The following is a 57,255-nucleotide window of genomic DNA, read 5'->3' as shown; positions in this document are numbered from 1 at the left end:
ACTCCCCGCCCAGCCGGCTCAGCTCGCCCAGCAGCTGGCCATCCTCGATGATGGCCTGGCGCGACAGGCTCTTGAGGGCATTCTCCAGCGCCATCACCCGGTTTTCGTCGGGCCGCGACTCTGTGCTGAGGGCCAGCGCGTAGGCGGCCTGCCCCCCCAGACTGATGGGCAGGGCGCGGGCGTTGAGCTCGTCCCGCTGGCCCGCCACCAGAAACGCCAGCGACTGCTCCTGGCCGGCCTGCAGCCCGGGCCACTGGCTGGCCAGCGGGCTGGCCAGCCAGTCGTCCAGCGGCTGCCCCTCCATGGCTTCCGGCTCCTGGCCCAGCAGGCGGGCCAGCACCCGGGAGGCGAACAGCACTGTGCCCTGATCATCGATGAACACCATGGGATCGGCCCCCTCGCCGAGCAGGGCCAGCAGCCGCTGCTGATCCTGATGCAACTGCTCCTGCAGCACCAGCCGGTGCTCTATCTCCTGCTTGAGCAAGCGGTTCTCCACCAGAGAGGCGCGCCCGGCGCTCGCCTCCAGCAGGGCCCTGACCCGGGCGAACAGCTCCTCCTTGCAGAAGGGTTTCACCAGATAGTCGTTGGCGCCGGCGTTGAAACCCTCCTCGACATCCTTGGGCTGGTTGAGGGCGGTGAGCAGCAGCACCGGCAGCTTCTCCTTGGGATGCTGTTCCCGCAGCCGGCGGCAGACGTCGAAGCCGGAGAGGGTGGGCATCATGACGTCCAGCAGGATGAGGTCGACTGGCTCCTGGGCCAGCTTGGTCAGCGCGTCGTGGCCGTCGCTGCTGGGCAGGATGCGATAACCACAGGGCTGCAGCAGGTGGCGCAGTATGTGCAAATTGATGGGCTCGTCGTCCACCACCAGGATGAGGGGCGCATCCTCGGGGGGCGGGGGGAGGTCATCGCTCTCCCACTCCGGCAGGGCGAGCGGCTGCTGGCGCACCAGCTGATGCTCGATCTGGCGGCTGTCGAGGGTCAGGCTGCCCGCCTTGCCGCTGGCGAGCGGCAGGGTGAAGGCGAAGGTGGAGCCGACGCTCGGCTCGCTCTCCACGAACAGCTCGCCCCCCATCAGGTGCACCAGCTGGCGGGTGATGGAGAGGCCGAGACCGGCCCCCTGCTTGCTCACCTCAGGGCTCATCTGCACCAGCGGCTCGAAGATGTGCTCCAGGTGATCCCTGGCGATGCCGATGCCGGTGTCGGTCACCCGGATGTGCAGGAAGTTGCCCTCCACCAGGGCGCTCAGCACCACCTTGCCCTGTGGCGTGTACTTGATGGCGTTGCCCACCAGGTTGTAGAGCACCTGTTCGAGCCGCTGCTCGTCCGCCAGCACAGGCGGCAGCTCGGCCGGGGTTTTGTCCACCAGGGTGAGCGGTTTGGCCTGCACCAGGTGCTGGCAAAGATCCAGCACCAGCCGGATGACCCCCTTGGAGGAGACTGGCTGGGGGTGGATCTCCAGCTGGCCGTAGCGCATCTGGTGGTAGTCGAGCAGATCGTCCACCAGCCGCGCCAGGCCGTCGGCACTCTTGATGATGAGCCCGAGCTGTTTCTGCTGCCCTTCGGTCAAGTCCTGCTGGCTGGCGAGCATGGACTCGGCCATCCCCTTGATGCCGTGGATGGGGGTGCGCAGCTCGTGGGAGGTGTTGGCCAGCAGTTCATCCTTGAGCTTGTCAGCCTGCTGCAGGCTGAGGTTCTGCTTGTGGGTCAGCTTGACCTGCTGCTGCAGCTCCTGGGTCTGGCGCTCGATGAGCTCGATCTTGTCCTTCACCGAGCGCTGCATGTGGCGAAACGCCTGGGCGAGCCGGTCGATGTCGTCATCGGTGCGAGCGATGGCGATGGGGTGATCCAGGGCGCCGTCGGCCACCTGCTCGGCGGCGGCGGTGAGAGAGCGCAGCGGCGCCGTGATGGAGTGGGAGAGCCAGCGGGAGAAGAGGATCAGCAGCAGCAATGAGCCGGCCCCCAGCAGGATCACCAGGGTCTCCAGCTGGCGGATGGGGCGATAGGCCTCGCTGGTGGAGATCTCGGCGATGAAGGCCCACTCGGTGTCGAACACCTTCACCTGGGTGTAGGCGGCCAGCACCTCGTCCTCGTGGTAGGAGCGAAACAGCCCGACCCCCTGCTCGCCGGAGAGCGCCTTGACCACCAGCGGGGTCTGCAGCGGCCGGAAGTTGGGGCTGAAGCTGTTCTCCACGCTGAATTCGGGAGCCAGCCAGGCGTTGGCGCGCATCCGCTTGTCCGGGCCGATGAGAATGGTCTCGCCGGTTGCACCGAGCCCCTCCCGCTCCGCCATGATCTGGTTGAGCTTGTCCGGCAGCAGCTCGAAGATCACCACGCCGCGCACATAGTCGTACTGCATCACGGGGGCGGCCATGTAGGCGACCACCTGACCGGTCAGCTCGTTGCGGCCAAAATCGGTGAACTCGAAGATCTGTTGCGGCTTCTGGCCGCCGTCGAGGCGCCGTTTGATCTTGGCGAAGGTCTGGCCCAGACCACTCGATTGGTAGGGGCCGGAGAGCAGGTTGGTGGCGAAGTTGGCACGCTTGGTGACCGAATAGACCACGTCGCCGTTGAGATCGATCAGGAAGATGTCGCTGTAGTTGGACTTGCGCACCATGTCGGCGTAGCCGCGGTGAAAGCGCTGATGCACCCGGCCATACATCTCGTCCGCCAGGATCAGGGCACTGATGGAGGGTTCGATGTCGGGGGTGTTGTCGGGCTTTTGCAACTGATCCCAGGAGCCCGGCACATAGCGGGCCTGGGCGCGGGCGCGGGCCTCCTGCGGCGTGGTGCCGAGTTTCTCGAAGGCGCCGGTGAAGCCGTAGAAGCGACCGATACTGTTGCCGGCAAAATCCTGCTGGGAAAAGTTGATGATCTGCTGTTTGAGGTTGCCGAAGTAATCTTCCAGCTGGCTCTTCTTGATGTTGCGAACGGAAACCAGATGGTTGGAGGTCTGGGTGGTGAGATCCTTGCCGTGGCTATAGAGGAAAAACAGGGTGACAACCAGGAAGGGCACCATGGCCAGCATAAAAAATGCCAGCATCAGCTGCGGCCTGAGTCCACGAGGCTTGAAGATCCATTTCATCGGGAGATTTTCAATTGAGAATCCGGTTACTAACCGCCGCAAGTCTCTGATTAAAGGCTAATCATTTCAATGACTTTATCTTGAATTCGCCTGCTGGGTCACAGCCTGGCGCGTTTTTTTTGGGCAAGCCGTCTAAACCCTGAGCAAACAGCACGAGAAAGGGCTAAAAGTGAGAAAAAAGGGTTGTGCCTCTGCTCGGGGTACGTATAATGCGCCTCGTTGTCAGGCAACTGGCACACAAGCAGTAATGCGGGAATAGCTCAGTTGGTAGAGCACGACCTTGCCAAGGTCGGGGTCGCGAGTTCGAGTCTCGTTTCCCGCTCCAATTTCTCCATGGCACCAATCATGGATATCACTTTCAAGGCAATGCCTTGTCAGCATGGCGCGTTAGCAAAGCGGTTATGCAGCGGATTGCAAATCCGTTTAGTCCGGTTCGACTCCGGAACGTGCCTCCATCTTCTCCCTGTCTGAATTTTCCGATATCGACCGTTTCGTGCGGCGCTTTGTCGTATCAGTATCCCTGCTGCAGCAACAGCTGTTCGCAACCCTGCTGCTGCCACTCCCGCTCCAGATAGCGGTTTACCTGTGTCAGGTCCTGTCCCCGGTACTGAAACTGCACTTCGGCCGAGTGTTCGGTCACATCCATCATCTTCTGTTTCAACTGACCGCACTGCCACAGGCTGACGGTGGGGGCCCCCTTGTAGGCCAGGGTGATGCTGTCGTCCCGGTTGAGCTGCCAGTCCTGCCATTCCGACCAGATCAGCAGGCCCAGGATCCCTATGATCGCCATTTCTGCGGGTTTCATCGCCTTGACTCCATGTTAACTGCCAACTCATTAAATCTGGTCAAACGCGGCCGCTTTGCCAGCTTTTGTTGCCTGTAAGTTAATGGATGTAACCCAATTTCACTTTGTGGCTTTTCAGGGCGTTTTTTGCGAAAAAATGGGAATCATGGTGTAGTAATCCTACAAATTGTGGAGTAATCTTTGCTCAGTGGTCTTACCAGTGAGGAGTGCTATCATGTTTCATCCCTATTCCCTTACTCAGATAATTCTTCGTCGCCTCTATGTGCTGCTGGTGGGTATGCTGGCTTTCCCCGTGATGCTGTTTCGCAGCGACCGGGCCCGTTTCTACAGCTATCTGCACCGGATCTGGAGCAAAACCAGCACCAAACCGGTATGGCTCAAGATGAGCGAGCGCGGCGAGCGGATCTTCTACTGAGGTCCCGGCTTGATGACAAAAGAGACAGCTTCGGCTGTCTCTTTTGCATTTATGGCCCCTGGCCGCACAAATTGCATTCAACAGGGAGAAATGAGGTCTGTATGGCGCCCCTTGCGCCAGGTTTTGTCCTGCCTGATGAGAGCGGGTGGCGCCGCGGTACAATCCGGCCAGCGGGATCCCGGGTAGAGTGGCGACTCATTGATCCTAGGAGCTTTTTATATGTCCGATATTTTCAAGGCCGCCTTCATCTTCGTTGCACCGGGGGCGGATCCCGCCTGCCACGCCAGCTGGGTCAAGACGGAGAAAGTCCATGTGAAGATGATCGCCGTGCCCGACTACCAGGTAGGCTGTGAACTGCTTGACGAGCTATATCGGGAGGGGATCAGGGCGGTGGAGCTGTGTGCCGGATTTGGTCACCTGGGGGTCGCTGCCATGGTGGAGGCGGCCGCGGGTCGCATGGAGATAGGCGTGGTGCGCTTCGATCGCCATCCCTGTCTCGACCATGTCAGCGGTGATACCCTCTTCCTGTCCGCCTCTGAACCGAGCCAGTGAGCAATATCGCCTCCCATCATGATGCAGTGCCGTAAATTTCAGCCCGCTCCCGATCTGGCGCCCTGGCTGGCGCAAGGTTGGGAGTGGCGCCTTTGTCACCCCCAGCCGATGCCTGAGATCTTCCCCGGCACCGGGGCCGAGATCCTGTTCAATCTGGGGGATCCCCTCACCATCACGATCCTCTCGTCAGCAGACGCACCCCGCAGCGTCACCGTGGCCACGGGGGTGGTCGTATTGCTCTGCCCGCGCCATGCCCACCTGCGCTTTGCCGCCCATGGCCAGACTCATCTGCTGGGGCTGCGGCTGCGCTCTTCGGCCTGTTTCGATCTGTTTGGCGTGCCGCTCGAGCAGTTGAGCGATCGGGTGCTGTCCCTCGATGAGCTGGGGATTGTCTGCCCCGACCCGCAGTGGTTGATGCTGGAGGGGGCAGGGGCGCTGGGCGCCTGGTTGCGCCAGCAGGTGGCGAGGTGCCCGCCGCGGGATCTTGCGCTGGTGCGGGCGATAGAGCGGCTCTATTACGGCACGCCGGCGATTGAGTTGCAGCAGCAACTGGGGATGAGCGCACGCACCTTTCAGCGGCGATTGCGCCGCCATCTCGGGGTAGATGCCCGCTATTTTCTGCGTACCGCCCGCTTTCAAAGGGCGCTGCGCCAGCTGCTGTCGGGCGCCCCGTCGCTCGATGCCCTGCTGGAACAGGGCTATTGCGATCAGCCCCATTTCATCAAGAGCTGTCACTTCTTTACCGGGCGCTCGCCCGGGCAACTGCTCACCCCTGAGCACCAGCGCCTCAACCACTACAGCCCGCAGATAAACCGGCTGGCCGGATCGCTTTGACGACCCAGCCCGCTCGGCGCTTTCCATTCATCTTGTCTTGCGACCAGCTCGCCTCTCGCCGCCGCGCGCTGGTGAAAATGTGCCGGCAAACCCGCGTCGGGATGGTCGGGGAGGCGAACCGGTTACCCCGTCACCGCCATGCCATCGTCTCTGTCGCCGACTTGATGTCAATGCCAAGGGGCCGAGAACATCCTGAAAACTCCTTTTAAAACAACATTCTACTAATTGTGTTTTTTATAGATGTGCCGATTTTGCATTTTTTTTGAAATCATTTCGTCGCAGCGCCGGTTCTATGGAAGGCATCCGGTCGCGAATGATCGGGCACACCACACACAATCAGAAGGAACAGAGAATGAACGTTAAAAAGAGCACTGCCATCGCCTCCGCCATGACCGGTCTGCTGGCCCTCGGCGCCCAGTTCATTGCCGCCCCGGCCATGGCTGCCGACGAGAAGGAGAAGTGCTACGGCGTGGTGAAGGCGAGCAAGAACGACTGTGCGACCAAGACCAACTCCTGCGCCGGCACCGCCAAGATGGATGCCCAGGGCGACGCCTTCGTGGTGGTGCCCAAGGGGCTGTGCGAGAAGCTGGCCGGCGGTTCGCTGCAACCCAAGTAAGGCTGGGTGCCACGGTGTTGTGCACCGTGGCTCTCTTTTGATGGCCAACCGCGAGTCTTTGCGATGAACCCCTTGATTGGTATTGGATTGCGAACCCCCCATTACGACGAGATGCTGCGTACCCTGCCGACCGTCGGCTGGCTGGAGGTGCACAGCGAGAATTACTTCGAACGGCACAGCCGGGGTTTTCAGGTATTGAGCGAGCTGGCCCGGCACTATCCGGTCAGCCTGCACGGGGTCGGCATGTCCCTGGGGTCGGCTGATGGGCTCGACCTTGTTCACCTTGCCAGCCTCTCGGCCCTGGCCGGCGCCATCAAGCCGGTGCGCATCTCGGAGCACCTCAGCTGGGGCAGCATCGGGGGGCGCCACTTCAACGATCTGCTGCCGGTGCCCTATACCCGGGAGGCTCTGCTCACCATGAGCGACAAGATCAAGCAGGTGCAGGATGCACTCGGCTGCCGGCTGCTGATCGAGAACCCCTCTTCTTACCTGCAACTGGCGGGAGAGATGCCGGAGTGGGAGTTTCTGGCCGAGCTGCAACGGCGCAGCGAGTGCGGCATCCTGCTCGATCTCAACAACCTCTACGTCAGTGCCTTCAACCACGGCTTTGCGTGCCGTGACTATCTGGCTGCCATCGACATCGCCACCGTGGGTGAAATCCACCTGGCCGGTTTTACCGACAAGTCCCTGCCGCAGGGGCACCTCTATATCGATACCCACAGCGCGCCGGTGAGCGAGCCGGTCTGGGCCCTCTATGCCGAGATCTGCCGCCAGCGCGCCATCCCCACCCTGATCGAGTGGGATCTCGAGATACCGCCGCTCCCCGTGCTGTTGGCGGAGGCTGAGCGTGCGAGCACCCTGCTGGATGCCGCCATGGCCGCCCATCTTGCGTCGGAGGCCGCCCATGTCTGAGCTGGCCCACCGGCAGCAGCAGTTTGCCGAGGGGCTGCTTGGCCAGAGCGAGGCCATTCTGCCCCACGTCCATTCCCGCCTCTTCCCGGCCGATGCCGTGCTGCAGGTCTATCGCAACCACTTCATCCTGAGCCTTGGCGAGGTGCTGGCAGGCAGCTACCCGGCGGTCAAGGCCATGGTGGGGGAGGCGTTTTTCGACGCCGCGGCGCGCGGCTTCGTGCTGGCGGAGCCCCTCTGCGAAGGGAGCGTGATGCACTACGGCGCCGGCTTTGGCGACTGGCTTGCAGGGCTGCCCACCACCGCCGAACTGCCCTGGCTGGGGGAGCTTTCCCGTTTCGAGTGGGCACTGGAGCGCACCAGTCTGCTGGCCCCCGAGGCACGCCACTGGCCGGCCGAGCGGGTGGCGGCCCTGCCGCCAGCGGCCTGGCAGACGCTGGTGCTGATCCCGGCCTGTGATCTGCTTCTGTTCGACAGCCTTCGCCCGGTGGAGGCCCTCTGGCAGATGGCTCTGCACCAGGGGGAGGCGGTGCACGATCTGGCGGCCCCTGCCTGGCTTGCCCTCAAGAAGCAGCCCGATTGCCGGGTATTGCCGCTGCGCCTGAGCGAGGGGGAGTGGCGCCTGCTGGATGGCTGCCGCCAGGGCATCGCCCTGTCGACCCTGCTGGCGCAAGATCCGCAGGCTGCAGAGTATCTGACCCGCCTCGTCACCCTGGGCCTGCTGGTCGATGTGACCTCAACGCTGGAGTAAATTCGATGACAAACCACAAGTTCCCCCTGATGCAGCAACGGGGGCCGGCCGCCCCCTGGTGGCTGAGCGGCACCCTCTTGCTGCTGGCCAGATGCTGGGTGGCGGCGGTCTTCTTGCGCTCCGGCTGGCTCAAGCTGAGCGCCTGGGACAGCACCCTCTACCTGTTCGAGTTCGAGTATCGGGTGCCCCTGCTGCCCTGGCAGTGGGCAGCCTGGCTGGGGACGGCCACCGAGTTGCTGCTGCCGGTGCTGCTGCTGCTTGGGCTCTTCACCCGGCCGGTCGCCGCCCTGCTGTTTGCCTTCAACATCATGGCGGTGCTCTCCTATCCCGCCCTCTGGGCCGGCGGCTTTTACGATCACCAGTTGTGGGGCTGGATGCTGCTGACACTGGCGGTGTGGGGGGCGGGGCCGCTGGCCCTGGATCAGTGGCGCCTTGCCAGGCGGGCATGAAGCCGCCACACTGGCGTTCTCATCAGGCACCCTGCGGGGTGCCTGCTCATTTCATCACAAGGAGGAGAGGCGATGATCATCCGGCAGGCAACACAGGCAGACATTCCCGCGCTGGTGACCCTGCGCATGGCGCTGTTTTGCGAGGTGGGGGAGCTGAGCGAGCCGTTGGCCGATCTGCCACTGTGGCAGGCCACCACTGCCTATTTCAGCACGGCGCAGGCCGAGGAGAGTGCCCGCTCCTGGGTGGCGGAGGTGGATGGCGAGGTGGTGGCGAGCGCAACCCTGGCCCTCTTCGTGCGCCCGCCCTATCCCGGCAATCTGACGGGGAGGGAGGGCTATCTGCTCAACATGTATACCCTGCCTGCCCATCGCCGGCGGGGACTGGCCGGTGCCCTGCTGGACCAGATGGCGGACTATGCGAGGGGGCAGCAGCTGGGCCGGATCTGGCTCCATGCCAGCGAAGAGGGGCGGCCCCTCTACGAACGGATGGGGTTTGTGAGCAACCCCGCCTATCTGGAGTGGCAACCCGGGTGATCCCGCTTGCCGCCCTGCCCGTATCACGCCTGCCAACGGGATACGGGCGCTGCGAATCTCTCCCTGGCTGTGGCAAAATCTCGGCCAAATTCTGATCGAGTCACCATGCTCAACTATGATCAGCCTCAACAGGCTCGTGCCGGTTCATCTTGACGCCGAGTCTTGTGCCCGTTCCCACCTTGTCAGGTCATTACAGAGGTATGACACCCATGTTCAACAACAAGCTGAAGGCGCAACTGCAGGCCTGCCAGGCACAGCTCGACGAATCACAGGGCTTCGTGGAGGCGGTCAAGGCCGGGATCGCGACCATCATCTTCACCCCGGATGGCGAGATCCTGGAGGCCAATCAGCCATTTTTGAGCCTGATGGGTTACAGCGCGATGGAGCTGCAGGGTCAGCACCACCGGATGTTTTGCGGCCAGGAGCTGGCCCGCTCCGCCGAGTACCAGCAGTTCTGGGCCCAGCTCAAGCAGGGCAGAGTCAAGTCCGGCATCTTCTCGCGCCGCAACAAGCGGGGCGAGGTGGTCTGGCTGGAGGCCAGCTACTTCCCGGTAAAGTCGCAGGGCAGGGTGACCCAGGTGATCAAGATCGCCAGCGACATCACCGCGGAGCATCAGCAACTGCTTAACCAGGAGGCGGTCTCCAAGGCGCTCGAACGCTCGCTTGCCATGATCGAATTCACCCCGACCGGTGACATCCTCTCGGCCAACGCCAACTTCCTGAGTTGCGTCGGTTACACCCTGAACGAGCTCAAGGGGCGCAATCACCGGATCCTGTGCGATGACGCCTTCTATGAGGAGAACCCCCGCTTCTGGGAAGAGCTGGCTCAGGGACAGTTCAAGTCCGGGCTTTTCCTGCGGCGCAACAGCCATGGCGAGGCGATCTGGCTGGAGGCCACCTACAACCCCATTCGCGACGAGAGCGGCAAGGTGAGCCGGGTCATCAAGTTTGCCAGCGACATTACTGATCGTGTCACCAAGAGCCATGCGGTGCGCGATGCCACCCAGGTGGCTCACGCCACGGCGCAGGAGACCCTGCGCTGTGCCGAACAGGGGGCAGAGTTGCTGCGCTCCGTGGTGGAGACCTCGTCGCTCATCAGCGAGCAGGTGGACAAGACCATCCTGCTCATCAACCAGCTCAACGAGCAGTCCAGAAGCATAGAGGCCATCGTCTCCACCATCAGCAGCATCGCCGATCAGACCAATCTGCTGGCCCTCAATGCGGCCATCGAGGCGGCCCGCGCCGGCGATCAGGGGCGTGGTTTCGCGGTGGTGGCCGACGAGGTGCGCCAGCTGGCGGCTCGCACGTCGCTCTCCACCGACGAGATAGCCAAGGTGGTGCAGAAGAACCGCGAGCTGACCGCCAGAGTGACCGACGACATGGCCAGGGTGGCCGGCAGCGCCGAGCTCGGCAAGCAGCAGATCGACAAGGTCAACGAGGTGATGGTGGAGATCCGGCAGGAGGCCAACAACGTCTCGGCAACCGTCTCCAGCCTCTCCATCTAGTCAGCTGGCGGCCTTCTCTTCATGCGGGCCGCCTTGACCACTATTTCAACGACCTGCACGCAATATGAGCAGTCGAAATCCCAATCTGAACCCCTGCTGTATCGCTCCCTGCTTGTGAATTGCCCGTCGGCGGCAGCCTGTTTAGGCTTGCCGCCTCATTATTTCTGGAGCAGATAAAGACGATGGCAACGAGAAGAGAGGGCAGGGCGCTGGCGCTGCTGGCAGGTGTGGTGGCAAGCGTGGGACTGAGCGGCTGCATGGGGCAGATGGGGCTCTCCTCCATGGTGACCAAGGGCAACCTCAGCGTGGTGGACAACCGTTACGGCCGGGCCGGGGTCTTCATCCTGCTCTCGCCGGTATACGGTCTGGCGGCCACCGCGGATCTCTTCGTGTTCAATACCATCGAATTCTGGTCGGGCAAGAACCCCATCACCGGCAAGTCGCCGGCGCTGGTGGATCAGAAGCTGGACGCCCTGATCAAGGTGAACCAGCACCTGGATCCCTCCCTCAACAAGGTGCCGCTGGCCCTGCTGCCGCAAGGGGTACGCGAGGTGGAGGTGAGCTACCCGGACGAGCGCACCGCCCAGATGGAGGTGCACTACCTGGACGGGCGCAGCAGCCTGATGCGCGGCGAGAAGCGCGGCGAGCTGCTGGACATCTATTTTGACGGCCGGCTGGTGTCGACCCTGACCCCGGCTCAGCTGGAGGAAAAAGCACGGACCGGTAGCGCCGAGGTATAAATTCATCTGAATCCAGATCTATTCCTCTCTGGATAAGGTATACCTAGTCAGCAGGCAAGATCGCCAAGATGACCAGGGATACAGGCTATGACGGTGAATGGATTGCGGTTGGCAGAGTTGATTGGTTCCCTCAGTCATGCGCTCGACATGACTGAGGGTCAACCAAGAGGGCACTGTGTTCGCTGTTGCTGGATAGGTTCCCGTCTGGCCGAACGGTTGGCGCTGGATGCTCGACAGCGTCATGACCTCTATTACATGCTGCTGCTCAAGGATCTGGGGTGCAGCAGCAATGCGGCCCGTATCTGCGAACTCTATCTCACCGACGATCTTCACTTCAAACGCGACTTCAAGCTGGTGGATGGCTCTCTCTCCGAGGTGGTCAACTTCGTGCTGGGCCACACCGGCCTGCAGGCGGATCTGCTTGGGCGTTTTCGCAGCCTGTTTCACATCTTTCGCAACGGCGATCAGATAGCCAACGAACTGATCCAGACCCGTTGCCATCGGGGGGCGGACATCGCTCGTCAGTTGCGTTTCAGTGAAGAGGTCGCCGCCGGTATCCTCTCTCTGGACGAACACTGGAACGGCAAAGGTCGGCCGTTGCAACTGGTCGGTGACGCGATTCCGCTCTTCTCTCGCATAGCGCTGCTCTGCCAGGTGGTGGATGTGTTTCATGCCGCCGCAGGCCCTGATGCGGTGCTCAAAGAGCTGCGCGAGCGCAGCGGCAGCTGGTTTGACCCTCAATTGGTTAGCGAGTTTGAAGCCTTGGCGGATGGTGATTTTTGGCAAGGACTGGCGGATCCCAAGCTGGCTGAGTGGGTGTTCGTCCACCCGGCCGGGCAGGGTGAGGTCGCTCTTGATGAAGATTATCTGGACGAGATCGCCGCGGCATTCGGCCAGGTGGTGGACTCCAAAAGTCCCTATACCGCCGGTCATAGCGGCCGAGTGGCACTCTATACAGACATTCTTGCCACTCAGATGGGGTTGTCCGAGCAGAGACGACGCTGGCTCAAGCGCGGTGCTCTGCTCCATGACGTGGGCAAGCTGGGGGTGAGCAATGCCATTCTCGACAAACCGGGCAAACTTGATGCGCAGGAGTGGGCCGCCGTGCAGATGCACGCCGCCTATACCGAGGAGATCCTGAGTCGCATAAGTGCGTTTGAAGAGCTGGCGCAAGTGGCGGGTGCCCACCATGAGCGCCTCGATGGCAAGGGTTACCCTAAAGGATTGAAAGGGGACGAGATAGCCTTGGAAACCCGCATCATCACCACGGCCGACATTTTTGATGCCATCACTGCCAAACGGCCCTATCGTGGAGCCATTCCGGTACCCCAGGCGCTGGAGATGATGGCCGAGACGCTGGGGACGGCCATTGATCCGGATTGCTTTGCCGCTCTGCAGGCGGGGATCCAGGATTTTTCCCTCTATCTCCCGCTCGAGCAACCGCTGGCAAACGCCAGTTAATATTTGCGCCATATCGGGCTGCAGTCATTTGTCATTGGCCTGAGACGACAACGCCCCGCTTTGCGGGGCGTTTTGCTATGGGTGGCTCTGGCTGCGGGGCGGGTGCATCACCAGGCCCAGCAGCCGGCGCAGGTGGGTGAGCTGTTCGGTGAGCTGCAGATTGAGCCACAGATAGCCGCTGATGGCGGCCTCGCCGCCGGCGTCGATCCGCACCCGGCCGGCCGCCTCCTGCAGGCGGCTGATGGCCAGCTCCGAGCCCTGCAGCTCGCCGTTTTTGAGCATCAGCGCCAGCTCGCTCATCAGCGCCTCGGTCGCCTGCTGGCAGGCGCGCAGTTCCGGGGTGCTCTGCATCAGAAAGTGGCTCTGGCGATCGCGCCAGTAGGTGTTGGCCAGCATCTCCAGGGTGCAGAGGGTGTTGCGCATGGTGGTCTGGATCGCCTCGAACAGGGCGCTGCCAAGGCGGGTCTCCTTGACCGCCGGGGTCAGCAGGGGGCGCAGACTTACCATCTTGGAGAGCAATCTGGCGTGGCTGTGGGCGAGGCGTGGTCGCTCCAGCACGTTGGGGGAGAGGTGTGTGTGATAGAGCCTCTGGGCCTGCTGCAGGGTGTCGTGCATCTGCAGCCGCCAGTGGCTGTAAGCGCGTTGGGGATAGATGCTGCAAAACAGCAGCGCCAGCAATGAGCCCAGGATCACGTCGGCACTGCGCCACAGGGCGGTCTCGATGTCGCCGGGCATGGCCCCCATGGTGACGCCGAGGGTGATGCCGATGAGCAGCCCCACGTAGGGACGCTTGCCGAGCGCCAGATAGCCGCACAGGAACATGATGCAGCCGCACCACAGCAGCATCAGCGGCAGGGAGTAGAGCTCGAGATAGAGCGCCACCACCCCGCAGCTGGCGCCGAAGATGGTGCCGACCACCCGCTGCAGGGCGCGCGACAGCACATTGCCCCAGAACGAGATGGGGCCCATCACCACCACCAGGGTGATGAGGGGCCAGGTGCTTTCCGGCAGCTTGAGCTCGCGGGTCAGCAGAAAGGTGAGCATGAAGGCGAGCGCGATGCGCAGGCCGTGAACGATGCGGTAGTGACCGTAGATCAGCAGATCGAGTCGGGAGAGGGGGGCATTCAGGCGCAAGGGACAAGCCTCGGATTCATGGGGGCAACCACCCCGCCACGCCCGGCGGGGTGGAGACCGGTATCAGGCCACTCGTCCCTGGAGTGGGTGGATCCAGACCCGCTCGCCGACCGCGATGGCCGGCTGGGCGGGGACGATTTCAATCAGGCAGTTGGCATCGCTCATGGAGCTGAGGATGCCGGAGCCCTGCGGTCCTGTGGTGCGCACCCGCAGCACGCCGCTGGCGTCCTGATGGAAGATGCCGCGCAGGAACTCGGTGCGTCCCGGTCGGCTCTTCATCTGCTGCTCGGCCAGCGCCGACAGGCGCAGCGGCTGCCACACCCGGCCCTGCAGGCGGGCGATGGCGGGCTCGACGAATTGCAGGAAGCAGATCATGGCGGCCACCGGGTTGCCGGGCAGGCCGAAGAAGGGGGTCTGCCCCAGCTTGCCGAAGGCGAGCGGGCGACCCGGCCGCATCTGGATGCGCCAGAAGGCGATCTGGCCAAGCTCGGCCAGCACCTGCTTGATGAAGTCGGCATTGCCCACCGACACCCCACCCGAGCTCAGCACCAGGTCGGCATCGGCCGCGGCCTGTGCCAGCTGCTGGCGCAGGATGGCGGGATCATCGGGGATGATGCCAAGGTCCATCACCTCGCAGCCGACCCCGGCGATGAGCGCCATCAGGGTGAAGCGGTTGCTGTCGAAGATGTGGCCGGGGGCGAGCGTCTCGCCCGGTGCCTGCACCTCGTCGCCGGTGCTGAACAGCGCCACCTTGAGCGGCGCGCGTACCGTCAGGGTTGCCTGCCCCAGAGAAGCCGCCAACCCGAGCTGAGGGGCACCGAGGCGGGTGCCGGCCGGGATGGCGACCGCACCTTTGGCGAGATCTTCGCCAGCCTGACGCACGTTCTGCCCCGCCTTGACAGGGGCGCTGACGCTGACCCATTCACCGTCAAGCCGGGTCTCTTCGCGCATCACCACGGTATCGACACCGGGGGGCAGCGGGGCGCCGGTCATGATCTGCACCGCCTGTCCGGCCAGTACCGGCTCGCTGCGCGGCTGGCCCGCCAGCACTTCCCCCACCAGCTGCCAGCGCCCGGCGGCGAGATCGTCGCTGCGCAGGCCAATGCCGTCCATCGCCGAGTTGGCATGGGGCGGCACATTGATGGGGCTGACGAGATCCCCCGCCAGCACGGCGCCGTGGCAGCGGGCGAGCGACAGGTCGCGGCAGGCGGTGGCGGGGGTGAGGGCATCGAGAATGGCGTTGCGGGCAGCCTCGACCGACAGAAAGCCGTTGCCAGCCTCCTGCTCCCGCGTCTGGCTCTCCTTGAGCCAGTGGCAGACGAAGTCGGCGATGGCCTCCAGATCATTGATATCGAGCCGGGGCAGGGCGGTCTGCTGGGGCTGATCGCTGGCCACGGCAATGATGTCGCGATCAATCGGGAACAGCAGCGGCTTGCCGATGGTTTCGCGGTGCAGCTCGATTTTCGGGAAGTGCTCATGCTTGAACCCCTCCACCAGCAGCAGGTCGAGGCTGCGCTGATCGAAGCTGGCCAGCAGCTCGCGAAAATCGGCCTCACCCAGATCGGTCTCAACGATGCGGGCGTGACGGCGGCGGGAGGCCACCATCATCTGGCTGGCGCCTGCCTGGCGCAGGCGATGGCTGTCTTTGCCCGGCTGGTCGATGTCAAAGTCGTGGTGGGCGTGCTTGAGCACCCCGAGGCGCAGGCCGCGGCTCACCAGCAGGGGGATGAGCTGCTCGAGCAGGGTGGTCTTGCCGGTGCCGCTCCAGGCGGCAAAGCCGAGCAGGGGCAGGGTGGGGGCCGGGGTCATGAGGTGGCTCCTTGTCCGGTCGCGGCGTCTGGCAGGCGCGCCTCGTAGGCGGCCAGCTCGTCCGGGCTGTTGAGATTGATGAAGGCATCCGGCTGGTCGGCAAAGCTCACCACCGCCATCTGGTGGCGGGCAAACCAGATATCGATTTTGCGCTCCCCCTCCGCCAGCGCGGCGCAGAGGGAAGGGAGCAGGGACTTGTGCAGCAGGGCCACCACGGGTTGCAGCCAGTCGCCGTCGTGGGCCACCACCAGCTCGGTCGCCGGGGTGAGGGCGGCGCGAAAGCGCGCCATCAGATCGCGGGGCAGGGCGGGGCCATCGCAGGGCACGAACAGCACCCAGTCGTGGCGGGCGGCGGCAAGGCCGGCCTGCATGCCCGCCAGCGGGCCGAGATAGTCGGGGTTGTCGTCGCCGATGACCGGGGCCAGCGCCTGGTAGCGGGCCTGGCTGCGGTTGGCGTTGATCAGGATCTCGTCCACCTGGGGCCTCAGTCGGTCAAGCACGTGGTCGATGAGCGGGCGGCCCGCCAACTCGACCCAGCCCTTGTCGGCGCCCCCCATGCGGGTGGCGCGGCCGCCGGCCAGCACCACGGCGGAGACGGGAAAGCGGTCAGTACGAGGTTCGCTGTGTGAGGTCATGTCGCTCGATGATTTTCAAAGGAGTGGGTTCGTGCAGCCGGCCCCGGGCGAGGGTCCATTGCCGCTCGCACAGGTCGGTCAGATCGTTGCTCTGGTGGCTGATGATGACCAGGCCGCTGCCCTGTTCCCGCAGATCTTGCGCCATAGCGGCCATCAGGGCAACCGAATGTGCATCCAGATTGGCGGTGGGCTCGTCCATCAGCAGAAAGGCGGGCTGCAGTGCCCAGGCGCGGGCCATGGCCAGCCGCTGGCGTTCGCCGCCAGACAAAATGCTGATGTGCTCGCGCGCCAGGCTCTCCAGTTCGACCCGGCGCAGCGCCTCGAACACCCGCACCTCGTCGGCGGCGCGATGGCCGAGGGCCCAGGCCACGTTGTCGTGCACGCTGCGATCAAACAGGTAGGGGGTCTGGTGCAGGTAGGTGACCCGGCCCGGCCCCGGATCGCGCTTGAGCCACTGGCCGAGCTTGCCGCGCCAACCAGAGGGGAGGTTGGTGTGGCCCCGGGTCGGGGTGAGCAGGCCGGCCAGGATCTTGAGCAAGGTGGTCTTGCCCACCCCGTTGGCGCCGCGCAGCCAGACGGCGTCGCCGGCCGCGATGGAGAGCTGCTCAATCTGGAACAGGTCGCGCTCGCCAAAGCGCATCATCAGCTGGTGGGCGGTCAGGGCCATGGCGTACTCCGGTGAATGGACGGTGGGGGCATGGTCAGTTCTTCAAGTAGCTGTGACCACGATAGAGAGGGGGTCAGCAACATTTGGCTAGGGATGACAGTGCGCTGCGCCATGGTCAGTTCTTCAGGTAGCTGTGACCACGGCACGCGGTCAGCAACAGGTTGAGCAGCAGGGCCAGACTCAGCAAGACGATACCGAGCGCCACCCCTTGGGTGAAGGCCCCTTTCTGGGTCTCCAGCGCGATGGCGGTGGGGATGTTGCGGGTGAAGTGCAAAATGTTGCCCCCCACCATCATGGAGCAGCCCACCTCGGTGACGATGCGACTGAAGGCGCCGATCACCGCCGCCAGCAGGCCGAAGCGGCACTCGCGCATCAGCCCGAGCAGCGCCCTCGGCCAGGAGAGTCCCAGGGTGCGGGCGGTCTCCCAGGCGCGCCGATCGCTCTGCACGAACGCCGCGTGGGCCATGGTGGCGATCACCGGAAAAGCGATCAGCATCTGCCCCACCACCATGGCCTGCTGGGTGAACAGCATCTTCCAGTCGCCGAAGGGGCCGGCCCGCGACAGCAGCATGTAGAGCAAGAGGCCAATCACCACGGTGGGTACCGACTGCAGGGTATTGATGCAGGAGAGCCAGAGCCAGCGCGCCGGAATAGGCAGATAGGCCAGCGCGAAGCCGAGCAGCAGGGCCGGCAGCAGCACCAGCCCGAGCGCCAGGCCCGATACCGAGAAGGAGACCCCCACCACCTGCCACAGCTCGGCGTCGCCACTGAACAGCAGCGAAAGGGCCGCCAGTGTGGTCTCGATCAGGGTCGGCACCGGGCGCCTCCGTCACTCAAGGTGGCGAGGGGCGCCAGGGGCTGGTCGAGCAGGGTCGGCCGTGGCATCACTGCGGCTTGGCGTCGGCCACGAACAGCGGCTGGCCGGCCACCTTGAAGTCACCGATAAGCTGCTGACCGTGTTTGGAGACCAGCCAGTTCTTCAGGGTGCGCGCCCCTTCGGTGTTGAGATCCGGATAGCGCTTGGGGTTGACCAGGATCACCTGATAGGGGTTGAACAACCGCTTGTCCCCCTCCAGCAGCACGGCGAGATCCAGCTTGCTCTGGTAGGCGAGCCAGGTGCCGCGGTCGGTCAGGGTGTAGGCTCCCAGCTCCGAGGCCATGGTCAGGGTCGGCCCCATGCCCTGGCCGATGGACTTGTAGCCGGCGAACTCGGGCTTGACGTCGGCCGCCTGCCACAGGGTCTTCTCCTTGATGTGGGTGCCGGACTCGTCCCCGCGGGAGATAAAGGTCTGTCCCTTGTCCTTGATGGCCTCCAGCGCCTTGGCGGCGTCGTGCAGCTTGCCAAGACCCGCCGGGTCTTTCGCCGGGCCGACGATGACGAAGTCGTTGTACATCAGGTGCTCCGGCTCGATGCCAAAGCCCGCCTCGACGAAGGCCTTCTCGGCAGAGGGGGCGTGGGTCATCACCAGATCCGCGTCGCCGTTCTCGCCCATCTTCAGGCTCTGGCCGGTACCGGCCGCCATCACCTGCACCGGATAGCCGGTCTCCTTGGTGAACTGGGGCAGCAGCCAGCCCAGCAGGCCGGACTGTTCAGTGCTGGTGGTGGTGGCGAGGCGGATGGGGGCCCTGGTCTCGGCATGGCTGGCGGCGCTCCAGAGCGGCAGGCTCAGCAGCAGGGCGGAGGAGAGGGCAAGGGCGAGGCGTTTGCGCACTGTGGCTGTGATCATGATGTCAGGGTACCCGGTGATGGAGAGAGGGCAGGACTAAGCAAGCAGGGTGCCAAGCTGACCACATGCTCTGTTCGGCCCGGTTTTTAATGTGAAAACAGTCGGTTAAGCGCACGAATTGCGTGATGGCACCGTCGCTTTTAATAAACGGAGTTGGCACTTGGGGCCGGTTAGCGACAAAATGTCCCACAGTTTATAAGGTCGGTGGGACAATCCCGGAACCTTGTCGAATCTGAGGTACTTTTTTCATGACTGCACCCGCCAGCCGCTGGTCCGCCCTCTCCTTGCTCATCGTCGACGACGAACCCGGCATGCGCAGCTTTCTCGCCAAGGCGCTGGCTCGCCGCTTCGCCCAGATAGAGACGGCCGCCAGCGTGGAGGAGGCCGAAGCCCTGCGCTGTCGCCTGCATTTTGATCTCATCATCGCCGACATCCGCCTGCCGGGGCGCTCCGGCATCGAGTGGCACGAGGCCATCGACCCCGCTACCCGGCGCAGCGACATCATCTTCATGACCGGTTTTGGCGACATGGAGACTGCCCTCAAGGCGCTGCGGCTCGGCGCCAGCGACTTCATTCTCAAACCCTTCAACCTGGATCAGATGGTGCAGGCGGTGGACCGGGTCATCGAGCGCCGCCAGATGGAGCGGGAAAACCTGCTGCTGCGCCGGGAGGTGAGCAAGCTGTTCCCGCCCACCCTGATCGGCGACAGCGCCAGGACCCGCGAGCTCAAGACGCTGATCGCCCGGGTCGCCCCCTCCAATGCCGCCGTGCTGGTGGAGGGGGAGTCCGGCACCGGCAAGGAGCTGGTGGCCCGTGCCCTGCACCAGCTCTCCGGCCGGATGGGAGCTTTCGTGCCGCTCAACTGCGCCTCCATCGCCCCCGAGCTGCTGGAAAGCGAGCTGTTCGGCCACGTGCAGGGGGCCTTTACCGGCGCCCGCAAGGGGCGCGACGGCCTGTTCCGGGTCGCCCACCAGGGGACGCTGTTTCTGGACGAGATCGGCGAGATGCCGCTCGCCATGCAGGCCTCCCTGCTGCGGGCGCTGGAGCAGAAAGCCATCCGCCCGGTCGGGGCCGAGCGCGAGCTTTCGGTGGACGTGCGTATCGTCGCCGCCACCAACCGCAACCTGAAGGCGGAGGTGGAGGCGGGCCGGTTTCGTGAAGACCTCTTCTATCGCCTCAACGTGGTGGCGCTGCCGGTGGCGCCCCTGCGCGAGCGCATCGACGACATCCCCGCCCTGGTGCACCACTTCACCCGCCAGCTCACTGCCGAGATGGGCATGGGTGCCTTGCACTGGACCCACGAGGACGTGGTGGCCATGCAGGCCTACCCCTGGCCCGGCAACGTGCGCGAGCTGCGCAACCTCATCGAGCGCTGCCTGCTGCTGGGCAAGCCGCCCGCCGAATACTGGCAGAGCGCCAAGCCGGCCGAGTCGGCGCGGAGCGAGGAGGGCTATCCGCTGGAGTGGGCGCTGGCCGAGGTGGAGAAGGCTCACATCCTGCAGGTGGTGGCGAGCCATGATGGCAACAAGTCGGCCGCCTCCCGGGTACTCGGAGTGGCGCGCAAGACCCTGGAGCGCAAGTTCAAGGAGTGGGCCATCGAATGAGCCGGCTCGCCCCTTGCCACCGGAGTGAGCCGTGAGGCTGGCGCAGCTCCCGTGGCTGCTCAGAACCAAGGTGCGCTGGCGGTTGCTGCTGCTCACCTCGGTGCCCATCATGCTGACCCTGGCCGGCATGATCGGGCTCACCCTCTACTGGACCCTCACCTACAGCTGGCAGAACCTGCTCACCACGGTGCGCAGCGACCTTGGCGTCGCCCACCACGCGGTGAGCGTGCAGCAGCAGCGTCAGGCCGAGCACCTCGAGCACCTGCGCGATGCCTGGGCCTTCCAGCTGCAACTGCGCGAATCCCCCGCCCGCTTGCGCCAGTGGGTGATGCCGCTGGCCGCCAACTACGGTCTCGACTTTTTGCGCCTGCGCAGCGGCAGCGAGCTGGATCAGCTGCCAGAGCAGGATCGCGCGGCCCTCGCCGCCGGGCGCAGCGTCAGCCACTTCGTGGTCTGGTCGCGGGAGCAACTGCTGGCCCTCTCGCCGGCGCTGGCCAGCCGCGCCGTGCTGGACAAAGAGCTGGAGCCGGGCGCTGGGCAGGAGACCCGCGGTCTGATCAGCCTCTCCCTGACCCCGGTGATGGGGCGGGATGGCAGCCTTTGGGGCGTGCTGGAGGGGGGTGAGCTTATCAACGGCAGCACCCGGCTGGTGGACGAGCTCAAGGGGCAGGTGTTCGCCAAGAACACCCTGCCGGCCGGCAGCATCGGTAGCGTCACCCTGTTTCTCGGCGATCTGCGGGTGAGCACCAACGTGCCTGCCAGCAGCAGCCAGCAGCTGGGGCGGGCGGTGGGCACCCGGGCCTCGGCGCCGGTGCGCGAACAGGTGCTGGGCCGCGGCGAGCCCTGGATTGACCGCGCCTTCGTGCACGACGCCTGGTATGTGTCGGGTTACGAGCCGCTGCTGGGCGCCAATGGCGAGCGCATCGGCATGCTCTACGTCGGCTTTCTCGAGTGGCCCATCGTTCGCACCTACCTCACCAATCTGCTGGAGCTGGGCTCCGGCGTGGTGCTGCTGTTGCTGCTCTCGGGCCTGCTGGTCTATCGCGGCGCGCGGGACTTGTTCACCCCCATCGAGCGGATGCACAAGGTGGTGCGCCAGGTGCAGGCGGGTCGGCCGGCCCGCATCGGCGAGCTCTACCTCGACCCCGATCACGAGCTGGCCCAGCTCGGCCGCCAGTTCGACGCCATGCTGGACAGGCAGGCGGCGCACCGCCAGCAGCTGGCCCGCAGCGCCGACGAACTGGAGCAGAAGGTGGCCGAGCGTACCCAGAGCCTCGAGCAGAAGACCGCCGAGCTCGAGCACCACATCCACATGCTGACCCAGGCCCGCCAGCAGCTGCTCATCAGCGAGAAGCTGGCGGCCCTCGGCGAGCTCTGCGCCGGGGTGGCCCACGAGATCAACAACCCGCTCGCGGTGATCCTCGGCAACGTGGAGTTGATGAAGCTGGAGCTGGGGGAGGCGGCAGAGCCGGTGAGCGAAGAGCTGGCGCTGGTGCTGGCCCAGATCGAGCGCATTCGCGCCATCACCCGCAGCCTGTTGCAATATTCCCGTCCCGGCGACTACGAGACGGCGCCAGTGTGGCAGCACCTCACCCCCATCATCGAGGAGAGCCTGACCCTGGTGCGCTCCGCCCTGCGCCAGCAGCAGGTGAACCTGGTGGCCGATCTTAAGGCCCTGCAGCCCATCGAGGCGGATCGCCAGCAACTGCTGCAGGTGCTGATCAACCTTCTGGTCAACGCCAGCCATGCGTTGGGGGAGCAGGGGGAGATCCGGGTCGAGAGCCGCGACTGGCTGGATGACGCCGGGGCCCTGCAGGGGGCCGAGGTGCGGGTCATCGACAACGGCAGCGGCATCGAGGCGGCCATCATCGACAAGATCTTCGACCCCTTCTTCACCACTCGCGCCACCGGCACCGGGCTGGGGCTGGCCCTGAGCCACCGCATCATCAGCCGCTGGGGCGGGGAGCTGTTGGTAGACTCCACCCCGGGGCAGGGCAGCTGCTTTACCATCCGCTTGCGCAGCCACGCCCGGCTGGCCAGCGGCGGCGAGCTCGCCCGGCTGGAAGGGTGGCGCATCGCCCTCAACGCCGAGGGGCGTGAGGCAAGCGTCGAGCCCCAGTCATGACGACATCATAAAAAGCCCGCCGAACTTGAAGGGCGCGCATTGTCCTCAAGGGGGAGGGATGTGACTGTCGCAATTCAGAGTGAGGCACAAAAAAGCCCGCCAATAGTGGCGGGCTTTTTTACAGGTATGTGAGGGGATACTTACTGCGGACTCCACACCAGCTTGCCGCTCTGGGTCAGGTCATAGCCGCCGAGGCGGGCCGCCAGCTCGCGCCCCTCGGGGGATTGTAGCCAGCCGATCAGCTGCTGCAGCAGGGTGCGAAAGAAGACCCCCTGCGGCATCACCAGATCGAAGCACTCCTGGGAGAGCGGCATGAAGTCGAGGCCAAACTCGGTGGCGGTGCTCTGGGCGCCGGGCCCGACATCGGCATCGCCGCGGCTGATGGCGGCGGCCAGCTCTCGCTCGCTGTTGACCTCGATAGTGCGCTCCAGCCGGGTCAGCGACTCGCCCTGGGTTTGCAGCCACTCCTGCAGGGCGCGCTGGCTGCCAGCCCCCTCCTGACGCATGGCCCAGCGCCAGTCGAGCGCCTCTTTCGCCTCCTTGGGTTGCAGCCCCTGGCGCAGCACCAGCCCCTGCACCCGCCTAAATCCATGAACGATCACCCATTGCCGGTGGCCCTGATACTGCTGCACCAGCGCCGGGTGGCGCAGGTGCGCCTCCTCGGCCTGCCCCCAGTGGATGGCGCAGAGATCCACATGGCCGCGTGCCAGCATCGCCAGCCCCTGACGGGTGCCGCACGGGGTGTAGCCCACCAGTGCCTGGGTGCCGAGCTGCCGGGCCAAACGGCTGCTGGCGTAGTGGAGCAGCACGTCGTCCGAGCCCGCCAGCAGCAGCCGGTCGTTCATCACCCCCTCGTGGCAACTGCCGAGCAGCCAGCGATCGAGCAGGGAGCGGGGAAACAGCCACTTGCCGGTCGCCTTGGTGGCGGGGATGCGCGCCTCGTTGGCGAGCTGGTAGACCTTCTTCTCGTTGAGATCGAGGTACTCGGCCACCTGCTTCACATTCATAAACTCGTTCATGGTTTAATCTCGCATCCCGCGACCGGCCGAACCGGGCGCCAGCACCGGCGGCTTCTCGTCCAGCACCATATGGTCGTGGCCGCTGAAGACCTCGAAGTGGCGCCCCTTGGCACGGGCAATCATGGTGATGCCGAGCTGGCGGGCGAGATCCAGCCCCATCTGGGTGACACCGGAGCGCGACAGCAGCACCGGAATGCCCATCTGCGCCACCTTGATCACCATCTCCGAGGTGAGCCGCCCGGTGGTGTAGAAGATCTTGTCGTGGCCACTCTCGCCGCGCATCCAGAGCTCGCCCGCCAGGGTATCCACCGCATTGTGGCGCCCCACATCCTCGACAAAAGAGAGGATTTCGCTGCCGCGACAGATGGCGCAGCCATGTACCGCACCGGCCATCTTGTAGGTTTCGTTATGGGCCGACAGCGCCTTGAGCAGGGCGTAGAGGGTGCTCTGTTTAAGCTCGGGCGCCGCCAAGACCACCCCTTCGAGCTTCTTCATCACGCTGCCATACATGGTGCCCTGACCGCAGCCGGAGGTGACCGTCTTCTTCTCCAGGGCTTGGTCGAGGTCTTCGGCCTGCTGGCTGCTCACCACGGCGGCGGCCTCGCTCTCCCAGTCGACGATGACCGACTCGATGGCCGCAATATCCTCGATAAAGCCCTGATTTTTCAGATAACCCAGCACCAGCGCCTCGGGGCGGGCCCCCAGCGTCATCAGGGTTACTATCTCCTTCCAGTTGAGGTAGACCGTCAGTGGCCGCTCACAGGCGATTTGGCGGGTTTGCAGCGTGCCCTGCTCATCCATCACCTCGACGGCCATGGTGAGCTGGGCTGCGGCATTGCTTTTGATAAAGGTCGGTGTCATGGGCCCCTCGCGACCGGTTGCCGGGATCTAAGGGGAGGGACACAGCAAGTTTTGTTCCAGATTGTTTTTGGTTTATGAGCATCCATAGATGACAAATGATCAAAATGAAGCTCATTACATCATGATTGAAATGTGAATTATTAAATATGTGCAGCATCTTGAATAAACTTATCTGGACAAAAGCTATTTATTTTATAACCATAGCAATGGGTTGCCAATTTACTATTAAGTACAGAGTATTAAGTTTATGAGAGGGATAGGATGGGATATTTAGTAGAAATTATTAAAGCATTGGCATGGCCTGCATCTATTATTTGGCTTGGTTATTTATTTCGAAGTGAAGTTCGGATGTTGTTGGGAAGGTTAACTGTTTTAAAGCATGGAGAAACAGAAATCAGCTTTTCCAAAAACTTGGAAAAGGCAGAGGAAAAGGCCTTCCAAATTAATGATATTAACGATGTTGATTTGAGGGGTGATACACCTGAGGATATTAATCAGCGGGATTTATTATACAAGATTGCAGAGATTTCACCTCGAGCTGCAATTGTTGAAGCATGGACGTTAATCGAAACCGCAGCAGTTAAAAGTAACTTGGTCATGGGGAGCTCATTCAAAAGAACAAGTGCAAAATTAATTCAAGACAACCTAATTAGTACGGGTAAATTTGGTAAGGATAGTATTGAGTTGATAAATGAACTTAGGCAATTAAGGAATAAAGCTAGCCATTTGCCTGATTTTGCAATTTCACAAAGTGAAGCAGAGCGTTATTTGGATTTGGCGATTAAAAGTGCACATGCTATAGAAAACTTAGCATCCAAGTGATTTGTAGACTAATTCATATACCTCAATGTTTATTGAGGTTATAAAAGGGGAATTATGCATAACGACAAACTGATTTTACGTGTTATAGAACTGGCAGGAGGTAAAGATATACTGAATGAACGGTTAGATAAAAAACTGAATGAAATAAATGAGGCATGGAATCAAAATACTGATTTAATTGGGCGGGTTCTTCGTGCACATCTTTTTGTTGAACACTTCATGACTCGATATGTTTTGAGTAAGAGAAATGAATTTAAAAATGAGAGTGTTGAACGAGCATCATTTGCTAGAAAAGTAGATTTGATAGCAAGAGGTGATGTTATAGTTTTAAATGAATTGATTCCCGGAATTAGAAAGCCTAACAAAATAAGGAATAAGCTTGCGCATAATATATTCATTGAACTTGATTCTGAATCAATAGATGAATTTTATAAATCAAGTTCTTTTTGGTCATTAAGAATTGAATTGGCCAAGCCTAATGCTCCTTCAATGGAACCGGTTGCTGTAATAGAGGATTTTGCTAAGCATGTAGGAGTATGTATTGATGAGATACTTGACCCTGCTTCATTGTCTAAATTTTTTTCACAAGCATTATCAGAACAAAAAAATTTGTAATATGTATTTAAATGTAATTATTTACCTTGTATGAAATCTTGGATGCAGACTAAATCCTAGGTTGGTGCTGAACGAAATGAAGCCCAACGTTTACCGCGTGATCTTGTTGATATAGGCAATTATCTGACCACTCGATTATTGCCAACATCAAGTTGCATTGGGATGTGGGAGCATTGGTTTTTCTTTACATGTTGGGCTCCGCTGCGCTCTGCACCAACCTACCTCCCGCATGATGCCTAACCCGCATCAAAGCCACCATCAACCACCAAACCGGCCTTGGCCCCACTCTTGCTAAGTCTTATCCCATTGATGGCCGTGGCCGCCCTGAATCTCCTGCCGTGATCCGCCCCGAACGGGGTGGTACACGGGGGAGAGCGGCCCGGCAGAGACCTTCTGATGGGAGCCGTGACAGTGCAAGAGACAACCAAACCCCTCTCCCCGCAGCGCTGGCTGCAACTGGAGTTAAAGGCCATCGACAGCCAGGTTGGCCGCTGGCAGAGCCGCCGTTTCGAGATTGCGGCGCTCCATCCCGCCGAGCCCAAGGCTGCCGGTGCCTTGCCCCTTACCCTGTTTCGCGATGAGCGGGGGGATTATCGCTTCAATCTGAGCTCCGGCTCGCCCCGCCTGTTTGTCACCGGAAGCCGCGTGGACAATGGCTTTGTGGCCGATGGCCTCACCCTGAGCCAGACCGTGGCCGCCGCCTATATGGATGGCGAGCGGCAGGTGCTCTCCTGCCCGCTACCCGAGGCACTGCAAGCCTGGGTGGAGGCCTTTATCGGCCGCCACGGCGAGCTGCTGGAGGCCCGTCGCAAGGGCAAGAAGGGCAAGGGGCGGGCGCAGGATCAGCTGGGCCTCGATACGGCTGTAGCGACATCAAGAGATACGTTAGATCAAGCCAGCTGCGGCGCCGTCAAAGCCACCGGCCCCGATGGCCGCGAGCGTGGCCGTGAGCGTGGCAGTGACAGCGGAAATCGCGCCCATGAGTGAGTTCCTCAAGCGCTGGTCGTCTCGCAAGAGCGAGGCGCGCAAGCATCAGGCATTGCAGCCGAGGGAAGAGGTTATCCCCGAGGCAGTTGCCGCCCCCATCGAAGGCAGTGGCGAAGTTGAAATCTCAGATACTGCGCTGGATAGCCCCGTAGTCAGCACTGACAAGGGGAGCTGTGACCCCCTTGCCGTTGAGGGGGCCGAGAGTGGCGAACCGCCGCTGAAAACGGCTCTGCCGGGCAAGGCCAAACTCCCCGACAAGGAGGCGCTGCGGGCCATGTTTCGCAGCCATAAGCCGGATGGACTCGACGACTACACCCAGGATTTTAGCAAGCCCGAATTGCTGCCAGCAGCCCTGAGCGCCGGGCTGCGCAACTGGCTGGTGGAGCAGGCGACGGCGCCGGATGACGAAGCGCCTCACTCAACCGCTGCCGCACCCGAACCGGCGATTGTGGCCGCCACGGCCATAACCAGCGAGCCGCAAGGATTGGCTGATAACCATTCTCAAACCCATACCGACGATCGGGACATTTTGGTTGACCATGATGGACAAAATGTCCCAACCAAGGGTGTGGGAATGGAGCATTTGGGATCCTGACTCCCTGCCAGTCACTTTTTTCCTGGGGGAGTTGGCTCGGCTCTTGCTCTCCCAGCTGACCAACAAGCACGCCATCCCACGAGGTGGCGCGCACAGGAGTGCATGTGAGCATCGAACAACCCATAACAACATCCGTCGCAACTCTGACCGCCGATGGCGTGGCCGCGCGCAACGAACGTGCCCGCGCCCATGCCCTGCAGCATACGGTCAAGACCGACAACCTGATCCCGGCCACCGTCTCCTACCTGAGTCAGGGGCGCTTGTTGCTGGCCGGCCCGGAAGACAGCATTCGCCGCGCCGCCAGTCTGCTGCCCCAAGGCGTGATGCCGACCCTGCTAGTGACCGAGTCGGCGCATGACGCCGAGGCGGCGGATCTCGAGGCCATCTTCGAGGCTACCGCCACCCTGGATGCCCTGACCCTGCGCGAGCCGAGCCTGAGCGGGTATCTCGGTCAGTTTCAGCTCACCGGCCTCAATGGGCAGGGTGAGCGGGTTAACCTGGCGGCGCTCTGTTTTCCACAACAAGCGGCTGCTGTCAGTGAACAGCTACGCGAACCGCGTTTCGATCTGGTGGCCGATCTGGGCCGCGTCCCGCTGTTTGCGCTGGAGCGCCCGCCGGTGGGCTATCTGCATCTCTTTGATGACGCTGACCAAGCCGCACGACTCGCCGGGCAACTCGCAGAACTCTGCGCACTGACCGGCATCTTCGACAAGCCGCGCTATTTTCGCCTCGACCCCGAGGCCTGCGCCTTTACCGCCCGCGGCGTGCCCGGTTGCAGCCGCTGCCTCGATGTCTGCCCGACCGACGCGCTCCAGCCCATCAATGGTCGCATCCAGATCGATCCCCATCTCTGTCAGGGCTTCGGCAGCTGCGCTTCGGCCTGTCCGACCGGGGCGATTGCCTATCACCAGCCCGATGCCAACACCAGCGGCGACTACCTCTTCCGATTGCTCAAGCACTACCGGGAGGCGGGGGGCGACGCACCTCAGCTGCTGATCGCCGGTGAAAACGAGCGCGAATGGGTGGAAGCCGAACTCACCCGCCTGCCCGCCAACTGGCTGCCGGTCTGGGTGGAGGAGAGCGCGAGCTTAGGCATCGAGAGCTGGTTCGCCGCCCTTGCCTATGGCGCCAGCGCGGTGCGCATCACACTGGGTGACGATACTCCCGAGAGCGTTCGCGCGCTGGTCGAGCGGGAGCTGGCGAGCGCTGCCGTGCTCTTGGCCGGCGCCGGTCTTGCGGCCGATCGCATCGCCCTGTTTAACCCGGATGCCGAACAAGATAAGCCGATCTCCGGCCATCCAGCGGTTGCCCTGCTGGATAAACCGCTCAAGGGGGAGAAACGGGAGAACCTGTTTGCCGCCTTCGATGCCCTCTGGCAGGCCAACGAAGGGAGCCGCGAACCGCTGGCGGTGCCCCACGGCGCCCCTTACGGCAGCGTTGAATTGAAAGAAGCTGACTGCACCCTCTGCATGGGCTGCGTGGCGGTCTGCCCAAGCCGCGCTTTGCATGCGGTGGGGCACACGCCCGGCCTCAACTTTATCGAGCAGGACTGCATCCAGTGCGGCATGTGCGAAAAGGCGTGCCCCGAGCAGGCCATCGTACTGACGCCCCGTCTGCAACCCGTGCCCGAGGCGCGCCGCGCCGTGCAGAGCCTCAAAGCCGAAGAGGCGGCCTGCTGCATTCGCTGTGGCAAGCCGTTCGCGCCGGCCTCCCTTATCCGCCGCATCCAGCAGAAACTGGCCGGTCACTCCCACTTTCAGAACGAGGCCGCTGCGCGGCTGCTGATGTGCGAGGACTGCCGGGTCAAGGATGTGTTTGCGGCGCTGGCGGCGGATCCCGTCTCCCAGCTCAAGGTGTGAGGGGTCAGTGATGAGCGAACCACATAATGAAAAGGCTGGCGAACTGACCATGACCGAACTGGAACAGAGCAGCGCCGATCTCTACGCCCTGCTGGCGAGTCTCTGGCGCGCCGCCCCCCGTGGCGAACAGCTCGCCTGGCTGCAAGGGTTGCAAGCCATGCCCGGCCCCTTTGCCAGAGGGTTGGGACTGGTGCAGCTGGCGGCCAGCAGCCATCACGAGCACGAGCTTGCCGAGGAGTATCAGGATCTCTTTATCGGGCTGGGGCGCGGGGAGATAGTGCCGTTTGCTTCCTGGTATCTCACCGGCTCTTTGATGGAGCTGCCGCTAGCGGTACTGCGCGCCGACCTGCAGTCGCTGGGCTTCGAGCGCCAGAGCGGGGTGTGCGAGCCGGAAGATCACCTGGCCGCCCTCTGCGAGGTGATGGCGGTATTGATTGCCGAGCAGCACCCGGATCGCAACCGCTTCTATGAACGCCACCTTGCCCCCTGGGTACTCGCCTGCTGCCGTGATCAGCAACAGGCGAAAGGGGGCAGCTTCTACCGGGCGGTCGGGGCCCTTGCCGAAGACTTTTTCAAACTGGAACAGGAACTGCGCCTGCCCTTTGGCAGCCCGGTGGTGACGCTGCCATGACGCTGCGCCGCCCACTCATAGCAAAACCGGCTCACCGCAGCCGACCATAACAACAGAGGTCACAGAAAGATGAGCGATGAACAGCTGAAAGACCCGTCCCGCCGCAATCTGATCAAGGGGGTGGGGGTGGTTGCCACCATAGGTGTGCTGGCCGGTGCCACCGGCCGGGTGGTGGGCAAGGAGGTGCTGACTCACGACACCGAGCCTGACAAGGGCTATCGGGAGACCCCCCATGTTCACGACTTTTATCGCACCCTGCGCGGCACCGACTGAGCCGGATCAGTGAAGGAGAACTCATGAAACTGACGAAACGTGCCGAGCAGCCCCAGGCGGGCGAGCAGGGCAGCTTGCAAGGCGGTTTACAAAATAATGGGGCCGCTCGCGGTCAGGGGCTGACCCGTCGCGCCTTTATGGTCAATTCCGGTCTGGTGGCTGGCGGCGCCGTGGCGACCGGCTGGCTGGCGCCGGCCATGATGCAGCGGGCCGAGGCCAAGGCCGTGGCGGCCGAGGTGCCGGTCGAGGTGAAGCGCACCATCTGCTCCCACTGCTCGGTGGGTTGCGGCGTCTATGCCGAGGTGCAGAACGGCGTCTGGACCGGTCAGGAGCCGGCTTTCGATCACCCCTTCAACCTTGGCGGTCACTGTGCCAAGGGGGCGGCCCTGCGCGAGCACGGCCACGGCGAGCGTCGCCTCAAGTACCCGATGAAGCTGGTGGGCGGCAAGTGGCAGCGCATCAGCTGGGATCAGGCCATCGAAGAGGTGGGCAATGAAGTGCTGCGTCTTCGCAAGGAGTCCGGCCCCGACAGCGTCTACTGGCTCGGCTCCGCCAAGCACTCCAACGAGCAGGCCTACCTGTTTCGCAAGATGGCGTCCCTGTGGGGCACCAACAACGTGGATCACCAGGCGCGGATCTGCCACTCCACCACGGTCGCCGGGGTCGCCAACACCTGGGGCTACGGCGCCATGACCAACAGCCTGAACGACATGCACAACAGCAAGTCGATCATGTTCATCGGCTCCAACCCGGCGGAGGCCCACCCGGTCGCCATGCAGCACATCCTGCTGGCCAAAGAGCGCAACGGCTGCAAGATCCTGGTGGTCGACCCGCGCCGCACCCGCACCGCTGCCAAGGCGGACATGTACCTCTCCCTGCGCCCGGGCACCGACGTCGCCTTTATCTGGGGCATGCTCTGGCACATCTTCAAGAACGGCTGGGAAGACAAGGAGTTCATCCGCACCCGCGTCTTTGGCATGGACGAGGTGCAAAAAGAGGTGGCGCGCTGGACTCCGGCCGAAGTAGAGCGGGTGACCGGCCTCAATGAAAAAGAGGTGTATGGCGCCGCCAAGCTGCTTTCTGACAATCGCCCCGGCTGCGTGGTCTGGTGCATGGGCGGTACCCAGCACACCACCGGCAACAACAACACCCGCGCCTACTGCATCCTCGAACTGGCCCTCGGCAACGTGGGCAAGAGCGGGGCGGGCACCAACATCTTCCGTGGTCACGACAACGTGCAGGGTGCCACCGACTTTGGCGTCACCTCCGACTCATTGCCTGGTTACTACGGGCTGGAAGAGGGCTCCTGGAAGCACTGGGCCCGGGTGTGGGATGTTGATTACGAGTGGATCAAGGCCCGCTTTGACAACAAGGCCTACAACGGCAAGCTGCCGATGAACAACAACGGCATCCCGGTCTCCCGCTGGGTGGATGGTGTGCTGGAGAACGCCGATCTCATCGAGCAGGGTGCCAACATCCGCGCCATGTTCTACTGGGGCCATGCGGTCAACTCCCAGACCCGCGGCCCGGAGATGAAGAAGGCGATGCAAAAGCTCGACATGATGGTGATTGTCGACCCGTATCCCACCGTTGCCTCGGTGATGAACGATCGTACCGACGGCGTCTACCTGCTGCCGGCCACCACCCAGTTCGAGACCTATGGTTCCGTGACCGCCACCAACCGCTCCATGCAGTGGCGCGACAAGGTGGTCGAGCCGTTGTTCGAATCCAAGGTGGACCACGAGATCATGTATCTCTTGAGCAAGAAGCTCGGCTTTGCCGATGAGCTGTTCAAGCACATCAAGGTGGAGAACAACGAACCGCTCCTAGAAGACATCACCCGCGAATACAACCGCGGCATGTGGAGCGTGGGTTATACAGGCCAGAGCCCGGAGCGGCTCAAGGCGCACCAGCAGAACTGGCACACCTTCCACAAGACCAACCTCAAGGCCGAGGGTGGCCCGGTCAGCGGCGAAGTGTATGGTCTGCCCTGGCCCTGCTGGGGCACCCCGGAGATGAAGCACCCCGGCAGCCACATTCTCTACGACACCAGCATTCCGGTCTCGCAAGGGGGCGGCGGTTTCCGCGCCCGCTTCGGCATCGAGTATCAGGGCGTGTCCCTGCTCGCCGAAGACTCCTGGCCGAAGGGAAGTGAAGTGGAAGATGGCTATCCCGAGATCACCGCCGACCTGCTGAAACAGCTTGGCTGGTGGGATGAACTGACCGAGGCCGAGAAGAAAGAAGCCGAGGGGCGCAACTGGAAGACCGACCTCTCCGGCGGTATCCAGCGGGTGGCCATCAAGCATGGCTTCGTCCCCTACGGCAACGCCAAGGCGCGCTGCGTGGTGTGGACCTTCCCGGATCAGGTGCCCAAGCACCGCGAGCCGCTCTACACCCCGCGCCGGGATCTGCTGGCTGACTACGCTACCTGGCCCGATGCCAAGAGCCTGTGGCGCCTGCCGACCCAGTACGCCTCGGTGCAGGAGAAGGACGTCAGCAAGGAGTTCCCCATCATCCTCACTTCCGGCCGTCTGGTGGAGTACGAGGGAGGGGGCGATGAGACCCGTTCCAACCCCTGGCTGGCCGAGCTGCAGCAGGAGATGTTCGTCGAGATGAACCCGGCGGATGCCAACGATGTCGGCGTGCGCGACGGTCAGGACGTGTGGGTCGAGGGGCCGGAAGGAGGGAGAGTGAAAGTGAAGGCGCTGGTGACCCCGCGGGTCAAACCCGGGCTCGCCTTTATGCCGTTCCACTTCGGCGGCCACTTCGAGGGCCAGGATCTGCGATCCAAATATCCGGAAGGGTCAGACCCCTATGTGCTGGGGGAGTCGGTCAACATAGTCACCACCTATGGTTATGACCCGGTCACCCAGATGCAGGAGACCAAGGTCACCCTGTGCCGTTTTCGCAAAGTAGGAGCCTGATCCCATGGCCAGAATGAAATTCATGTGTGACACCAAGCGCTGCATCGAGTGCAACGGCTGTGTGACGGCGTGCAAGAACGAGAACGACGATGCTCTGGAGTGGGGCATCCAGCGCCGCCGGGTGGTGACCCTCAACGACGGCCTGCCGGGGGAGACCTCCATCTCGGTCGCCTGCATGCACTGCACCGACGCTCCCTGCATGGCGGTCTGTCCGGCAGACTGCTTCTACCACACCGACGACGGCATCGTGCTGCACAACAAGGATCTCTGCATCGGTTGTGGCTACTGCCTGTTTGCCTGCCCGTTCGGGGCGCCCCAGTTCCCGAAGACTGCCGCCTTCGGCGATCGGGGCAAGATGGACAAGTGCACCTTCTGCGCCGGTGGCCCGGAAGAGGATCACAGCGAGGCGGAGCGCCAGAAGTACGGTGCCAACCGCATCGCCGAGGGCAAGCTGCCCATGTGCGCCGAGCTCTGCTCCACCAAGGCGCTGCTGGCGGGGGATGCGCAGGTCATCTCCGACATCTTCCGGGAGCGGGTCGCCTATCGCGGTGCGCCTCACGCGGGCTGGGGCGGGGATGAGCAGGATCTGTTCCACGACGCCAGCCAACCCCGCGATGGCAGAGGCAAGGGGCTCAAGCCTGGCAAGCAGGAGGGTGGCCAATGAGACACTGGCTGACAGGGCTGCTGACAGCCTTGCTGCTGTTCAGTGCACCTGGCTTTGCCGATGCCCAGAAGGAGACGATCGGCTTTGCCGGCGCCGACTACTGGCGCGCGGTGAAGGATGGGCAGGAGGGGGTGACCACCTCCCGCTCGCCGGAGCACGGGGTGCTCATCTCGGTGCCGGGCCAGCTCTGGTTCGAGGTGAAAACCAAATGGGTGTCGCCGCTGGGTGCCATCGCCATCTTCGGCTCTTTGGCCATGTGCGGCCTGATGTACTGGGTGGTGGGGCCGACCAAGCTCTCCAAACCGCGCACCGGGCGCAAGCTCAAGCGCTGGAGCAGGCTCGATCGGGCGCTGCACTGGACCACGGCGGCCATGTTCCTGACCCTCTCCGGGTCGGGACTGGCCATCATCTACGGCAAGCACTTCATCAAGCCGGTGGTGAGCATGGGGGTGTGGGAGAACTGGATCTGGTTCGCCAAGGTGTTCCACAACTATGTGGGGCCGCTCTTCTTCCTCTGCCTGATGGGGGTGCTCATCAAGTGGTTTCGCCACAACATCGTCAACATGGTGGATGTGCAGTGGTTCATGAAGGCGGGCGGCATGCTGGGACCCCACAAGGGGAGTCACCCCTCGGCGGGCTTCTCCAACGGCGGCGAGAAGGCCATTTTCTGGCTGCTGATCTGGTTTGGCGGCATCGTGGTGGCGACCGGGCTGTTTCTGGACTTCCCCATCTTCGGCCAGCTGCGCCGCCAGATGGAGTGGGCCAGTTTCATCCACATCGTAGGCGCCCTGATCCTCATCTGCGGTTTTATCTTCCATATCTACATGGGCTTGTTCCAGCTGGAAGGGGCGCTGGAGGGGATGGTGACCGGCGAGGTGGACGAGACCTGGGCCAGGGAGCACCACGACCTCTGGTATGAAGAGGTGAAGCACCAGCTTGACGAGCCTAAAACGGGCAAGTCCGGCTGAGATTGACCGAGATATCAAAATGAAAGAGAGGGGGCGCTGCGGCGCCCCTTTGTTATGCCTGCTGCTCAGCGCCGCTGCAGTGGCAGCATGGCCGACGACCATGGTCTGAATGAGGCCGTATCCCGTCCTGCCACGGTTTTTGGCCGCAGGGTATGCCCAAGCTCACAAAATGAAACGACCAAACGTCATATGATTGATTTCATTATGAGTCTTGCTCTCCTGCCGAACGGCAATTTCACGTAAATCAAAGAGAATGACTATGGCTACCGGACAATATCTGCTGTGGAAAGATGCACAGGGACAAGATTTTCGCCCCGTTGCACTGACGGGCACCGATCTGCTCAACGATCGCAACCTCAACAAGGGTACCGCCTTCACCGAACAGGAGCGCGCCGACTTTGAGCTCGACGGCCTGTTGCCTCCCCAGGTTCAAACGTTTGAAGCCCAGCTTGAGCGGGTTTATCAGGGCTTTTTGAGCGCCTGCAGCGACATCGAGAAGTACCAGAACCTGCGGGCCCTGCAGGATCGCAACGAGACTCTGTTCTACGCCCTGCTGGCACGCCACGTGGAGGAGATGACCCCCTACATCTATACCCCGACCGTGGGCAAGGCGTGTCAGGAGTTCAGCCACCGCTTCCAGAAGCCGCGCGGCCTCTACATCACCCCGAAGAATGTCGAGGACATGGGCTCCCTGGCCCGTCATCTCGATGCCAAGTCGGTGCGCATCATAGTCGTGACCGACAGCCAGGGGATCCTGGGGATCGGTGACCAGGGGGTGGGCGGCATGGGCATCCCCATCGGCAAGCTCTCCCTCTATACCCTGGGTGCCGGCATCCACCCCGCCTGCTGCCTGCCCATCGCGCTGGACGTGGGCACCGACAACCAGGCGCTGCTGGATGACCCCATGTATCTGGGCCAGCCCCACAAGCGCATTCGCGGCAAGGAGTACGACGACTTCATCGACAAGTTCGTGGCCGGGGTCAAGCGCCACTTCCCCAATGCGGTGCTGCAGTGGGAGGACTTCAGCAAGTCCAACGCCTTCAACAACCTCTCCCGTTATCAGCAGTCCCTGCCGTCGTTCAACGACGACATTCAGGGGACCGGGGCCGTGGTGCTGGCGGGCATCATAGGGGCGGTCAAGGTCAAGGGCGAGACCCTGGGCCAGCAGAACTACCTGGTCTATGGCGCCGGTGCCGGCGGGGTCGGGGTGGCGGATCAGATCTGTGCGGGCATGATCCGCGAAGGGCTGGATCCCCAGGCGGCCCGCGATCGCATCTACATTCTGGATACCCAGGGGCTGGTGTGTGACAACCGTGAGGGGCTCGACGAATACAAGCGCCGTTATGCCAAGCCGGGCCTGTTGCTGTCGGGCTGGGACACCGAAGTGCCCGGCAAGGCCAACCTGACCGACGTGCTGCGCCACGTGCCCATCACGGTACTGCTGGGTACCAGCGGTGCCGGTGGCGCCTTCAAGGAGCAACATATCCAGCTGATGCTCAACCACTGCGCGCGTCCCATGGTGTTCCCGCTCTCCAACCCGACCGCCAACTGCGAGGCGCTACCGGAGGATATCTATCGCTGGAGCCAGGGCAAGGCCATCGTCGCCACCGGCAGCCCGTTCAAGGATGTGCATTACGAGGGGCAGGAGTTTCGGGTCGGCCAGGGCAACAACGTCTTCATCTTCCCGGGAGTGGGCCTGGCGGCCATCGTCAGCCAGATCCGCGAGATCACCCCGGACATCTTTACCACAGCCGCCTTTGCGCTGGCGGAGTGCGTGAGCGAGGTGGACCTGGCGAAGGGGGCCGTCTATCCGCGCATTCGCGAGCTGCGCAGCATCTCGGTGCACGTAGCGACGGCGGTGCTCAAGGACATAGTGCGGCGGGATCCTTCCCACCCGCTGATCGGTCAGGATCTGCAGCAGCACATTCTCAACCACATGTGGGAGCCGGTCTATCTGCCCTACCGCCGGGTATGACGGACGCAAGCTTGCAATAGAAGAGGGGTGGCCATGGCCACCCCTCTTGTTTTGTCACCTGAGCGGTCAGCTATCTTGTCAGCCGCGCAGCGGCAGCCAGTGCCCCGCCTTGCTGCGGCAGGCGGTGTCCTGCCACTGCTGGCTGGCCTGGCCTATATAGAGCTGCTCGCGATAGTCGCGACACCAGAGACCGTTGGGATGGCGAAAGGTGCGCAGCGGCGTGACGCTGCCCGAGTGGCGGCTGGCGGGGTTGAACCAGGTGAGACTCTGACCCTTGGGACGGGTTTGCAGCGCCTCTGCCAGCGCCTGGTTGGCGAGCGCCACGTCCTGCTTGTCCATCTGGTGGTAGAGCGGGGCGACTGGCTGGGTGGCACAGGCGGACAGCCACAGCGCCAGGCAGATCAGCAGATAACGGCTCATGGTTGCTCCTTGCTGTTGAACCCTTGCTGGATCAGGGCCTGCTCCTGTGCATCGGTCAGGGTCTGGCCGCGATCGTCGACCGTGCCATCCCCCCGCAGCTTGTTGCCGTCAGCATCGACGGCATCCATGCCGTTGTCGTCGACCGTGCCGTCGCCCCGGATCTCGTTGCCATTGGCATCGACGGCATCCATGCCGTTGTCGTCGACCGTGCCATCGCCCCGGATCTCGTTGCCGTTGGCATCGACGGCGTCCACTCCGTTGTCATCGAGGCCATTGCCGAGGCCACGTCCACCACCGTGACGATCGCCGCCGGCGTGACGCTCCCCGCCGCCATGCTGTTCACCACCGGCATGGCGATCCCCTCCGGCATGTTGCTCGCCGCCGGCGTGCTCCCCACCGCCGTTGTCGTCACTGCCATGGCTGCCACCATCGCTGTCACTGCCGCCGCCACTGTTGCTGCCGCCGTCGCTGTCACTGCCACCACCGCCACTGTTGCTGCCGCCGTCGCTGTCACTGCCACCTCCACCGCTGCTGCTTCCACCACTGCTTCCACCACCACCACTGCTACCACCCCCTCCGCCATTGCCGTCGCCATCCTTGTTGTGAACGATCAGCCCATTGGCGACATAGCTGTGGCTGCCATCCAGGATTAGGTTGAACAGTGCAGTGGTGGGTGGGGCGTCAATCCAGCAGAGGGACTCCACCAGCAGCGGGGTGGGGTGAGGGGCCAGCGCCAGGTTGCCAGCGCAGACGTGTTCTGACCAACCCAGCAGATGCATGCCGGTAAAGAGCGGCAGCACGGCGAGGGTCGGGTTTTCGGTGCGGGTCATGGCCGGCGCGATGGCCGCCCAGCCGCGGGTGGTCAGGAAGGGGTGCTCGGCGGTGAAGAAGGGAGCCAGCCGGTTTATCCCGTAGAGCCGGCGCGCTCCCAGCAGCACCCGCTCGACCGCGAGGATGAGGTTGCTGCAGCCATATTGATCCCGCACCCGTTCACCGGCCTGCAGGGTCTCGATGGGACGTTCCTCTCCGTCGGCCATCAGGATGGGGGTGCCGGTCACGAAACAGGACTTGGCATAGGCCTGATTCACCTGCCACTGATGGTGGCTGAAGTCATAGCTCAGCGGGGTGGCAAACAGGGCCAGGGCGATGGCCGAACCCACCAGCAGTCGGCGCTGGCTGGGCTTGAAAGCGGGCAGTGACATGGGGGACTCCTTGTCCGGCTGGGTTCATGTCATCAAGTATAGGGCGGGCTGATGGAGGGGCAGGGGAGCCATTGACAAACAAAACAGCATGGAAAAACGATTGGCGCCGGCCATAAAAGTGCGTAAAATCGCTTCCTCGATGCTTGTAGCAACGAATCCCGCCTAAAAAGCCAGTTTCCTGCCCTCCCCAAGCAGTAAGAGGCAACAAATGACGCCGAATGGCTCATTCAGTGCCTTGAAAAAGTCTTGTGATAACTGAAAAGTGTCAAATATCCCTGTCAGTTATCAAAAAATTAAGGACATCCATGTTTTCCTTAGTCAAGCAAAGCGTCGCCGGGCTGCAAATCCTGTTTGTCGCCTTCGGTGCCATGGTGCTGGTGCCCCTGCTCACCGGACTGAACCCCTCCATGGCCCTGCTTGGCGCCGGTGTAGGCACCCTGTTGTTCCAGCTCTGCACCCGCCGCCAGGTCCCGATTTTCCTCGGTTCCAGCTTTGCCTTCATCGCCCCCATCATTTACGCCACTCAGACCTGGGGCCTGCCCTCCACCATGTTCGGTCTGTTTGCCGCCGGTTTCATGTACTTCATCCTGGCCACGCTCATTCGCGCCCGCGGCATGGGCTTTGTGCACAAACTGCTACCGCCTGTGGTGATCGGCCCGGTGATCATGGTGATCGGCCTGTCGGTGGCCCAGGTGGCCTGCAACATGGCCATGGGCCGTGCCGGCGGTGAGCAGGTGATGCCTGCCTCGACGGCGCTGACCCTGGCCGGCATCTCGCTGGCGGTCACCCTGATTGCGGCGGTATTCTGCAAGGGCTGGATCAAGCTCATCCCCATCCTGTGTGGCGTGATTGCGGGCTATGTCTCTGCCGTGCTGATGGGTCAGGTGAGCTTCGACGGCATGGTCAACGCCCCCTGGCTGGCGCTGCCCCACTTCGTGACCCCGGAGATCAACTGGGCTGCGGCGCTGTTCATGCTGCCGGTGGCCATTGCCCCCTGCATCGAGCACATCGGCGGCGTGCTGGCCATCGGTGGCGTGACTGGCAAGGATTACACCAAGAACCCGGGTCTGCACCGTACCCTGGCCGGTGACGGCATCGGCGTCTGCTTCGCCGGCTTCATCGGTGGCCCTCCCGTCACCACCTATGCCGAAGTGACCGGTGCCGTGATGATCACTCGCAACTTCAACCCGGTCACCATGACCTGGGCTGCGGTGTTCGCCATCATTCTGGCCTTCTTCGGCAAGTTCAACGCCCTGCTCACCTCCATCCCGATGCCGGTGATGGGCGGCATCATGCTGCTGCTGTTCGGATCCATTGCCGCCATCGGTCTCAAGACCCTGGTGGAGTCCAAGGTGGATCTGGGGCTGTCGCGCAACATCGCCATCGTGGCGGTGACCCTGACCGTGGGTGTCGGCGCGCTGGAGATGAAGATCGGTGACTTCGCCCTGGCGGGCGTGGGTCTGGCCTCGGTGGCCGCCATCCTGCTCAACCTCATCCTGCCCCAGCACTCCGAAGAGGGTGCCATGGAGAGCGCCAAGGATTGAGTGAACGGACGGCGTATCCCTGTCTTGCAGAGGCCACCTCAGGGTGGCCTCTCTCTTTTCCGCCATCTGGCACATCGCTGGGTCGGTGGAGGCGTTAATATGTATAAAGTCAATAGCTTGCTCACCAGCAGGCGTTGTCGTCCGAGAGTATCCGCCAGCCTCAAAAGAGGGGTTGATTGAAGCCTGTCTGGCCAGGGCACCATTTGACGGATCCCTGTTCCTGACCTTTGCTAAAGGTCAGGTTTGACACTGTGCTGTGCGGATCAGTATGAAAAAAGAGGCGTTTACGCCCCCCATCATGGGATGCATCTTCCTTTCTTCTTATGATGCTGTTCTGGCCGTTGCACCCTGTTAAACCACCCCATCTGCTTGCCGCCGACATGACGAAGGCGCGGCAAACCGTGCAAGCCGGCACGATCCGATAAGGGTCGTAAGGGTCCGCACATCGACTGGTGCGGACATTGAGGGACGAGCTGTGAGCAAAGTGAGGTTGCAATGAAATATCAACTGTTGTGGAAAAGCGCCCTGTTCTCGGCCTCTTCGGTGCTGGCGCTGGGAGCCGTACAGGCGGCACCCTTGAACGTGATGACCGAGGATTATCCGCCGTTCAACATGCAGGGGGAGGGGGGCAAGATAGTCGGCCTCTCCACGGAGGTGGTGGAGGAGCTGTTCAAGCGGGCCGGGCTCGAATACAAGCTGAGCATGATGCCCTGGAAGCGTGCCTACGAAGATACCCTCAGCACGCCCAATACCGCCCTGTACTCCACCACGCGCACGCCGGAGCGGGAAAACCTCTTCAAGTGGGTCGGGCCGCTGGTCAACAACAACTGGGTTTTCTTTGCCAATCCGTCTTCCACCATCACGGTCAACTCCTTGGAAGATGCGAAGCAGTATTCGGTTGGGGGCTACAACGGTGATGCCGCTGCCGAATATCTCAAGGCGCAAGGGTTTGGCAAGCTGCAGCTGGCGGCCAACGATACCGCCAACGTGAAGAAACTGGAGGCTGGTCGCATCGATCTCTGGGCGACCGGGGAGTACCTGGCCCCCTATCTGGCCGCCCAGGAGAAGACGTCAAGTCCCAAGCCGGTGTTTGTGTTCAAGGAAACCCAGATGAGCCTGGCTTTCAACAAGGAAGCCCCGGATGAGCTCATCAACAAGCTCAACGAGATCCTGGCCGCCATGAAGGCGGATGGCACCATCGACAAGATCAATGCCAAGTACCATTAAGTTGTAACAAGATGTCGTTGCCGATATCGGGAGGGAACCATGGGTTGGAATAGTCTGACGTTCAGGATTGCCGTGCTGACCTCCCTGTCGGTGAGTCTGCTGCTGGTGTTGTTTGGTGGATATAACTACAACGCCGCCAGGGAGGAGAGCTACCGCAGACAGGCCGAGATGGTCGAGCAGGCCATCAGCCGGTTGCAGCTCTCCTTGCCTGGTCCGCTGTGGAATTACGAATCGGCTTTTGTCGAGGCATCCCTCAAATCCGAGCTGGCCACGGATGCGCTTAGCAGCCTGCTGGTGGTCAACAAGGACAAGCTGGTTGCGGGGTTTGTCCGTGATGATGCCGGTGAAATTCAGGTGGTGGCAAAGCTGCCTGCCGATCTGGGCAGCCATGCCAGCCATGAGCTGGTCTACGACGACAACGGCCAGCTCAAGACGGTGGCCAATCTGCTGGTGGTCAGCAGTGATCGGGCCATTTTGATCCAGTTGCGCCATCTGCTCATCACCACCGTCTGGCAGATAGTGGTGCTGGACGTCGGCATCATCCTGTTGCTGATGGTCTTGATCCATCGCAATGTGCTGCGCCCCTTGCGGCAGATGAACTCCGCAGTCTTCGATCTGGCCCAGGGAGATGGGGATCTGACCCAGCGCCTCAAGATCCGCCGGCATGACGAGATGGGGGCGCTGGCTGGCAACATCAATCAATTCATTGCCAAGCTGCAGGGGACGGTGTCGGAGATAAACACCCTGTCGGCAGGCGTCTTGCAGACGGCGGAGCTGTGCGATTCGCTGGCGACCGATACCCGGCATGGCAGCGCCGAACAGCAGTCAGAGCTGGATCAGGTCGCGACCGCCATCACCCAGATGAGCCATGCGGTACAGGAAGTGGCGGGCAATGCGGTCAAGACATCCGGTGCGACCGATGAAGCCAGCCTCTATGTGGAGCAGGGTTACAAGCTGGCCGGCCAGGCCAATGAAGCCATTCATCAGCTGGTCGGCGAGGTGGAGCGGGTCGCCAACCTGATCCGCTCCTTGTCGAGCGAGAGCAGCAGCATCGGCAACATCATCGAAGTGATCAACGGCATTGCCGAACAGACCAATCTGCTGGCCCTCAATGCCGCCATTGAGGCGGCCAGAGCCGGGGATCAGGGGCGCGGATTTGCCGTGGTGGCCGATGAGGTGAGAACGCTGTCCGGCCGTACACGCCAGTCGACCGAGGAGATCAGCGCCAGTATCGCACGCTTGCAGCAGGCGACCCACAATCTGGTGTCAGGTATGCAGCAAAGTCAGGACAAGGCCTCCCAGGCGGGGGCGCAAGCCGCCGACGTGCAGCTCTCGGTAGAGAAGATAAAGACCCAGGTCGGCCTTATCCGTGAAATGAACATGTATATCGCCCAGGCCTCGGAAGAGCAGCACTCGGTGGCGGAAGAGGTCAGCAACAGCGTCAATCGCATTGCCGGGCTCAACAACGACAGTGCGGCGCGGGTGGGGCAGGTAGCCGATGCCAGCAGTGATTTGCGCCAGCTGTCGGCTCAGTTGGACAGCCTGCTCAAACAGTTCAGGGTGTGAGAGCCTAGCGTCAGCGAGCTGGCCGTCCAGGCAGAGGAGTGGATGATGGGAATAACCAGGATGCTTGTCCTGCTCTGGGCTCTGTGGGCAGGAGGGTTGCAGGCCGGGTCAATCAGGTATCAGGTCGAAGGGCGGACGTTCGAAGGTTATCATCTGGCGGGGGCCAGTCAGCAGTCAACTCTGGTGCTGCTGGTCCATGACTGGGATGGGTTGACCGGGTATGAAATGAAGCGTGCCGACATGCTGGCGGCCTTGGGTTACCGGGTGTTTGCCGCCGATCTGTTCGGCGTTGGCGTGAGACCCACTACGGTGGAGGATAAAAAGCGGCTGACAGGGGCACTATACCAGGACAGGGCGAGCATGCGGGCCCTGCTCGCCGGGGCGCTGGCCGAGGCCACGAGGTTGGGAGGCAAACCGGAAAAGGTCGTGGCGCTCGGTTACTGTTTCGGAGGAGCCGCCGTGCTGGAGCTGGCCCGCAGCGGGGCGGATCTGCACGGTACAGTGAGCGTGCATGGCGGGCTGGAGACACCGCCAGGTCAGAACTACCAACAGGTCAGGGGACGTGTGCTGATACAGCATGGCAGTGCTGACGAGGCGGTCAGCCTGGGGCAGTTTGCCGCCCTGATCGGCGAGCTGGAGAGGGCCGGCATCAGCCATGAAGCGACCAGTTACAGTGGCGCCCCTCACGCATTCAGTGTGTTTGGATCAGACAGGTACCACGCCGAAGCCGATGCCCTTGCCTGGCAACGCCTGGTCGGTTTTCTGGCAGAGATCTCCGCAAAGTAACCCTGTGCGCTGGTTTGCAAGCCATGGCATTGCCATGGCTTTTTGCTGTCTGTTGATCATGGCTGATGGCGTGCCAGTACGAGCACCCACATGGCCCCGTCCCCCACGTGATAGCGTGCCAGCAGGGTCAGGGCACCGCTGATCGGGTCGATGCGATGCACCGCCAGCTGGTGGGAAGCCTGCCCGGCCGCCAGCAGCCAGTGGCCGCTCTGGTCGATGGCAAAACCGCGGGGCATGGTCTCGGTCGGGAAGTGGCCGACTACGCCGAGCTCGCCATCCGGTGCGATGGCGAACTGGGTCAGCAGGCTGCTGGCCCGCTCGCTGCTGTAGAGAAAACGCCCGTCGGGTGTCACGTGCAGGTCCGCCCCCCAGCGCTCCCCCTGATAACCGGCTGGCAGCATGGAGAGGCTCTGACAGAGCCGGATCCCGCCATCGGCGGTGGGTCGGTAGCGGTTGATGGTGCAGTCGAGCTCGTTGAGGCAATAGAGGTCGCCATTGCTCGGGTGCCGCGCAAGATGGCGCGGCCCGGCGCCGCTGGCGGTCGCCAGATCCCCCAGCGGATGGGGGCGCAGCCTCCCCTCCTTACAGAGCAGAAAGCGGCGGATGCAATCCTCCTTGAGGCAGGCGACCAGCACCTCCTGCTCGCCCTGTTTATTTGCACGCAGCAGGGTGACCGAATGGGCGGCCTGCAAGCCGTCGAGCTGCTGGTGGGGGGGCGCTGCCCGGCCGTCGGCGCCGATGGCGGAGACGGTAACCTGATTGAAGGCATAGGAGGCCGCCAGCAGGAAGCGGCCGTCGGCCGAGATGGCGGTGTGGGAGACGCTGCCCGCCAGCGGTGCCGAACCCTGGGTTTCCAGCCGGCCATCGGCCTCGATGCGATAGCTTATCAGGGCGAAATCGGGGCGCACGGCGGCATGGAGCCAGCGCCCGTTCGGGCTGATCACCAGCGGTTGGACCTGGCCCGGGGTGTCGACCACCTGCAATGGCGTGAGCTCCCCAGTATCGGCCAAGGCAAATACGTGGATCTGCTGGCTGGCGGGGCTCGCCACATAAACGACCTGCTGCATCTGTTTCTCACTCCTTGTCATGGGCAACCGCAGGCCATCTTATCCTCTTTCGCGCCCGGCTGGGCCTACTCTTTTGCCCGGCCCGGGCAGACCACCTGGCGGGCCTTGAGGTGGTAGAGCTCCACCTGCGGGTGGCTGAAAAAGCCCACTTCCCACGGGTTCTTCTGCACGAAAGCGGCGCGGATAGGTTCGAACAGCGGGTGATCCTGCGGGATCTGGTAAGCATCGGCGGCGATGATGGTGTAGTTCCACTCAATGGCGCGGGTGTAGGTGAACACCGCCCGCGAGTCGATGGCGAAGTGGCAGCGGCCGTCGCGCTTGAGCAACTGCGACTTGAAGGTCTCGGGGAAGGTGATGAAGAAGATGTCGTCCTCATCGGAGGAGAGAAACGCCAGTACCGTGGTGTGGGGCTGGGACTGGGCCCGGGTCACCAGCACTCCGATCTTGTTCTCAACCTCACGCAAGTCAGGCACCGGCAGGCCGGTGAGCGGGGTGACGGGCAGCTCGCGAGCGGGGCGTTCATCGGCCGGATGTTGATAGCCCGGCTGGGCGAAGCCGTAGACCACCCGGTTGCCGTACCAGAGCTCGAACTGCAGCGGGGTGACCTGCACCCTGTCCGGAGCGGTGCGGGCGATAACCCCCTTGTAGGAGACGCGATAGACGCTCAAGGAGGCGTCGTACTCGTCGACCCCGGTGCGGTTGTCCAGATGCAGGGTGATCTTCTCCCCCACCGCCAGCTGGTGCCCCTTGGGGAAGGTCAGCAGCAGCTCGTCGTCTGGCTGGATCTCGACCCCGCAGATGTAGACGCCGGTCTCCTTGCTGGCGGGGTCGACATAGGTGGCGGCCACTCCGAGTAGGGGAGAGCCGAGAAAAGAGAGCAGAGAGGGTTGGGAACTCATGGCGCACCTTGGCAAATGTGGGGGTCGGCTCCTCAGTGTATCGCGGCCGGCCGGGATTGGCAGGCCCCGTCATCCGGGGAGGCAAGCGCTTCAGGCTAGCGACAAACCGTGCCCCATTCTGGCCAGCCCGTCACAAAACCAGCGCAGGCGGTGGGCCACCGACACAAAAAAGGCCCCTTGCGGGGCCTTCGAACGAGATGAGGAGCTGTCTTAACCGGGCTGGGGGCCCGGCAGGGCGGGAGGCTGAGCGGAGTCGGACTCCACCTTCTGCTCTTCGTCCTTCATGTTCTTGATGTAGACATCCATCTGGTTGAACGCGATCTCGATGCTGTTTTCGCGGAACAGCTGGTCTATCTTGCGGTTCAGCTCGTCCACCGCCGGGTTGCGATCGCCGAGCTCGCTCACGAAGAAGCGCAACTCGTGATCCAGGGTGCTGGCACCGAAGGTGAGGAAGTAGACGATGGGCGCCGGATCCTTGAGCACGCGGCTGTTCTCGTCCGCCGCCTGCTTGAGCAGGGTGCGGGTCAGCTCCAGATCCGAACCGTAGGCCACACCTACCCGTACGATGACCCGGGTGACCGTATCGCTCAACGACCAGTTGATGAGCCGCTCGGTCATCAGCTGCTGGTTGGGGATGATCACCTCCTTGCGGTCGAAGTCGGTCAGGGTGGTGGCGCGAATGCGGATCCGCGAGACGGTGCCGGAGAAGGAGCCGATGGTGACGGTGTCACCGATCCGCACCGGACGCTCGAACAGTATGATGATGCCGGAGACGAAGTTGGAGAGGATCTCCTTCATGCCAAAACCGATACCGACCGACAGACCACCGGCGACCCACTGCAGCTTGTCCCACTGTACCCCCATCATGGAGAGGGCGGTCAGTGAGCCGACCCCGATCAGCACGTAGTTGAGCATGGTGGTGATGGCGTAGGCCGTGCCCTGGGCCAGGTTCAGCTTGGAGAGCACCAGCACTTCCAGCAGACCCGGCAGGTTGCGGGCCAGCGACCAGGCGCCGCCCAGCAGCAGGAAGCCTATCAGCACGTCGCTCAGGCTGATCGGGAACATCACGGCATTGGCCCCTGTCCCTTCAGTGCGGTGCCACAGCACCATGCTGTCGAGGTAGGAGAAGACCGCCACCAGATCGGACCAGAGCCAGTAGAAGGCGACGCCGAAGATCAGCAACAGCACGGTACGGGTCAGACGCAGCGACTGCTGGCTGACATCCTCCAGATCCATGGGCTGCTCTTCGATGGTATCTCCCCCTTCCGCATCCTCCTGGGCCTTGTGTTCGCGTTTGGCCACCGCACGGCGATAGGCCAGGCGACGGGCCGCGAGCTCGAGGCCGCGCAGGGCGGTACGATAGACCAGGCTCCAGAGGATGAGCAGGTAGAAGGACTCGATCAGCCGGCCGGTCAGCTTGAGGGCGGTGTAGTAGTAGCCCAGTCCCACCAGCACGATCAGCGCCACCGGTGCCAGCGCCAGGGCGATGGCGGTGATGGACTGCTGCATGCTCGCCTCGCCCTTGATGCGGGCGCGGGAGATGGGGAACACCAGGTAGGCGGCCAGCCCCAGCAGGGCCAGGGTCAGCGCCTGACCCACCACGTCGTTGCCAAGGGAGGAGGGTTCCACCACCGCCTTGGTCGACAGCATGATGAGCGGCAGCAAGGGCACCCAGAGGTAGCGCATGCTGGTGCGCTTGGCCTGCAGATCGGCTTTCGGAATGCGGAAGTGGCTCTCGGCGATGCCGCCCGGCCGCATCACCGCCAGATAGACGCTGAACACCAGATAACCGAGCGCCAGGTTGAGGGTGATCTGGAAAATCAGCTTGGAACTGAGCAAACCGCAGTCAGTCAGCAGCAGGCCGGCAGCCAGAATGAACAGGCTGCCCGGCAGGCGTTGCAGCACGGTATAGCAGAGGGCTGCCGGGGTGTGCCACTGGCTGTCCTGGCGAAAACGCCCCAGATCCTTGGTGATCTTCTTCTGTCGCTCGATCAGCGTCGGGCGCTTCCAGATCAGCAGGCCACCTATCAGCAGCAGCGGCAGGGCCAGCAGAGTGATGGGCAGCAAGGTTTCACCCCAGCCGCTCCAGTCCGGTTTCAGCACCCAGTCGGAGGCCTGCTTGTAGGCCTGGGCCGGCCAGCTGATGAACCACTTGCCGTCGATGGGCTTGTTGCTGCTCACCCAGAAGATGTGCTGCTGCAGGGTGAACTCGATGGAGGAGTAGATCCGCGCCAGCTGCTGCTGGGTCAGCTGCAGGCTGATGGCGTTGGTCAGCTGGGCATCCAGCTGGCGGTTGAGCTGGTCGAGCAGGCTGATGCGGGTGTCGAGCAGCTTGGAGAGGCTGGCTCTGTCCTCCTCGCTCACCGGCTCGCTGCTATTGGCGATCAGGTTGTCCAGATACTGGGTCTTCTGGAACAGCTGGTCACGCTGCTGGCTCAGTTCGAACTGGGCCAGGTGCAGGTCGGCGATCTGCTCCTCCAGGTTCTTCACCAGGGTGGAGGGGGAGGACTCCAGCTGCTGGTAGAGCTGATAGAGGATGCGCGACAGCAGCAGGTTGCCCTTGAGCATCTGCACCTGTTCGTTGAGGTTTCGTTCGGTCTGGGTGCCGCGCTCCAGCCAGCTCTTGGCCTGCAGGTTCTTCTGCACCAGCGAGTTGAGGCTGGCGGTGGCGCTGACCAGCTGCTGGCTGAGCTGGTGGTTGAGCTCCTGCTCCTTTTGCACCAGCGGGCTGTCGGCGGCGGCCACCAGCTCACCGGTCTGTTCGGCGGTCTTCTCAGTGTCGCCCAGGCGCTTGGCACTGCTCTGCTCCTGCAGCAGTTGCAGCTTCTGCTCTTCGCTCGCGAGGCGGGCGGTCTGGTAGTCGCGCTGTTTGACCGCCAGATCCTGCATGCTGGTGCGGTTGTCCAGTTCCTTCTGCAGGTTGGCCAGCTGCAGATCCAGCAGGGCCAGCTCGACATTGAGCTTCATCTTCTCGGCGCTGCTCACCCCGTCACCGGCGTTGAGGCGGGTACGGATCTCCTGGCTGCGCTGATAGGCGCGGCTCATGCTGGCCTGGGCCCGCTCCGGCAGGGTCTGCAGGTTGGTGAGCTGGCTGCCGATGGTGCCGAGGGCCTCCTGGGCATCCTGCATGTTGGCCATGACGTCGGGCTGGCGACTCTCCAGCTCGCTCAGGCTCATGCTGGCGTATTCGCTCTTGATCTGCTCGGCGCTCTTGCCCTGGGTCAGGGCATCCAGTCTGGCGCTGATGTCGCGCAGCTCGGCCGGCAGGGAGCGGACGCGCTCGTTCTGGCTTCTGGCCTTGCTCTTCTCTTTCTCGATGCTGTCGAGCAGGGAGAGGGTGTCGGTCAGGAATTTCTGGTCGGCCTGCTGGCTGACGGTGAGGGTGTCCGACTTGCCAAGGGCGTCGAGTGCCCGTTGTACGCTGGTACGTTGGGGCACGTCCTGCGCCATGGCTTGCGGGGCGCAGAGACTGACGAGTAAGCAGAGCAGCGGCAACAGGGTGGCCGAGGCTCTTTTGAACGGTATTGAGAGCATAAAACTTCCGGGTTATTACGCGATATTCGGGAGATGTCCCACTTGGATTAAATCCGCGTGGATTCTAACACCGGGCAGAAAGGGGCAGCAGGGGGGCGAGATAAAAAAAACGGCGCCCGCGGGCGCCGTTTTCAGCTTGTTCAGTTCCGATTAAAGAACGTGAACAGAAGCGGTGTTGGTGGTGCCGCTCGGTACCAGGGCACCGGAGACCATGACAACCACGTCACCCTTCAGACCCATGCCGCTGGCCAGCGCCGCTTCTTTGCCGATGCGATAGAAATCGTCGGTGGAGGCGATGCTGTCAACCACGTGAGCAACCACACCCTTGGTCAGTACCAGTTGGGCTGCGGTCTTCTTGTTGGTGGTGATGGCCAGGATCCAGGCTTTCGGGAAGTACTTGCGGATGGCCTTGGCAGACTTGCCGCCTTCGGTGGCAACCACGATCAGCGGGGCGTCCAGCTTCTCGGAGGTCTCTACCGCGCCTTTACATACGGCTTCGGTGATGCGCAGCTTGTTGCTGTCGTTGGCAGCAGACAGGTTGGACAGCATCACGGCATCGGTACGCTCGCAGATGGTGGCCATGATGGTCACGGCTTCCAGCGGGTATTTGCCCTTGGCGGACTCACCGGACAGCATGACTGCGTCGGTACCGTCCAGGATGGCGTTGGCCACGTCACCGGCTTCGGCGCGGGTCGGACGCGGGTTCTTGATCATGGAGTCCAGCATCTGGGTGGCGGTGATGACCACTTTGCGGGCTTTGTTGCACTTCTCGATGATCATCTTCTGGGCGAAGATCACTTCTTCAACCGGGATTTCGACACCCATGTCGCCACGAGCAACCATGATGCCGTCGGAGACAGCCAGGATTTCGTCGAAGTTGTCCAGGCCTTCCTGGTTTTCGATCTTGGAGATGATCTGGATGTTCTCGCCACCGTGGGCTTTCAGGTGCTCACGGATTTCCAGCACGTCTTCTTTCTTGCGAATGAAGGAGGCGGCAACGAAATCAACACCCTGCTCGCAACCGAAGATCAGATCGCGCTTGTCTTTCTCGGCCAGGGCCGGCAGCTTGATGGAGACGCCCGGCAGGTTGATGCCTTTGTTCTCGCCCAGATCGCCGTTGTTCAGTACTTTACAGACAACTTCGCGCTCGGTGATTTCGATGACGTCCAGACCGATCAGGCCATCGTCAACCAGGATGCGGTTGCCGACGCGCAGGTCGTTGGCGAAACCGGCATAGGTCACGGCGACTTTGTCTTTGTTGCCAACCACGGTCTGGTCGGTGGTGAAGGTGAAGGTCTGGCCAGCGACCAGAGCCACGTCGTTGCCGCCTTCCAGCTTGATGGTACGGATTTCCGGACCCTTGGTGTCCAGCAGGATGGCTGCGTGCTTGCCGGTTTCGGCCATGACAGCGCGCAGGTTGCTGATGCGACCACCGTGCTCGGCGTAGTCGCCGTGGGAGAAGTTCAGGCGCATGACGTTCATGCCGGCGTCCAGCATCTTGGCCAGCATTTCTTTGGATTCGGTCTTGGGACCGATGGTGCAGACGATTTTGGTCTTTTTCATGTCAGTCTTCATGGTTAAGGAGTTTCCGCCGTGCAATATACACCAGTTTTTGGATACTTTTTATGATCCAGAAACAACGTTTTGACCAGATAACGTTTTCTTTTCAGGGATAACGTTTTCCTCCCGGCTACTTTTTAGGGCATAAATTAACTGGTCAGCGCAGATTTGGCATAAATGTCGCCATATGTATCTCGGCGCCGGCCCGCTTCGTCAAATGTTGTAAAATGACGATCCCGTCCCTTCATCAAACCGTCATCGGTCCCCGACAAGAATAGACACTCTGCTGCCACCGGAGTGCTGCAAGATGGTCCCTTATCTGCTGCTGTTGTCCGTCGCCCTGCTGGGTGTGCAGGCGCTGCCCGCCAGCTGCTGGCCGGCCGATCCCGCTCCTCGCGATGGCACGCTGCGCGCGTTCGAGCGCCTTGAAAGGCTGCATGCGCAGGCCGCCACGGCCCACGCGCAGCCAGGCTTGCCGCGCTCCAATCTCCCGCTTGCCGGGACGAATTGACAGCCCTGAGCGGCAGGTTTGAAAAGAAGAGAGGGAGGCCTGGCCTCCCTCTTGTGTTGGGTGCGTCACCGCGCCTTGGCGGCTCAGTTTATCTTGCCCATCTCGATGGCGAAGCTGGTGGCCAGCTGGGCAAACTTGAGGGCGTGGGCAGCCGAGGGATCCGAGTTCTGCAAGGTGTCCCGGGCGGTGTGGATGTTGGGGTTGTAGTCGTTGAAGCGCGACTCGAACGGCATGGCGGCCGGGTAGCCCTGATTGTGCCAGGAGGCGTGATCCGAGCAGCCGTAGCCGCAGCTGTCATAGCCGTAGCGGATCTGGGGCAGATAGGCGTCGAGCAGCTGGGCCAGATAGCTGGTCAGCCCCTTGTCGGTGTAGTCGGTCATGAAGACGATGTCTTCCGCCGAGCCCTGGTAGTTGGTCATGTCCAGCTGCAGCGCCGCCAGTACCTTGGTGTTGGCCGCCTTGTAGCGGGTGGCGATGTCCTTGGAGCCGCGCAGCCCCACCTCTTCCGCCGCATAGCCGATGAACTGCAGGGTGCGCTCCGGCTGGCGACCCTGCTCGGCGATGACCCGCAGTACCTCGGTCAGGGTGGCGATGCCGGAGGCATCGTCATCGGCGCCGGGGGCCAGGGTGCGGCTGTTGGGGGCCGAGCCCGCGGTGGAGTCGAGGTGACCGCCGAGCACCACCACTTCGTCCGGATAGCGGCTGCCCTTGAGGGTCAGCACCACGGACTGCTGCGGATAGCCGCTGTGCTTGACCCGGCTGACGCTGGCCCAGGGCAGGGTCGCGCTCAGGGTCTGCCACTGGCCGGCCACCCAGTCCGCCGACTGCACCCCCGTGGTGGTGGTGTAGTAGCGGTTGCGCCAGCTGGCGAGCTGGCTGATGGTACCGACTATGTTGCCCTGATCCAGATAGGGCAGCAGCCGGTTGACGCTGGCTCCCTGGGTCAGCGGCGGGGCGCTGAACAGGTTCTGGCTGATGGGCTGGGCCATGCTCTGCAGGGCGTCGGCCAGGGTACTGTGCACCACGTAGCCGCCGCAGCGCTGGTGACCTTCGTGCATCAGGTGGGAGAGGGTGCCGAGCTCGCTCGCCTCGACCTGGGCCAGCTGGATGGGGGCGCCGCTGGCGCTGAACAGGGGGGCCAGCTTGGCCTTCACCTGTTTGAGTTCGACGCCGCTGTCGGCACCGACCGTGATCCAGACGGGCTCGGCGGCCTGTACGGCGAGGGGCAGCAGGGGGAGCAAGAGGGCAGTCAACAAGGGTTTCATGGCGGATCCTTCCAGATTGGTTGTGGGCACATGTGCCAAATGGGTGTCATAAGACGACTGGCCCAGTCTAGCTAAGGAGGCAGACCTCGGAATTTGACCATCTGGCGCGACCCTACCCCCGTCCGGTGGGGGCCGCTGCAGGATCTGCTGTCTACTGCGGGCCGGCGAGGGTGGCTGGCGGAGCTTTGTGCTGGTGAGGGGGATGTGCGCAGCGTGCTCGCGGCAGCAGCGGCGCTCGGCCCTGACCTGGGGGGCTGACAAAGGGAGTCAAACTATGCCATATCGGCGCGAAACGCCGGCGGGAATGGGTGAGGAGGGGCCTGGGTGCCCAAAAGCGCGGGTATACAAAGAGGCATAAAAAAGAGGGGCTGTGCCCCTCTTCTGCATCTGAATGCGGGTTCAGGCGGTCGCCTGGGCCAGCATGCCGAGGGCTATCTCCCGCTCCCCCATGATCACCTTGTCTGCCCCCTGCCTGGTGAGAAAGCTCACCTCGTCGTCGCTGTGGGCACGGGCGATCACCCGGATGGTCGGGTTGATGAGCCTGGCCTGGGCGATGGCCTCGCCGGCCTCGAAGCTGTTGGGGATGGCCACCAGCAGCCAGCTGGCGTCGGCGATGGCGGCGCGGCACAGCACCTCGTCATCGGCCACGTTGCCGTTGACGTGGGGAATGTCGGCCTGGCGCAGGCTCTCCAGCCGGTGCGGATCCTGCTCGATCACCACCAGCTCGCGCCCGGCCTGCTGCAGGCCGTTCACCAGCAGACGGCCGACCCGGCCATAGCCCGCCAGTATGGTGTGGCCTTTCATCTCCACCGGCGGGCATGTGCACTCGGCCAGCACCTGGGTGTTGTCGGCGTCCGGCTGTTTCTCCAGGTAGCGCTCGACGGCGTTGAACACCAGCGGGTTGAGCATGATGGAGAGGCTGGCACCCACCAGGATCAGGTCACGGGCTCCTTCCGGCACCAGTTTCAGCACTATGGCCAGCCCGATGAGGATGAAGGAGAACTCGCCGATCTGGGCCAGACTGGCGGAGATGGTGAGGGCGGTACGCTTGCTGTAGCGAAACAGCCGCACGATGGCGTAGGCCGCCGCCGACTTGCCGAACATGATGATGAACAGGGTGGCCAGCACCGCCAGCGGCTCGGTCAGCAGCACCGCCGGGTTGAACAGCATGCCCACCGAGACGAAGAACAGCACGGCGAAGGCGTCCTGCAGCGGCAGGGTGTTGTTGGCGGCGCGGTGGCTCAGCTCGGAGCGGTTCATGACGATGCCGGTGAAGAAGGCGCCGAGGGCAAAGGAGACGCCGAACAGCTTGACCGCGCCGAAGGCGATGCCAAGGGAGCAGGTCAGCACCGCCAGGGTGAACAGCTCGCGCGAGCCGGTGCTGGCGGTGTGGGTCAGCAGCCAGGGGATGAAGCGGCTGCCCACCACCATCATCAGCGCCACGAACAGGCTCACTTTGCCGAGGGTCCAGCCCAGATCCAGCGCTATGCTCTGCCAGCTCATGGCCTGCTCGCCGAACTTGATGTCGGCGATGATGGGCAGCATCACCAGCGCCAGCACCATCACCAGATCCTCGACGATGAGCCAGCCGATGGCGATGCGCCCCTGCAGGGTCTCCAGATTCTGGCGGCTCTCCAGTGCCCGCAGCAGCACCACGGTACTGGCGGTGGAGAGGGCGAGGCCGAACATCAGGCCGGCAACCGGATCCCACCCCAGCAGGGAGGCGAGCCCCATACCGAGCAGGGTGGCGACCGCGATCTGGGCGATGGCGCCCGGGATGGCGATCCGCTTTACCGACATCAGATCGCGAAAGGAGAAGTGCAGCCCCACTCCGAACATCAGCAGGATGACCCCCAGCTCCGCCAGCTCGGGCACCAGCTTCATGTCGGCCACGTACCCTGGGGTGAAGGGGCCCGAGATGACGCCGGCCGCCAGATAGCCCACCATGGGGGAGATCTTGAGGCGCTGGGCCAGCATGCCGAGGATGTAGGCCAGCACGAAGCCGCCGACCAGGGTGGTAATCAGGGGAAGGGTGTGGTCCATGTCGTCACCTCGCTAATGGCAGTCAGGGGGCTACCAGATCACCGCGCGGGTGAAGAGGGCAGCTGTCAATGAGCAGGGGGCGAAAGAGACAGATGCTGGTCCCGTGCACGGGGCGTGTCTGAGGGACAACAGTTGCCGTTTCTGTTGAAAAATAATACGTTTTTGGCGTAAAGGCAATCTTTATCCACATTTAAAGGAATTTTTGAGATTAAAAGTGGATAAGTGATGGTTTTAAGGTGAGCGTCTCTATTTTTATTGACCTGGCTTGGCAGCATTAATCAATCGGTGATGATTTTTGTGGCCAGGGCGAGCGCAGCCTGGCCTCACAAAAAAAGCGGCCGACCGGCCGCTTCGTTGCATTGAGGGTTGGGTGCATACCTCTGGGCTCACTTACCCTTGGCGATCCCCTCCCGGCGCGGATCGGCGGCGCCAAGCCAGCCGCCGGGGTTGCGCTGCACCCCCTGCAGGCCCGAGGTCTGCTCGCTCAGCACCACCTCGTGTCCCTTCGCCTTGAGCGCCTCGACCACGGCGGCCGGGGTGCGGCCCGCCTCCAGCTCGGTGGGGCCGTTGCGACTGCCGAAGTTGGGCAGATTGATCGCCTGTTGCAGGTTGAGCCCCCAATCCTGGGTGCCCAGCAGCGTCTTGCCCACGTAGTTGATGATGGCTGAGCCCCCCGGGGAGCCCAGGCTCATCTCCAGCTCGCCGCTGCTCTTGTCAAACACCAGCAGGGGGGACATGGAGGAGCGCGGTCGCTTGCCCGGCTCCACCCGGTTGGCCACCGGCAGCCCGGCGGCATCCAGCGAGGTGAAGGAGAAGTCGGTGAGCTGGTTGTTGAGCAGGTAGCCGTTGACCATCAGCCGCGAGCCGAAGCCGTCTTCGATGGAGCTGGTCATGGAGACCGCCATCCCCGCCTTGTCGACGATGGAGATGTGGCTGGTGGAGGGGAGCTCAGGGGTCGCATCCTGGCCGCGAGCCGGCGCCAGCGGCGGGGTGCCCGCGTTGGCCAGCCCCATGGGGCGCTCGCCGATGAGGGCGCCGCGCCGGGCCAGATAGTGCTTGTCGAGCAGGCCGCTGACGGGGACCGCCACATAGTCGCTGTCCGCCACGTACTGGTTGCGGTCGGCAAAGGCGAGCCGCGCCGCCTCGCTGTAGAGGTGGATTGCCTCGGCAGAGGCGGCCGGCTGGCCCTGCTCCCCTGGCACCGGCTTGAGGGCCGCCATGTCGCGGCTCTCCAGCATGCCGAAGATCTGGCCGAGTGCTATGGTGCCGGACGAGGGGGCCGGGAAGCCGCACACCCGGCTCTGGCGATAGTCAAAGCAGAGGCCGTCGCGCAGCTTGGCGCGGTAGCTGGCCAGATCGACCGCGCTCAGTACCCCGGGGTTGGTCGGGTGAGCGTGCACCTTGGCCACCATGGCCTCGGCCAGCGGGCCGCGATAGAAGGCGTCCGGCCCCTGACTTGCCAGGGTACGCAGCACCTTGGCCAGCGCCGGGTTGGTCAGCCGGCTGCCCGCCGCTCTGGGGCTGCCGTCGGCCTGATAGAAGTAGGCCCGTGCATCCGGGTCTTTTGCAAGATAGGGATCCTTGGCCAGCAGCGCGGCCAGCCGCGGGCTTATCACGAACCCCTGCTCCGCGAGGGTGATGGCGGGCTCGAACAAGCTGGCCCAGGGCAGCTTGCCGTAACGCTGGTGGGCCAGCGCCAGTGCCCGCACCGTGCCGGGGGCGCCCACCGAGCGCCCGCCCACCACGCCGTCGTAGAAGGCCATCGGCTTGCCATCCTTCATGAACAGCTGATCGGTGGCGGCGGCGGGGGCCGTCTCGCGACCATCCACCGCCGTGACTTTCTGACCATCCCACACCAGCATGAGTGAGCCACCGCCGATGCCGGAGGATTGCGGCTCCACCAGGGTCAGCACCAGCTGCACCGCGATGGCGGCGTCCACCGCGCTGCCGCCGGCCTGGATCATCTGGTAGCCCGCCTCCACCGCCAGCGGGTTGGCGGCGGCCACCATGAAGTCGTGACCCTGCCAGCCCTGCTTCTCTTGCCAGCCGCTGGCGGCCTCCGGCGCGATCAGGGTGTGGGCGGGGGGATTTTGCGGGCTCTGCTGAGCGGCGCAGCCGGCCAGCAGAGCGAGGGCAATGGCCAGCCCCAGCGGTTTGCGCAACATGACACTCTCCTTGTCTGTTTTATGAGCATGAGGGGGGACTATGTCACGATTGGCGCTAATGACTCAAGTTGTCGAATCAGATCAACAAGTTACTCATCTATCAACAGTCGTACCGGCGCCCGCCCATAAAAAAACCGCCCGGAGGCGGTTTTTTGCAATCAGGCTGAGCCAATTCGCTTAGATGGACTGCTCTTCACCGCCCAGGGCGGCGAACAGGGCCGGGATGAACTGGGCCAGCTCGGCGGTCACCAGGGCAAAGTCGGCGTCCAGACGGGCGGCCGGATCTTCGCTGGTGACGTCGTCGTTCTGCTCGCGCAGCTCTTCGCTGAATTTCAGGCGCTTGATGGAGAGATCGTCCCCCAGCACGAAGCTCAGGGTCTCGCCCCAGTTGAGGGCCAGTTTGGTGACCAGCTTGTCGTTGGCCAGGTGGTTCTTGATCTCGTCGCTCATCAGATCCTGCTGCTTGCAGCGGATGATGCCGCCATGCTCCATGGCGCTGCGCAGCTCGGCCTCGTCCTCCAGGGTGAAGGAGGCGGGCAGGTTGCCCTCGTTCAGCCACTCGGTCATGGTGATCTCGGGCGGGTTCTTGAGGGCCACCGGCACCACCGGCAGGGTGCCGATGGACTTGCGCAGCAGAGCCAGCAGATCGTCCGCCTTCTTGGCGGAGCCCGCGTCGACCACCATCAGGTTGTCGGCCGGGTTGATCCAGGCGAAGGTCTGGCTGGTGCGGCTGAAGGCGCGCGGCAGCAGGGTGTGCATGATCTCTTCCTTGAGCGCTTCCTTCTCTTTCTTCTTGAGGGCGCGGCCCTGTTCGAACTCGATCGCCTCTACCTTCTCCGCCAGCATCTCCTTGACCACGGTGCCGGGCAGCATCTTCTCTTCCTTGCGAGCGCACAGCAGGATGTGGCCGGCGGCGGAG

Annotated in this window: 49 protein-coding genes and 2 tRNA genes (2 of these 51 running past the window's edge); 31 read left to right on the top strand and 20 right to left on the bottom strand. The window is 63.0% G+C overall.

What is annotated here, in order from left to right; translation table 11 throughout:
• A protein-coding gene (locus ACB033_RS06420; protein WP_162519977.1) for an ATP-binding protein crosses the window boundary here: on the bottom strand, positions 1-3,082 show its 5' portion. Its footprint begins 356 nt before the window's first position; the window shows 3,082 of its 3,438 coding nt (coding positions 1-3,082); the start codon lies at positions 3,080-3,082; its stop codon lies beyond the left edge, outside the window.
• A 249-nt stretch (positions 3,083-3,331) separates the two neighbouring features.
• On the opposite strand from ACB033_RS06420, the gene ACB033_RS06415 reads away from it, so the two are divergent.
• Positions 3,332-3,407, top strand: a tRNA-Gly gene (locus tag ACB033_RS06415).
• A gap of 56 nt (positions 3,408-3,463) precedes the next feature.
• Positions 3,464-3,537, top strand: a tRNA-Cys gene (locus ACB033_RS06410).
• 56 nt (positions 3,538-3,593) lie between these two features.
• Here ACB033_RS06410 and ACB033_RS06405 read toward each other — a convergent pair.
• Complete coding sequence (locus ACB033_RS06405) at positions 3,594-3,887, bottom strand: hypothetical protein (RefSeq protein ID WP_010633270.1); 294 nt, start codon at positions 3,885-3,887, stop codon at positions 3,594-3,596.
• A gap of 214 nt (positions 3,888-4,101) precedes the next feature.
• On the opposite strand from ACB033_RS06405, the gene ACB033_RS06400 reads away from it, so the two are divergent.
• From ACB033_RS06400 to ACB033_RS06350, 11 genes are all read left to right on the top strand, one after another.
• Positions 4,102-4,302 carry a YbfA family protein gene (locus ACB033_RS06400; RefSeq protein WP_005303249.1) on the top strand — a complete coding sequence of 67 codons (201 nt, stop codon included), beginning with the start codon at positions 4,102-4,104 and terminating at the stop codon, positions 4,300-4,302.
• A gap of 219 nt (positions 4,303-4,521) precedes the next feature.
• Positions 4,522-4,854: a DUF6506 family protein gene (locus ACB033_RS06395; protein ID WP_139726306.1), complete on the top strand. Its 333-nt coding sequence runs from the start codon at positions 4,522-4,524 to the stop codon at positions 4,852-4,854.
• A gap of 18 nt (positions 4,855-4,872) precedes the next feature.
• A complete protein-coding gene (locus ACB033_RS06390) occupies positions 4,873-5,688 on the top strand; it encodes a helix-turn-helix domain-containing protein (protein ID WP_139726307.1) in 816 nt (271 codons plus the stop codon).
• 352 nt (positions 5,689-6,040) lie between these two features.
• Entirely contained in the window at positions 6,041-6,304 is a 264-nt protein-coding gene (locus ACB033_RS06385; protein ID WP_005303242.1) for a DUF2282 domain-containing protein, read from the top strand.
• 63 nt (positions 6,305-6,367) lie between these two features.
• Positions 6,368-7,216, top strand: a complete 849-nt coding sequence (locus ACB033_RS06380) for a DUF692 domain-containing protein (RefSeq protein ID WP_139726308.1) — start codon at positions 6,368-6,370, stop codon at positions 7,214-7,216.
• Complete coding sequence (locus ACB033_RS06375; protein WP_139726309.1) at positions 7,209-7,964, top strand: DNA-binding domain-containing protein; 756 nt, start codon at positions 7,209-7,211, stop codon at positions 7,962-7,964. Before ACB033_RS06380 ends, ACB033_RS06375 begins: the two co-directional genes overlap by 8 nt.
• Positions 7,965-7,969: 5 nt before the next feature.
• Positions 7,970-8,413: a DoxX family protein gene (locus ACB033_RS06370; protein ID WP_021464569.1), complete on the top strand. Its 444-nt coding sequence runs from the start codon at positions 7,970-7,972 to the stop codon at positions 8,411-8,413.
• A gap of 72 nt (positions 8,414-8,485) precedes the next feature.
• A complete protein-coding gene (locus ACB033_RS06365; RefSeq protein WP_139726310.1) occupies positions 8,486-8,947 on the top strand; it encodes a GNAT family N-acetyltransferase in 462 nt (153 codons plus the stop codon).
• A 209-nt stretch (positions 8,948-9,156) separates the two neighbouring features.
• Positions 9,157-10,452, top strand: coding sequence for a PAS domain-containing methyl-accepting chemotaxis protein (locus tag ACB033_RS06360; protein ID WP_162519978.1), 1,296 nt, complete (start codon positions 9,157-9,159; stop codon positions 10,450-10,452).
• Positions 10,453-10,571: 119 nt separating this feature from the next.
• On the top strand, positions 10,572-11,192 hold the full coding sequence (locus ACB033_RS06355) for a DUF3332 domain-containing protein (protein ID WP_025201343.1): 621 nt from the start codon (positions 10,572-10,574) through the stop codon (positions 11,190-11,192).
• Between the two features lie 87 nt (positions 11,193-11,279).
• The gene (locus tag ACB033_RS06350; RefSeq protein ID WP_371140414.1) at positions 11,280-12,653 is read left to right on the top strand and encodes an HD-GYP domain-containing protein; all 1,374 of its coding nucleotides are present in this window, start codon (positions 11,280-11,282) and stop codon (positions 12,651-12,653) included.
• Positions 12,654-12,728: 75 nt separating this feature from the next.
• On the opposite strand, the gene ACB033_RS06345 is transcribed toward ACB033_RS06350, so the two are convergent.
• From ACB033_RS06345 to ACB033_RS06320, 6 genes are all read right to left on the bottom strand, one after another.
• Positions 12,729-13,787 carry an FUSC family protein gene (locus ACB033_RS06345; protein WP_371140413.1) on the bottom strand — a complete coding sequence of 353 codons (1,059 nt, stop codon included), beginning with the start codon at positions 13,785-13,787 and terminating at the stop codon, positions 12,729-12,731.
• 63 nt (positions 13,788-13,850) lie between these two features.
• Complete coding sequence (locus ACB033_RS06340; protein ID WP_371140412.1) at positions 13,851-15,596, bottom strand: bifunctional molybdopterin-guanine dinucleotide biosynthesis adaptor protein MobB/molybdopterin molybdotransferase MoeA; 1,746 nt, start codon at positions 15,594-15,596, stop codon at positions 13,851-13,853.
• Positions 15,593-16,231: a molybdenum cofactor guanylyltransferase MobA gene (mobA, locus tag ACB033_RS06335; RefSeq protein WP_268000607.1), complete on the bottom strand. Its 639-nt coding sequence runs from the start codon at positions 16,229-16,231 to the stop codon at positions 15,593-15,595. Before mobA ends, ACB033_RS06340 begins: the two co-directional genes overlap by 4 nt.
• Positions 16,203-16,898: an energy-coupling factor ABC transporter ATP-binding protein gene (locus tag ACB033_RS06330; RefSeq protein WP_017781957.1), complete on the bottom strand. Its 696-nt coding sequence runs from the start codon at positions 16,896-16,898 to the stop codon at positions 16,203-16,205. The genes mobA and ACB033_RS06330 overlap by 29 nt, the downstream gene beginning before the upstream one ends.
• 115 nt (positions 16,899-17,013) lie before the next feature.
• Positions 17,014-17,715 (bottom strand): ABC transporter permease, encoded by a 702-nt coding sequence (locus ACB033_RS06325; RefSeq protein ID WP_005303218.1) that lies wholly within the window; start codon positions 17,713-17,715, stop codon positions 17,014-17,016.
• A gap of 67 nt (positions 17,716-17,782) precedes the next feature.
• Positions 17,783-18,625, bottom strand: a complete 843-nt coding sequence (locus ACB033_RS06320; protein ID WP_126881357.1) for a substrate-binding domain-containing protein — start codon at positions 18,623-18,625, stop codon at positions 17,783-17,785.
• A gap of 248 nt (positions 18,626-18,873) precedes the next feature.
• Here ACB033_RS06320 and ACB033_RS06315 point away from each other — a divergent pair, with 248 nt between their 5' ends.
• A complete protein-coding gene (locus ACB033_RS06315; RefSeq protein ID WP_371140411.1) occupies positions 18,874-20,229 on the top strand; it encodes a sigma-54-dependent transcriptional regulator in 1,356 nt (451 codons plus the stop codon).
• A 31-nt stretch (positions 20,230-20,260) separates the two neighbouring features.
• Positions 20,261-22,354, top strand: a complete 2,094-nt coding sequence (locus ACB033_RS06310; protein WP_371140410.1) for a cache domain-containing protein — start codon at positions 20,261-20,263, stop codon at positions 22,352-22,354.
• Between the two features lie 140 nt (positions 22,355-22,494).
• On the opposite strand, the gene ACB033_RS06305 is transcribed toward ACB033_RS06310, so the two are convergent.
• Entirely contained in the window at positions 22,495-23,361 is an 867-nt protein-coding gene (locus ACB033_RS06305) for a substrate-binding domain-containing protein (protein WP_371140425.1), read from the bottom strand.
• 15 nt (positions 23,362-23,376) lie between these two features.
• On the bottom strand, positions 23,377-24,234 hold the full coding sequence (locus ACB033_RS06300; RefSeq protein WP_371140409.1) for a formate dehydrogenase accessory sulfurtransferase FdhD: 858 nt from the start codon (positions 24,232-24,234) through the stop codon (positions 23,377-23,379).
• 261 nt (positions 24,235-24,495) lie between these two features.
• Here ACB033_RS06300 and ACB033_RS06295 point away from each other — a divergent pair, with 261 nt between their 5' ends.
• From ACB033_RS06295 to ACB033_RS06245, 11 genes are all read left to right on the top strand, one after another.
• The gene (locus ACB033_RS06295; RefSeq protein ID WP_279700237.1) at positions 24,496-25,056 is read left to right on the top strand and encodes a DUF4145 domain-containing protein; all 561 of its coding nucleotides are present in this window, start codon (positions 24,496-24,498) and stop codon (positions 25,054-25,056) included.
• 54 nt (positions 25,057-25,110) lie between these two features.
• On the top strand, positions 25,111-25,671 hold the full coding sequence (locus tag ACB033_RS06290) for a hypothetical protein (protein ID WP_371140408.1): 561 nt from the start codon (positions 25,111-25,113) through the stop codon (positions 25,669-25,671).
• A gap of 396 nt (positions 25,672-26,067) precedes the next feature.
• Entirely contained in the window at positions 26,068-26,658 is a 591-nt protein-coding gene (locus ACB033_RS06285) for a DUF3305 domain-containing protein (RefSeq protein WP_371140407.1), read from the top strand.
• Entirely contained in the window at positions 26,651-27,253 is a 603-nt protein-coding gene (locus tag ACB033_RS06280) for a DUF3306 domain-containing protein (RefSeq protein ID WP_371140406.1), read from the top strand. The genes ACB033_RS06285 and ACB033_RS06280 overlap by 8 nt, the downstream gene beginning before the upstream one ends.
• 104 nt (positions 27,254-27,357) lie before the next feature.
• A complete protein-coding gene (locus ACB033_RS06275) occupies positions 27,358-29,112 on the top strand; it encodes a 4Fe-4S dicluster domain-containing protein (RefSeq protein ID WP_371140405.1) in 1,755 nt (584 codons plus the stop codon).
• A 10-nt stretch (positions 29,113-29,122) separates the two neighbouring features.
• Positions 29,123-29,743: a molecular chaperone gene (locus tag ACB033_RS06270; protein WP_206866636.1), complete on the top strand. Its 621-nt coding sequence runs from the start codon at positions 29,123-29,125 to the stop codon at positions 29,741-29,743.
• A 69-nt stretch (positions 29,744-29,812) separates the two neighbouring features.
• Complete coding sequence (locus tag ACB033_RS06265; RefSeq protein ID WP_005303194.1) at positions 29,813-30,016, top strand: transcriptional initiation protein Tat; 204 nt, start codon at positions 29,813-29,815, stop codon at positions 30,014-30,016.
• A gap of 23 nt (positions 30,017-30,039) precedes the next feature.
• Positions 30,040-32,940, top strand: a complete 2,901-nt coding sequence (locus ACB033_RS06260) for a formate dehydrogenase subunit alpha (RefSeq protein WP_371140404.1) — start codon at positions 30,040-30,042, stop codon at positions 32,938-32,940.
• Positions 32,941-32,944: 4 nt separating this feature from the next.
• Positions 32,945-33,604 carry a formate dehydrogenase FDH3 subunit beta gene (gene fdh3B / locus ACB033_RS06255; protein ID WP_005303185.1) on the top strand — a complete coding sequence of 220 codons (660 nt, stop codon included), beginning with the start codon at positions 32,945-32,947 and terminating at the stop codon, positions 33,602-33,604.
• The gene (locus tag ACB033_RS06250) at positions 33,601-34,572 is read left to right on the top strand and encodes a formate dehydrogenase subunit gamma (RefSeq protein ID WP_017781969.1); all 972 of its coding nucleotides are present in this window, start codon (positions 33,601-33,603) and stop codon (positions 34,570-34,572) included. The genes fdh3B and ACB033_RS06250 overlap by 4 nt, the downstream gene beginning before the upstream one ends.
• Positions 34,573-34,831: 259 nt before the next feature.
• Positions 34,832-36,547 (top strand): NAD-dependent malic enzyme, encoded by a 1,716-nt coding sequence (locus ACB033_RS06245; RefSeq protein ID WP_010633297.1) that lies wholly within the window; start codon positions 34,832-34,834, stop codon positions 36,545-36,547.
• Between the two features lie 78 nt (positions 36,548-36,625).
• On the opposite strand, the gene ACB033_RS06240 is transcribed toward ACB033_RS06245, so the two are convergent.
• Together ACB033_RS06240 and ACB033_RS06235 are read right to left on the bottom strand one after the other, a co-directional pair.
• Positions 36,626-36,967, bottom strand: a complete 342-nt coding sequence (locus ACB033_RS06240) for an RT0821/Lpp0805 family surface protein (RefSeq protein ID WP_371140403.1) — start codon at positions 36,965-36,967, stop codon at positions 36,626-36,628.
• The gene (locus tag ACB033_RS06235) at positions 36,964-38,169 is read right to left on the bottom strand and encodes a hypothetical protein (RefSeq protein ID WP_371140402.1); all 1,206 of its coding nucleotides are present in this window, start codon (positions 38,167-38,169) and stop codon (positions 36,964-36,966) included. The genes ACB033_RS06240 and ACB033_RS06235 overlap by 4 nt, the downstream gene beginning before the upstream one ends.
• Positions 38,170-38,474: 305 nt before the next feature.
• Here ACB033_RS06235 and ACB033_RS06230 point away from each other — a divergent pair, with 305 nt between their 5' ends.
• From ACB033_RS06230 to ACB033_RS06215, 4 genes are all read left to right on the top strand, one after another.
• Positions 38,475-39,713: a uracil-xanthine permease family protein gene (locus ACB033_RS06230; protein ID WP_162519980.1), complete on the top strand. Its 1,239-nt coding sequence runs from the start codon at positions 38,475-38,477 to the stop codon at positions 39,711-39,713.
• Positions 39,714-40,208: 495 nt separating this feature from the next.
• On the top strand, positions 40,209-40,940 hold the full coding sequence (locus ACB033_RS06225) for an ABC transporter substrate-binding protein (protein WP_019839749.1): 732 nt from the start codon (positions 40,209-40,211) through the stop codon (positions 40,938-40,940).
• Positions 40,941-40,979: 39 nt separating this feature from the next.
• On the top strand, positions 40,980-42,506 hold the full coding sequence (locus ACB033_RS06220; RefSeq protein WP_005303170.1) for a methyl-accepting chemotaxis protein: 1,527 nt from the start codon (positions 40,980-40,982) through the stop codon (positions 42,504-42,506).
• A 45-nt stretch (positions 42,507-42,551) separates the two neighbouring features.
• Positions 42,552-43,292, top strand: a complete 741-nt coding sequence (locus ACB033_RS06215; protein WP_139726339.1) for a dienelactone hydrolase family protein — start codon at positions 42,552-42,554, stop codon at positions 43,290-43,292.
• Between the two features lie 56 nt (positions 43,293-43,348).
• On the opposite strand, the gene ACB033_RS06210 is transcribed toward ACB033_RS06215, so the two are convergent.
• From ACB033_RS06210 to pykF, 4 genes are all read right to left on the bottom strand, one after another.
• The gene (locus ACB033_RS06210; RefSeq protein ID WP_139726326.1) at positions 43,349-44,359 is read right to left on the bottom strand and encodes a beta-propeller fold lactonase family protein; all 1,011 of its coding nucleotides are present in this window, start codon (positions 44,357-44,359) and stop codon (positions 43,349-43,351) included.
• 65 nt (positions 44,360-44,424) lie between these two features.
• Positions 44,425-45,258 carry a hypothetical protein gene (locus ACB033_RS06205; RefSeq protein ID WP_017785177.1) on the bottom strand — a complete coding sequence of 278 codons (834 nt, stop codon included), beginning with the start codon at positions 45,256-45,258 and terminating at the stop codon, positions 44,425-44,427.
• A 210-nt stretch (positions 45,259-45,468) separates the two neighbouring features.
• Positions 45,469-48,792 (bottom strand): mechanosensitive channel MscK, encoded by a 3,324-nt coding sequence (mscK, locus tag ACB033_RS06200; protein WP_139726327.1) that lies wholly within the window; start codon positions 48,790-48,792, stop codon positions 45,469-45,471.
• Positions 48,793-48,942: 150 nt separating this feature from the next.
• Positions 48,943-50,355 (bottom strand): pyruvate kinase PykF, encoded by a 1,413-nt coding sequence (pykF, locus tag ACB033_RS06195; protein WP_139726328.1) that lies wholly within the window; start codon positions 50,353-50,355, stop codon positions 48,943-48,945.
• Positions 50,356-50,659: 304 nt separating this feature from the next.
• Here pykF and ACB033_RS06190 point away from each other — a divergent pair, with 304 nt between their 5' ends.
• On the top strand, positions 50,660-50,863 hold the full coding sequence (locus tag ACB033_RS06190; protein WP_139726329.1) for a hypothetical protein: 204 nt from the start codon (positions 50,660-50,662) through the stop codon (positions 50,861-50,863).
• 83 nt (positions 50,864-50,946) lie between these two features.
• On the opposite strand, the gene ACB033_RS06185 is transcribed toward ACB033_RS06190, so the two are convergent.
• The 4 genes from ACB033_RS06185 to rdgC all read right to left on the bottom strand — a co-directional run.
• Positions 50,947-52,128, bottom strand: a complete 1,182-nt coding sequence (locus ACB033_RS06185) for a M28 family metallopeptidase (protein ID WP_371140401.1) — start codon at positions 52,126-52,128, stop codon at positions 50,947-50,949.
• A gap of 399 nt (positions 52,129-52,527) precedes the next feature.
• A complete protein-coding gene (ybaL, locus tag ACB033_RS06180; protein ID WP_139431349.1) occupies positions 52,528-54,171 on the bottom strand; it encodes a YbaL family putative K(+) efflux transporter in 1,644 nt (547 codons plus the stop codon).
• A gap of 386 nt (positions 54,172-54,557) precedes the next feature.
• Positions 54,558-56,336, bottom strand: coding sequence for a gamma-glutamyltransferase (gene ggt / locus ACB033_RS06175; RefSeq protein ID WP_139726331.1), 1,779 nt, complete (start codon positions 56,334-56,336; stop codon positions 54,558-54,560).
• A 177-nt stretch (positions 56,337-56,513) separates the two neighbouring features.
• On the bottom strand, positions 56,514-57,255 hold the 3' portion of the coding sequence (gene rdgC / locus ACB033_RS06170) for a recombination-associated protein RdgC (RefSeq protein ID WP_005303149.1). The gene runs 170 nt beyond the window's last position; 742 of the gene's 912 nt are visible here — the last part of the coding sequence; its start codon lies beyond the right edge, outside the window; the stop codon is at positions 56,514-56,516.

Origin of the sequence: Aeromonas sp. S15(2024) (assembly GCF_041402265.1) — a bacterium.
GTDB classification, from domain to species: domain Bacteria; phylum Pseudomonadota; class Gammaproteobacteria; order Enterobacterales; family Aeromonadaceae; genus Aeromonas; species Aeromonas dhakensis.
Note: the sequence above shows the minus strand (reverse complement) of the source record. Positions and strands in the feature narration are given on the sequence as shown.

What these genes read in the sequence shown, in the direction of transcription:
- ACB033_RS06405 (WP_010633270.1), bottom strand. Translation starts at nt 3,887, where the DNA reads ATGAAACCCGCAGAAATGGCGATCATAGGGATCCTGGGCCTGCTGATC.
- ACB033_RS06400 (WP_005303249.1), top strand. Translation starts at nt 4,102, where the DNA reads ATGTTTCATCCCTATTCCCTTACTCAGATAATTCTTCGTCGCCTCTAT.
- ACB033_RS06395 (WP_139726306.1), top strand. Translation starts at nt 4,522, where the DNA reads ATGTCCGATATTTTCAAGGCCGCCTTCATCTTCGTTGCACCGGGGGCG.
- ACB033_RS06390 (WP_139726307.1), top strand. Translation starts at nt 4,873, where the DNA reads ATGATGCAGTGCCGTAAATTTCAGCCCGCTCCCGATCTGGCGCCCTGG.
- ACB033_RS06385 (WP_005303242.1), top strand. Translation starts at nt 6,041, where the DNA reads ATGAACGTTAAAAAGAGCACTGCCATCGCCTCCGCCATGACCGGTCTG.
- ACB033_RS06380 (WP_139726308.1), top strand. Translation starts at nt 6,368, where the DNA reads ATGAACCCCTTGATTGGTATTGGATTGCGAACCCCCCATTACGACGAG.
- ACB033_RS06375 (WP_139726309.1), top strand. Translation starts at nt 7,209, where the DNA reads ATGTCTGAGCTGGCCCACCGGCAGCAGCAGTTTGCCGAGGGGCTGCTT.
- ACB033_RS06370 (WP_021464569.1), top strand. Translation starts at nt 7,970, where the DNA reads ATGACAAACCACAAGTTCCCCCTGATGCAGCAACGGGGGCCGGCCGCC.
- ACB033_RS06365 (WP_139726310.1), top strand. Translation starts at nt 8,486, where the DNA reads ATGATCATCCGGCAGGCAACACAGGCAGACATTCCCGCGCTGGTGACC.
- ACB033_RS06360 (WP_162519978.1), top strand. Translation starts at nt 9,157, where the DNA reads ATGTTCAACAACAAGCTGAAGGCGCAACTGCAGGCCTGCCAGGCACAG.
- ACB033_RS06350 (WP_371140414.1), top strand. Translation starts at nt 11,280, where the DNA reads ATGACGGTGAATGGATTGCGGTTGGCAGAGTTGATTGGTTCCCTCAGT.
- ACB033_RS06340 (WP_371140412.1), bottom strand. Translation starts at nt 15,596, where the DNA reads ATGACCCCGGCCCCCACCCTGCCCCTGCTCGGCTTTGCCGCCTGGAGC.
- mobA (WP_268000607.1), bottom strand. Translation starts at nt 16,231, where the DNA reads ATGACCTCACACAGCGAACCTCGTACTGACCGCTTTCCCGTCTCCGCC.
- ACB033_RS06330 (WP_017781957.1), bottom strand. Translation starts at nt 16,898, where the DNA reads ATGGCCCTGACCGCCCACCAGCTGATGATGCGCTTTGGCGAGCGCGAC.
- ACB033_RS06320 (WP_126881357.1), bottom strand. Translation starts at nt 18,625, where the DNA reads ATGATCACAGCCACAGTGCGCAAACGCCTCGCCCTTGCCCTCTCCTCC.
- ACB033_RS06315 (WP_371140411.1), top strand. Translation starts at nt 18,874, where the DNA reads ATGACTGCACCCGCCAGCCGCTGGTCCGCCCTCTCCTTGCTCATCGTC.
- ACB033_RS06305 (WP_371140425.1), bottom strand. Translation starts at nt 23,361, where the DNA reads ATGAATGTGAAGCAGGTGGCCGAGTACCTCGATCTCAACGAGAAGAAG.
- ACB033_RS06300 (WP_371140409.1), bottom strand. Translation starts at nt 24,234, where the DNA reads ATGACACCGACCTTTATCAAAAGCAATGCCGCAGCCCAGCTCACCATG.
- ACB033_RS06295 (WP_279700237.1), top strand. Translation starts at nt 24,496, where the DNA reads ATGGGATATTTAGTAGAAATTATTAAAGCATTGGCATGGCCTGCATCT.
- ACB033_RS06290 (WP_371140408.1), top strand. Translation starts at nt 25,111, where the DNA reads ATGCATAACGACAAACTGATTTTACGTGTTATAGAACTGGCAGGAGGT.
- ACB033_RS06285 (WP_371140407.1), top strand. Translation starts at nt 26,068, where the DNA reads ATGGGAGCCGTGACAGTGCAAGAGACAACCAAACCCCTCTCCCCGCAG.
- ACB033_RS06280 (WP_371140406.1), top strand. Translation starts at nt 26,651, where the DNA reads ATGAGTGAGTTCCTCAAGCGCTGGTCGTCTCGCAAGAGCGAGGCGCGC.
- ACB033_RS06270 (WP_206866636.1), top strand. Translation starts at nt 29,123, where the DNA reads ATGAGCGAACCACATAATGAAAAGGCTGGCGAACTGACCATGACCGAA.
- ACB033_RS06265 (WP_005303194.1), top strand. Translation starts at nt 29,813, where the DNA reads ATGAGCGATGAACAGCTGAAAGACCCGTCCCGCCGCAATCTGATCAAG.
- ACB033_RS06260 (WP_371140404.1), top strand. Translation starts at nt 30,040, where the DNA reads ATGAAACTGACGAAACGTGCCGAGCAGCCCCAGGCGGGCGAGCAGGGC.
- fdh3B (WP_005303185.1), top strand. Translation starts at nt 32,945, where the DNA reads ATGGCCAGAATGAAATTCATGTGTGACACCAAGCGCTGCATCGAGTGC.
- ACB033_RS06250 (WP_017781969.1), top strand. Translation starts at nt 33,601, where the DNA reads ATGAGACACTGGCTGACAGGGCTGCTGACAGCCTTGCTGCTGTTCAGT.
- ACB033_RS06245 (WP_010633297.1), top strand. Translation starts at nt 34,832, where the DNA reads ATGGCTACCGGACAATATCTGCTGTGGAAAGATGCACAGGGACAAGAT.
- ACB033_RS06240 (WP_371140403.1), bottom strand. Translation starts at nt 36,967, where the DNA reads ATGAGCCGTTATCTGCTGATCTGCCTGGCGCTGTGGCTGTCCGCCTGT.
- ACB033_RS06235 (WP_371140402.1), bottom strand. Translation starts at nt 38,169, where the DNA reads ATGTCACTGCCCGCTTTCAAGCCCAGCCAGCGCCGACTGCTGGTGGGT.
- ACB033_RS06230 (WP_162519980.1), top strand. Translation starts at nt 38,475, where the DNA reads ATGTTTTCCTTAGTCAAGCAAAGCGTCGCCGGGCTGCAAATCCTGTTT.
- ACB033_RS06225 (WP_019839749.1), top strand. Translation starts at nt 40,209, where the DNA reads ATGAAATATCAACTGTTGTGGAAAAGCGCCCTGTTCTCGGCCTCTTCG.
- ACB033_RS06220 (WP_005303170.1), top strand. Translation starts at nt 40,980, where the DNA reads ATGGGTTGGAATAGTCTGACGTTCAGGATTGCCGTGCTGACCTCCCTG.
- ACB033_RS06215 (WP_139726339.1), top strand. Translation starts at nt 42,552, where the DNA reads ATGGGAATAACCAGGATGCTTGTCCTGCTCTGGGCTCTGTGGGCAGGA.
- ACB033_RS06210 (WP_139726326.1), bottom strand. Translation starts at nt 44,359, where the DNA reads ATGCAGCAGGTCGTTTATGTGGCGAGCCCCGCCAGCCAGCAGATCCAC.
- ACB033_RS06205 (WP_017785177.1), bottom strand. Translation starts at nt 45,258, where the DNA reads ATGAGTTCCCAACCCTCTCTGCTCTCTTTTCTCGGCTCTCCCCTACTC.
- mscK (WP_139726327.1), bottom strand. Translation starts at nt 48,792, where the DNA reads ATGCTCTCAATACCGTTCAAAAGAGCCTCGGCCACCCTGTTGCCGCTG.
- pykF (WP_139726328.1), bottom strand. Translation starts at nt 50,355, where the DNA reads ATGAAAAAGACCAAAATCGTCTGCACCATCGGTCCCAAGACCGAATCC.
- ACB033_RS06190 (WP_139726329.1), top strand. Translation starts at nt 50,660, where the DNA reads ATGGTCCCTTATCTGCTGCTGTTGTCCGTCGCCCTGCTGGGTGTGCAG.
- ACB033_RS06185 (WP_371140401.1), bottom strand. Translation starts at nt 52,128, where the DNA reads ATGAAACCCTTGTTGACTGCCCTCTTGCTCCCCCTGCTGCCCCTCGCC.
- ybaL (WP_139431349.1), bottom strand. Translation starts at nt 54,171, where the DNA reads ATGGACCACACCCTTCCCCTGATTACCACCCTGGTCGGCGGCTTCGTG.
- ggt (WP_139726331.1), bottom strand. Translation starts at nt 56,336, where the DNA reads ATGTTGCGCAAACCGCTGGGGCTGGCCATTGCCCTCGCTCTGCTGGCC.